Annotated in this window: 58 protein-coding genes (1 of these 58 only partly in view); 23 read left to right on the forward strand and 35 right to left on the reverse strand. The window is 33.8% G+C overall.

Going from position 1 to position 57,671, the window contains the following annotated elements:
- From C1X07_RS04950 to C1X07_RS04975, 6 genes are all read right to left on the reverse strand, one after another.
- Positions 1 to 756, reverse strand: partial view of an ABC transporter permease gene (locus tag C1X07_RS04950; RefSeq protein ID WP_103068884.1) — the start only. 1,653 nt of this gene lie to the left of the window's left edge; 756 of the gene's 2,409 nt are visible here — the first part of the coding sequence; it begins with the start codon at positions 754 to 756; its stop codon lies off the left edge, out of view.
- A gap of 27 nt (positions 757 to 783) precedes the next feature.
- Positions 784 to 3,207, reverse strand: a complete 2,424-nt coding sequence (locus tag C1X07_RS04955) for an ABC transporter permease (RefSeq protein WP_103068885.1) — start codon at positions 3,205 to 3,207, stop codon at positions 784 to 786.
- Positions 3,208 to 3,237: 30 nt separating this feature from the next.
- A complete protein-coding gene (locus C1X07_RS04960) occupies positions 3,238 to 5,691 on the reverse strand; it encodes an ABC transporter permease (protein ID WP_103068886.1) in 2,454 nt (817 codons plus the stop codon).
- A 75-nt stretch (positions 5,692 to 5,766) separates the two neighbouring features.
- Complete coding sequence (locus C1X07_RS04965; protein ID WP_103069592.1) at positions 5,767 to 6,462, reverse strand: ABC transporter ATP-binding protein; 696 nt, start codon at positions 6,460 to 6,462, stop codon at positions 5,767 to 5,769.
- 27 nt (positions 6,463 to 6,489) lie between these two features.
- Positions 6,490 to 7,740 (reverse strand): efflux RND transporter periplasmic adaptor subunit, encoded by a 1,251-nt coding sequence (locus tag C1X07_RS04970; protein WP_103068887.1) that lies wholly within the window; start codon positions 7,738 to 7,740, stop codon positions 6,490 to 6,492.
- A 2-nt stretch (positions 7,741 to 7,742) separates the two neighbouring features.
- On the reverse strand, positions 7,743 to 9,047 hold the full coding sequence (locus C1X07_RS04975; RefSeq protein WP_241507193.1) for a TolC family protein: 1,305 nt from the start codon (positions 9,045 to 9,047) through the stop codon (positions 7,743 to 7,745).
- A 361-nt stretch (positions 9,048 to 9,408) separates the two neighbouring features.
- Between C1X07_RS04975 and C1X07_RS04980 the strand changes: the two genes are divergently transcribed.
- Together C1X07_RS04980 and C1X07_RS04985 are read left to right on the forward strand one after the other, a co-directional pair.
- Positions 9,409 to 10,773, forward strand: coding sequence for a sigma-54-dependent transcriptional regulator (locus tag C1X07_RS04980; RefSeq protein WP_103068889.1), 1,365 nt, complete (start codon positions 9,409 to 9,411; stop codon positions 10,771 to 10,773).
- Positions 10,773 to 12,125, forward strand: a complete 1,353-nt coding sequence (locus C1X07_RS04985; protein ID WP_103068890.1) for a sensor histidine kinase — start codon at positions 10,773 to 10,775, stop codon at positions 12,123 to 12,125. The genes C1X07_RS04980 and C1X07_RS04985 overlap by 1 nt, the downstream gene beginning before the upstream one ends.
- A gap of 8 nt (positions 12,126 to 12,133) precedes the next feature.
- Here the strand turns inward: C1X07_RS04985 and C1X07_RS04990 are convergent, their stop codons facing one another.
- From C1X07_RS04990 to hemA, 10 genes are all read right to left on the reverse strand, one after another.
- Positions 12,134 to 12,541, reverse strand: coding sequence for a hypothetical protein (locus C1X07_RS04990; protein WP_103068891.1), 408 nt, complete (start codon positions 12,539 to 12,541; stop codon positions 12,134 to 12,136).
- 58 nt (positions 12,542 to 12,599) lie between these two features.
- Positions 12,600 to 13,202 (reverse strand): hypothetical protein, encoded by a 603-nt coding sequence (locus C1X07_RS04995; RefSeq protein WP_103068892.1) that lies wholly within the window; start codon positions 13,200 to 13,202, stop codon positions 12,600 to 12,602.
- A 188-nt stretch (positions 13,203 to 13,390) separates the two neighbouring features.
- The gene (locus C1X07_RS05000) at positions 13,391 to 14,164 is read right to left on the reverse strand and encodes a hypothetical protein (RefSeq protein ID WP_241507194.1); all 774 of its coding nucleotides are present in this window, start codon (positions 14,162 to 14,164) and stop codon (positions 13,391 to 13,393) included.
- A gap of 19 nt (positions 14,165 to 14,183) precedes the next feature.
- Positions 14,184 to 15,086, reverse strand: a complete 903-nt coding sequence (gene hemF / locus C1X07_RS05005; RefSeq protein WP_103068893.1) for an oxygen-dependent coproporphyrinogen oxidase — start codon at positions 15,084 to 15,086, stop codon at positions 14,184 to 14,186.
- Between the two features lie 58 nt (positions 15,087 to 15,144).
- Complete coding sequence (locus tag C1X07_RS05010; RefSeq protein ID WP_103068894.1) at positions 15,145 to 15,933, reverse strand: EI24 domain-containing protein; 789 nt, start codon at positions 15,931 to 15,933, stop codon at positions 15,145 to 15,147.
- Positions 15,934 to 16,055: 122 nt separating this feature from the next.
- Positions 16,056 to 16,547: a DUF6973 domain-containing protein gene (locus C1X07_RS05015; protein ID WP_103068895.1), complete on the reverse strand. Its 492-nt coding sequence runs from the start codon at positions 16,545 to 16,547 to the stop codon at positions 16,056 to 16,058.
- Position 16,548: 1 nt separating this feature from the next.
- Positions 16,549 to 17,580 (reverse strand): uroporphyrinogen decarboxylase, encoded by a 1,032-nt coding sequence (gene hemE, locus C1X07_RS05020; RefSeq protein ID WP_103068896.1) that lies wholly within the window; start codon positions 17,578 to 17,580, stop codon positions 16,549 to 16,551.
- A 104-nt stretch (positions 17,581 to 17,684) separates the two neighbouring features.
- The gene (locus C1X07_RS05025; RefSeq protein WP_103068897.1) at positions 17,685 to 18,344 is read right to left on the reverse strand and encodes a uroporphyrinogen-III synthase; all 660 of its coding nucleotides are present in this window, start codon (positions 18,342 to 18,344) and stop codon (positions 17,685 to 17,687) included.
- A gap of 1 nt (position 18,345) precedes the next feature.
- Positions 18,346 to 19,257: a hydroxymethylbilane synthase gene (gene hemC / locus C1X07_RS05030; RefSeq protein ID WP_103068898.1), complete on the reverse strand. Its 912-nt coding sequence runs from the start codon at positions 19,255 to 19,257 to the stop codon at positions 18,346 to 18,348.
- A 2-nt stretch (positions 19,258 to 19,259) separates the two neighbouring features.
- Positions 19,260 to 20,510 (reverse strand): glutamyl-tRNA reductase, encoded by a 1,251-nt coding sequence (hemA, locus tag C1X07_RS05035; RefSeq protein WP_103068899.1) that lies wholly within the window; start codon positions 20,508 to 20,510, stop codon positions 19,260 to 19,262.
- A gap of 202 nt (positions 20,511 to 20,712) precedes the next feature.
- On the opposite strand from hemA, the gene C1X07_RS05040 reads away from it, so the two are divergent.
- Entirely contained in the window at positions 20,713 to 21,603 is an 891-nt protein-coding gene (locus tag C1X07_RS05040; protein WP_103068900.1) for an AraC family transcriptional regulator, read from the forward strand.
- Between the two features lie 6 nt (positions 21,604 to 21,609).
- Here the strand turns inward: C1X07_RS05040 and C1X07_RS05045 are convergent, their stop codons facing one another.
- Complete coding sequence (locus tag C1X07_RS05045) at positions 21,610 to 21,789, reverse strand: hypothetical protein (protein ID WP_103068901.1); 180 nt, start codon at positions 21,787 to 21,789, stop codon at positions 21,610 to 21,612.
- Positions 21,790 to 22,003: 214 nt separating this feature from the next.
- Between C1X07_RS05045 and hemH the strand changes: the two genes are divergently transcribed.
- The 8 genes from hemH to nadD all read left to right on the forward strand — a co-directional run bounded on the left by hemH (position 22,004) and on the right by nadD (position 31,036).
- A complete protein-coding gene (gene hemH, locus C1X07_RS05050; protein WP_103068902.1) occupies positions 22,004 to 23,038 on the forward strand; it encodes a ferrochelatase in 1,035 nt (344 codons plus the stop codon).
- Positions 23,038 to 24,426 carry an MATE family efflux transporter gene (locus C1X07_RS05055; protein ID WP_103068903.1) on the forward strand — a complete coding sequence of 463 codons (1,389 nt, stop codon included), beginning with the start codon at positions 23,038 to 23,040 and terminating at the stop codon, positions 24,424 to 24,426. Before hemH ends, C1X07_RS05055 begins: the two co-directional genes overlap by 1 nt.
- A 230-nt stretch (positions 24,427 to 24,656) precedes the next feature.
- The gene (locus C1X07_RS05060) at positions 24,657 to 27,770 is read left to right on the forward strand and encodes a VPS10 domain-containing protein (protein ID WP_103068904.1); all 3,114 of its coding nucleotides are present in this window, start codon (positions 24,657 to 24,659) and stop codon (positions 27,768 to 27,770) included.
- Positions 27,771 to 28,322 (forward strand): CopD family protein, encoded by a 552-nt coding sequence (locus tag C1X07_RS05065; protein WP_103068905.1) that lies wholly within the window; start codon positions 27,771 to 27,773, stop codon positions 28,320 to 28,322.
- Positions 28,323 to 28,373: 51 nt separating this feature from the next.
- Positions 28,374 to 28,871, forward strand: a complete 498-nt coding sequence (locus tag C1X07_RS05070; protein ID WP_262494904.1) for a GNAT family N-acetyltransferase — start codon at positions 28,374 to 28,376, stop codon at positions 28,869 to 28,871.
- A gap of 94 nt (positions 28,872 to 28,965) precedes the next feature.
- Positions 28,966 to 29,823, forward strand: a complete 858-nt coding sequence (locus C1X07_RS05075) for a YicC/YloC family endoribonuclease (protein ID WP_103068907.1) — start codon at positions 28,966 to 28,968, stop codon at positions 29,821 to 29,823.
- Positions 29,824 to 30,396, forward strand: coding sequence for a guanylate kinase (gmk, locus tag C1X07_RS05080; protein ID WP_103068908.1), 573 nt, complete (start codon positions 29,824 to 29,826; stop codon positions 30,394 to 30,396).
- 58 nt (positions 30,397 to 30,454) lie between these two features.
- Entirely contained in the window at positions 30,455 to 31,036 is a 582-nt protein-coding gene (gene nadD, locus C1X07_RS05085; protein ID WP_103068909.1) for a nicotinate (nicotinamide) nucleotide adenylyltransferase, read from the forward strand.
- A gap of 4 nt (positions 31,037 to 31,040) precedes the next feature.
- On the opposite strand, the gene C1X07_RS05090 is transcribed toward nadD, so the two are convergent.
- From C1X07_RS05090 to C1X07_RS05115, 6 genes are all read right to left on the reverse strand, one after another.
- On the reverse strand, positions 31,041 to 31,652 hold the full coding sequence (locus C1X07_RS05090) for a hypothetical protein (protein WP_103068910.1): 612 nt from the start codon (positions 31,650 to 31,652) through the stop codon (positions 31,041 to 31,043).
- A gap of 126 nt (positions 31,653 to 31,778) precedes the next feature.
- Positions 31,779 to 32,351: a carboxymuconolactone decarboxylase family protein gene (locus tag C1X07_RS05095; RefSeq protein ID WP_241507195.1), complete on the reverse strand. Its 573-nt coding sequence runs from the start codon at positions 32,349 to 32,351 to the stop codon at positions 31,779 to 31,781.
- A gap of 63 nt (positions 32,352 to 32,414) precedes the next feature.
- Positions 32,415 to 32,978: a TetR/AcrR family transcriptional regulator gene (locus tag C1X07_RS05100; protein ID WP_103068911.1), complete on the reverse strand. Its 564-nt coding sequence runs from the start codon at positions 32,976 to 32,978 to the stop codon at positions 32,415 to 32,417.
- 157 nt (positions 32,979 to 33,135) lie between these two features.
- Complete coding sequence (locus C1X07_RS05105) at positions 33,136 to 33,918, reverse strand: enoyl-CoA hydratase/isomerase family protein (protein WP_103068912.1); 783 nt, start codon at positions 33,916 to 33,918, stop codon at positions 33,136 to 33,138.
- 28 nt (positions 33,919 to 33,946) lie between these two features.
- Entirely contained in the window at positions 33,947 to 34,153 is a 207-nt protein-coding gene (locus C1X07_RS05110; protein WP_103068913.1) for a DUF4177 domain-containing protein, read from the reverse strand.
- Positions 34,154 to 34,193: 40 nt separating this feature from the next.
- Positions 34,194 to 35,651 (reverse strand): sensor histidine kinase, encoded by a 1,458-nt coding sequence (locus C1X07_RS05115; protein ID WP_103068914.1) that lies wholly within the window; start codon positions 35,649 to 35,651, stop codon positions 34,194 to 34,196.
- A gap of 106 nt (positions 35,652 to 35,757) precedes the next feature.
- Between C1X07_RS05115 and C1X07_RS05120 the strand changes: the two genes are divergently transcribed.
- Positions 35,758 to 37,449 carry an ABC transporter ATP-binding protein gene (locus C1X07_RS05120; protein ID WP_103068915.1) on the forward strand — a complete coding sequence of 564 codons (1,692 nt, stop codon included), beginning with the start codon at positions 35,758 to 35,760 and terminating at the stop codon, positions 37,447 to 37,449.
- A gap of 570 nt (positions 37,450 to 38,019) precedes the next feature.
- Here C1X07_RS05120 and C1X07_RS05125 read toward each other — a convergent pair.
- The 8 genes from C1X07_RS05125 to trhO all read right to left on the reverse strand — a co-directional run bounded on the left by C1X07_RS05125 (position 38,020) and on the right by trhO (position 45,896).
- A complete protein-coding gene (locus C1X07_RS05125; RefSeq protein ID WP_103068916.1) occupies positions 38,020 to 38,676 on the reverse strand; it encodes a CoA transferase subunit B in 657 nt (218 codons plus the stop codon).
- 2 nt (positions 38,677 to 38,678) lie between these two features.
- Positions 38,679 to 39,017 carry a hypothetical protein gene (locus tag C1X07_RS05130; RefSeq protein ID WP_103068917.1) on the reverse strand — a complete coding sequence of 113 codons (339 nt, stop codon included), beginning with the start codon at positions 39,015 to 39,017 and terminating at the stop codon, positions 38,679 to 38,681.
- Positions 39,018 to 39,042: 25 nt separating this feature from the next.
- Positions 39,043 to 39,684 carry a peroxiredoxin gene (locus C1X07_RS05135; protein WP_103068918.1) on the reverse strand — a complete coding sequence of 214 codons (642 nt, stop codon included), beginning with the start codon at positions 39,682 to 39,684 and terminating at the stop codon, positions 39,043 to 39,045.
- Positions 39,685 to 39,709: 25 nt separating this feature from the next.
- Entirely contained in the window at positions 39,710 to 40,411 is a 702-nt protein-coding gene (locus tag C1X07_RS05140) for a CoA transferase subunit A (protein ID WP_103068919.1), read from the reverse strand.
- Positions 40,412 to 40,514: 103 nt separating this feature from the next.
- On the reverse strand, positions 40,515 to 42,845 hold the full coding sequence (locus C1X07_RS05145; RefSeq protein WP_103068920.1) for a penicillin-binding protein 1A: 2,331 nt from the start codon (positions 42,843 to 42,845) through the stop codon (positions 40,515 to 40,517).
- Positions 42,846 to 42,934: 89 nt separating this feature from the next.
- On the reverse strand, positions 42,935 to 43,426 hold the full coding sequence (locus tag C1X07_RS05150; protein WP_103068921.1) for a gliding motility lipoprotein GldH: 492 nt from the start codon (positions 43,424 to 43,426) through the stop codon (positions 42,935 to 42,937).
- Positions 43,413 to 44,699, reverse strand: a complete 1,287-nt coding sequence (locus C1X07_RS05155; protein ID WP_103068922.1) for a PSP1 domain-containing protein — start codon at positions 44,697 to 44,699, stop codon at positions 43,413 to 43,415. Before C1X07_RS05155 ends, C1X07_RS05150 begins: the two co-directional genes overlap by 14 nt.
- A 165-nt stretch (positions 44,700 to 44,864) precedes the next feature.
- Positions 44,865 to 45,896 (reverse strand): oxygen-dependent tRNA uridine(34) hydroxylase TrhO, encoded by a 1,032-nt coding sequence (gene trhO / locus C1X07_RS05160; protein WP_103068923.1) that lies wholly within the window; start codon positions 45,894 to 45,896, stop codon positions 44,865 to 44,867.
- 262 nt (positions 45,897 to 46,158) lie between these two features.
- On the opposite strand from trhO, the gene C1X07_RS24940 reads away from it, so the two are divergent.
- From C1X07_RS24940 to C1X07_RS05180, 5 genes are all read left to right on the forward strand, one after another.
- On the forward strand, positions 46,159 to 46,317 hold the full coding sequence (locus tag C1X07_RS24940) for a hypothetical protein (protein ID WP_164914095.1): 159 nt from the start codon (positions 46,159 to 46,161) through the stop codon (positions 46,315 to 46,317).
- Between the two features lie 431 nt (positions 46,318 to 46,748).
- Complete coding sequence (gene recA, locus C1X07_RS05165; protein ID WP_103069595.1) at positions 46,749 to 47,756, forward strand: recombinase RecA; 1,008 nt, start codon at positions 46,749 to 46,751, stop codon at positions 47,754 to 47,756.
- A 127-nt stretch (positions 47,757 to 47,883) separates the two neighbouring features.
- Complete coding sequence (locus C1X07_RS05170; RefSeq protein WP_128755199.1) at positions 47,884 to 48,297, forward strand: hypothetical protein; 414 nt, start codon at positions 47,884 to 47,886, stop codon at positions 48,295 to 48,297.
- Between the two features lie 19 nt (positions 48,298 to 48,316).
- The gene (locus C1X07_RS05175) at positions 48,317 to 48,868 is read left to right on the forward strand and encodes an RNA polymerase sigma factor (RefSeq protein ID WP_103068925.1); all 552 of its coding nucleotides are present in this window, start codon (positions 48,317 to 48,319) and stop codon (positions 48,866 to 48,868) included.
- Positions 48,865 to 50,457, forward strand: coding sequence for an outer membrane beta-barrel protein (locus C1X07_RS05180; protein ID WP_103068926.1), 1,593 nt, complete (start codon positions 48,865 to 48,867; stop codon positions 50,455 to 50,457). Before C1X07_RS05175 ends, C1X07_RS05180 begins: the two co-directional genes overlap by 4 nt.
- Before the next feature lie 310 nt (positions 50,458 to 50,767).
- On the opposite strand, the gene C1X07_RS05185 is transcribed toward C1X07_RS05180, so the two are convergent.
- Complete coding sequence (locus tag C1X07_RS05185) at positions 50,768 to 51,505, reverse strand: lysophospholipid acyltransferase family protein (protein WP_103068927.1); 738 nt, start codon at positions 51,503 to 51,505, stop codon at positions 50,768 to 50,770.
- 75 nt (positions 51,506 to 51,580) lie between these two features.
- Between C1X07_RS05185 and trpS the strand changes: the two genes are divergently transcribed.
- Positions 51,581 to 52,549 carry a tryptophan--tRNA ligase gene (trpS, locus tag C1X07_RS05190; protein ID WP_103068928.1) on the forward strand — a complete coding sequence of 323 codons (969 nt, stop codon included), beginning with the start codon at positions 51,581 to 51,583 and terminating at the stop codon, positions 52,547 to 52,549.
- A gap of 160 nt (positions 52,550 to 52,709) precedes the next feature.
- On the forward strand, positions 52,710 to 52,919 hold the full coding sequence (locus C1X07_RS05195; protein ID WP_103068929.1) for a hypothetical protein: 210 nt from the start codon (positions 52,710 to 52,712) through the stop codon (positions 52,917 to 52,919).
- Positions 52,920 to 53,136: 217 nt separating this feature from the next.
- On the opposite strand, the gene C1X07_RS05200 is transcribed toward C1X07_RS05195, so the two are convergent.
- Positions 53,137 to 53,799 carry a hypothetical protein gene (locus C1X07_RS05200; protein ID WP_103068930.1) on the reverse strand — a complete coding sequence of 221 codons (663 nt, stop codon included), beginning with the start codon at positions 53,797 to 53,799 and terminating at the stop codon, positions 53,137 to 53,139.
- A 992-nt stretch (positions 53,800 to 54,791) separates the two neighbouring features.
- Between C1X07_RS05200 and C1X07_RS24945 the strand changes: the two genes are divergently transcribed.
- Positions 54,792 to 54,935, forward strand: a complete 144-nt coding sequence (locus C1X07_RS24945; RefSeq protein ID WP_164914096.1) for a hypothetical protein — start codon at positions 54,792 to 54,794, stop codon at positions 54,933 to 54,935.
- 209 nt (positions 54,936 to 55,144) lie between these two features.
- Positions 55,145 to 56,251 (forward strand): DNA alkylation repair protein, encoded by a 1,107-nt coding sequence (locus tag C1X07_RS05205; protein ID WP_103068931.1) that lies wholly within the window; start codon positions 55,145 to 55,147, stop codon positions 56,249 to 56,251.
- Between the two features lie 156 nt (positions 56,252 to 56,407).
- Here C1X07_RS05205 and C1X07_RS05210 read toward each other — a convergent pair whose 3' ends face one another.
- Positions 56,408 to 56,632: a helix-turn-helix domain-containing protein gene (locus C1X07_RS05210; RefSeq protein ID WP_103068932.1), complete on the reverse strand. Its 225-nt coding sequence runs from the start codon at positions 56,630 to 56,632 to the stop codon at positions 56,408 to 56,410.
- A gap of 82 nt (positions 56,633 to 56,714) precedes the next feature.
- Here C1X07_RS05210 and C1X07_RS24950 point away from each other — a divergent pair, with 82 nt between their 5' ends.
- Together C1X07_RS24950 and C1X07_RS24955 are read left to right on the forward strand one after the other, a co-directional pair.
- Positions 56,715 to 56,873, forward strand: coding sequence for a hypothetical protein (locus C1X07_RS24950; RefSeq protein WP_164914097.1), 159 nt, complete (start codon positions 56,715 to 56,717; stop codon positions 56,871 to 56,873).
- 58 nt (positions 56,874 to 56,931) lie between these two features.
- Positions 56,932 to 57,081 (forward strand): hypothetical protein, encoded by a 150-nt coding sequence (locus tag C1X07_RS24955; protein WP_164914098.1) that lies wholly within the window; start codon positions 56,932 to 56,934, stop codon positions 57,079 to 57,081.
- Between the two features lie 17 nt (positions 57,082 to 57,098).
- Here C1X07_RS24955 and C1X07_RS05215 read toward each other — a convergent pair whose 3' ends face one another.
- On the reverse strand, positions 57,099 to 57,596 hold the full coding sequence (locus C1X07_RS05215; protein WP_103068933.1) for a hypothetical protein: 498 nt from the start codon (positions 57,594 to 57,596) through the stop codon (positions 57,099 to 57,101).
- Positions 57,597 to 57,671: the final 75 nt, after the last annotated feature.

Here is a 57,671-nt window from a genome sequence, read left to right on the forward strand (position 1 = left end):
ATCTACGTTCTTTTCTAGAAAATCTGGTATTTTAGATTGAAAATGCCCAACATCAAAATTCTCAGGTGTTAAAACATAGGTATAAAAATCTACATAACCCCAAGAATCAAAAATTTGTGGTCTTGTCTGACGAAAGGAGCTCATGGACATTAACACATCAAAAGTAAAATGAGAATTCATGGGTATATCTTTTACAACTCCTGTAACAGTATATACCCCTTCTGCTGCTCTTCCTCCTGTTCTTCCACCATCAATTGTTTGTCCCATCGGATCTTCATCTCCAAAATACTTTTTAGCAGTACTTTCTGTAAGCACAATAGAATAAGGTGCTTCTAAAGCTGTTTTTGGATTTCCTGAAATTAATGACCAACTAAATACTTCAAAAACATTCTTATCTACAAAAAAGCAATTGTCTTCCTGAAAAACTTTATCCTTGTATTTTAACAAGATATCAGATCTACCAGAAAACTGAACGGTTTCTAATATTTCAGAAAAATCAGATTGTAATGCTGTACCTACTGGAGCGTTTCCCCAAACTTGGTTAACACCAGAATTCTGTGAATCGTAATGATGTATCACCCGATAAATTCTATTTCCTTTTTCGTGATATCTATCATATGAAAGTTCATCTCTTATAAACATTACAATCATTAGAAAACAAGCCATACCTATGGCCAACCCTCCAATATTGATAGCAGAATATCCTTTATTTTTTAATAGATTTCGCCAGGCTATTTTTATATAATTTTTTAACATAATTGTTCATTTCTTGATTGATGATGATTATTCAGCTCTTAAGCTTTTTAAGGGATTAATAAACGCTGCCCCAATTGATTGATAGCTTATCGTTAGTATAGCAACTACTATTGCCAGTATTCCGGAGTATGCAAAAACTTCCCACCCAATGTCAATACTATATTCAAAATCTTCGAGCCACCTATTCATTACATACCACCCTATAGGCACAGCAATACTTATTGAAATGAGTATCAGTTTCAAAAAATCAAAACTTAATAGTTGATATATATTTTGAAAAGATGCTCCTAATACCATACGAATACTTATTTCCTTATTTCTTTGCTCAATCATAAAAGCTGATAAGGCAAAGAGCCCCAGACATGCTACAAGAATCGCAAAAAGGGAAAAGCTGTTAAAAATAGCTCCCATACGCTTTACATCTTCGTGCATTTTGGCAAATTTTTGATCCAAAAAACTATAGCGAATCGTTTGATTAGGAGAGAATTTATTCCAGATAGTAGTCACATCGTTTAATAGTGCATCCATATTTGCAGTATCTACTCTTAATGCGATCATTTTATTTTCTTGCCCTATAACAAGTGATAATGGTTCGATTTTATCTTTTAAGGTAGAAAAATGAAAATCCCCAACAACTCCAATAATTGTATATGAATGACCATTACTTATCTTTTTACCTATAGGATTTTTCAATCCCAATTGCTTAACCATGGCTTCATTAATTATGATCGCATCTGTACTATCTGAAGCCTTTCCTATAGCAAAATTTCTTCCCTCTTTTATAGTAATACCCAATGTTTTGATATATTCATGATCCACTCGCCAAATTTGTCCTCCTGCACCTTCATTCTTTGCATTTCCGTTTTCTATTCTAAAATAATTATTATTGCGTGTGGTTCCTGTAATTGGAAGGTAAGAACTTGCGGTAACAGCATTAACCTCTGTAAGCGCGTTGAGTTCTCTCTTAAAAGTTTCCAGTTTACTGTCTAGTGTATTTGTTCCTTCTATGGTAACTACTTGTTCTTTATCATAGCCTAGTTTTTTATTTTGAATGTAATCCATTTGTTCCCCGATAATAAGTGTTCCAATAATAAGAACAACCGAGGTAGTAAACTGAAATACGACTAAAGTACTACGTAATCTTCCACTTTTGCTACCAATACTTAGACTTCCTTTTAATACGTCAATTGGCTTAAAAGTTGAAAGGTAAAATGAAGGATAAAGACCGGCTATAACTCCTATTAACAATGAAGAAAATAGTAGTGTTGGTAAAAACCATGTTTTCCCCCAGGGTAGCAATAAATCTTTTGAAGCAATCTCGTTAAAATAAGGCAGTAGAACCCATGCTAATATAATCCCAACTACAAAAGAAATAATACTAAACAAAACAGATTCTATCAAAAACTGCATGATTAGATTTTTCCTAAATGCCCCCACTGTTTTTCTCAAGCCCACCTCTTTGGCTCGATTTGCAGATTTAGCAGTAGAAAGGTTAATAAAGTTTATACATGCCAATAGAAGAATAAACCCTGCAATAGCGCCAAAAAGCCAAATAAATCTAATATCCCCATGATTAAGACCGTCCTCAAATACTTCATTTCTTAAATGTATATCCTGAATGTTTTGCATTCCAAATTTGATGGTACTCATCACCTCCATATATTCTGCACTTCGATTTTTAAAAGCCGGGACATAGAATGTTTTTTTTATATCTAAAAGTTTTGCTTCAATCTCGTTCATATTCGTATTAGGACGAAATAGTACATAGGTATGATAATTATGGTTTGTCCATGAGGTTTGATCACCATAAAAGAATTCTTTATCCTTAAGGGTTATTAAAAACTCGAATTGAAAATGAGAATTTTTTGGTAAATCATCTATAACACCACCTATATAGTATGGTTTCTCGGTATTATCATCAAAGATTAATGTTTTTCCAACAGCTTCTTCATCAGGAAAGTACTTAGCTGCTTTTTTCTTTGTAATTACGATAGAATTTGGTGTAGAAAGTGCATTTTTAATATCGCCACTTAGCATAGTGAAATCAAGAATTTCTAGCATTTCGGGATCTATATATGCAAAACCTTGCTCGTAGTTATTTTGTATACTTCCAGAAGGTCTTATTTCCTTTCCTCCACTACCATGCAATTCACTAACCAATATTCTTCCTGATTTTTCTACCTCAGGTATTTGGGCTTTTAGCGTAGCTGCAAAAGGAGCAGGCATGTGTATTCCTCCAAAATCCTCTCCATTCAAAACACCTTGTCTACCAATCCGATATATGTTATCTGCATCCTTATAGTGTTTGTCATAACTTAATTCATCCAATATGAATAATGTTATTAGCAAACATGCCATAATACCAATTGCAAATCCACCGATTTTTATGCTTGTAAACATTTTATCTTTTAAAATGCTTCGCCAAGCTATTTTTAAATGATTTGTAAACATAATTCTTGTTTTTTGATGATGATTGATGATTTATTCCGTCCTTAAACTTTTGATTGGATTCACTACGGCCGCTTTAATACTTTGATAACTCACTGTTACAATTGAAATTATAATTGCTAAAAATGCTGCTAAAGCAAATACTTGCCATCCAATTTCTATTCGATACGAAAAATCTTCGAGCCACCTATTCATAGCATACCAACCTAAGGGCATCGAAATTAATATGGCGACCCCTACCAGCTTGAGAAAATCTATTGTAAGCTTATATGTGATTTGATTTATACTGGCTCCTAGTACTTTTCTAACACCTATTTCTTTGGTGCGTTTTTCTGCATTGAATGCTGCCAACCCAAATAATCCAAGACATGCAATTAAAATAGAAAGAATGGTAAACGTAATAAAAATACGTCCTAATCGCTGCTCAGCTTTATAGGTTTCATTAAAAGAGTCATCCATAAAGTAATAGTTAAAAGGCTGACCTGGTGCTATTGCATTCCATATATCTTCAATACTTGATATAGTTTTGGAAAAATCACCTGCATTAAGTTTTACTACCATTCTATTAGAATTACTTCCTAATGAAAGGCTCATAGCATTAATGTTATTTCTTAATGATTCAAAATGAAAATTCTTAATCACTCCTATGACTGTAAAAAATGTCATATTTCCTTTATCACGAGGGGCAAAATCATTGGTTATTCTCATGCCAATAGCTTGATTGGGTTCTATATCAAACATGGCAACTGCAGATTCATTTAAAATAATGGCTGTAGAATCTGTAGTAAACTGTCTATCAAAATCTCTCCCTGCAATAATTTCCATATCTAAAGTCGATACATAATCGTGATCAACCTTCCATTTGCCAAATATTTTTCCATTACTTAGTGAATCTCCTTCTGCAAAAAATGTAATTGTACTTCGGGCTGATGGTGTGGGCAAAAAGCTACTTAGCGATGCCTGCTTAACCTGCCCTAGTTGTTTTACCTCTTGCTTAAAGGCCATAAGTTGATTCCCCGCAGCATCGGTATCTTCTAATATCAATACTTGGTCCTTCTGAAAACCAAGATCTTTATTTTGAATAAACTCTAATTGTTGGAATACTACTAAAGTGCTTATGATTAAAAACACAGAGATAGCAAATTGAAATACAACAAGAGAATTTCTGATTTTACCACCTCCAACACTACTTTCTCCACCACCCTTAAGTACCTTAACAGGCATAAATCTAGATAAGAAAAAAGCTGGATATGACCCCGAAAACAATCCTAACAGTATTGTTGCAAAAATCAATACTAGCCAGAAAAATGGGCTACCAAATGGGATAGAGATTGCTTTTCCAGAAAGCTCATTAAAAAAAGGCAAAAAGACTACCCCTATGACTATTGCCAATAGCAAAGAAACAAAAGAGACTAAGCCAGCTTCGGTTAGGAATTGTCTAATCAGACCTAATCTATCCGAGCCAAGGGTTTTGCGAATACCTACTTCTTTTGCTCTTTTTAAGGAATGAGCCGTCGATAAATTCATAAAATTAACACAGGCCAACAGAATAAGAAAGATTCCTATAAAAGACAAAATATAAACATTTTGTATATCACTATTTGGGCTTAACTCATCTTCTATATCATTAGAATACAAATGGATATCAGGCAATGCTATAGTACTCCATTTCATATAATTACCTGTGGTTTTACGCCTTTCTCTAAAGTCTTCAATAGTATACCCCGGATTAAAAGTCTGAATCCAAGGAATCATATAGGTTTCATAAATCGTACTCAAAGGAGTCTGTAGTGATTCTATATTGGCATTTGGGATTAACTTAATAAACGTTGGGAAATTCCAATTACTCCACCTAATACTTTCTGCATCATCAAAACTAGCCATGGATATAAAAACGGTGTGATTTCTTAAAAAAGAATTCTTTGGCATATCCTCTATAACTCCTGTTACCGTATAAACCTCTTCATTATCTACCAAAAGGTGTTGTCCTAAAGCATCATTTAATCCAAAATGTTTTTCTGCCGCAGTTTTGGTCAAAATCAAAGTATTGGCATCTTTTAAGGCTGTTTGTGTATCTCCTACCAATAACTCTAGCCCAAACATGTCAAAAAATGTAGTGTCAACACCTATTACGTGATCTTCTTTTACATTTTGTTGTACATCATTTCTACGAATCAGTTTACTATTTGAATTCCTAAATCTTGTAACCATTTCAATCTGAGAATAATCTCGATGTAAAGTTGGTCCTAACAAGGGCGCCACGGAGGCATACCTATTGATTTCTCCTCCATTTTTATTTTCTACATCTATACGATAAATACGATCTGCATCTGTAAACATATTATCAAAACTCAATTCATCATAAATGAATAAAGAAATAAGTAGTCCTCCAGCCATACCTACGGCAAGTCCAAAGGTGTTCAAAAAAGTAAAGAAAGGTTGTTTTTTAAGACTCCTCCAAGCTATTTTTAAGTGATTTTTAAACATAATTGTTTGTTTTTAAGTGTAAAAATTTTGCTGGAATTCTAGGTTTTAAGTCTTTGGTTATGTGCAGCAAAAGGTTTACACCCCTATTTCAAAAGGTTTATTTTGGCTTTCGGTTACAATCTGACCATCAAACAGATTAATGACTCTATGCGCATAGTGAGAGTCTCTATCTGAGTGTGTTACCATTACAATGGTAGTTCCTTCTTGATTCAGTTCTGTAAGTAGATTCATTACTTCTATTCCATTTTTAGAATCTAGATTTCCAGTTGGCTCATCGGCAAGAATTAGCTTGGCATTTGTTACTACTGCTCTTGCTATAGCCACACGCTGTTGCTGTCCTCCTGACAATTGCTGCGGAAAATGTTTTTCGCGATGTGCAATTTTCATTCGTTCTAGTACAGCTCGTACTTTTTGTTCACGTTCGCTTTTTTTCATGTTTAGATAAATCAATGGTAGCTCTACATTTTCAAACACAGTAAGCTCATCGATAAGATTGAAACTCTGAAATACAAATCCAAGGTTACCTTTTCTAATTTTGGTACGTTGATTTTCTTTCAAACCACCTACTTCTTGTCCATCAAAATGATAGTAACCTTCATTGGGATTATCTAGCATTCCAATAATGTTAAGTAATGTTGATTTCCCACAACCAGATGGTCCCATAATGGCTACAAATTCTCCTTCTTCTACTTTTAAATTCACATTATTTAACGCCAGAGTTTCTACTTCTTCAGTTTTAAAGCTCTTTTTTAGATTTTCTATCTGTATCATTTTTTGATTGTTTATTTTAAACACTTTTTATTTTAATATTATTTTTTCGGCATCTCCAAAACTATCATAGTTCGAAGTAATTACTTTTTCTCCTACTTCTAATCCTTCTAATAATTCATAATATCTTGAATTCTGTTTTCCTATTCGTATAGGTCTTTTCCATGCTACTTCTCCAGAGGCATCAACTACAAAAATCCACTGCCCTCCTGTACTTTGAAAAAAGCTTCCCCTAGGTAGTAATAGTGCATCATTCGAGGCTCCGAGCTGTAGTTTTATATTATAACTTTGCCCTGTTCGTATCGTTTCTGGTTTTTGATCTTCAAAGACAAGGTCTACTTTAAACTTTCCATTTCTTACCTCGGGATAAACCTTACGAAGTCTAAGTTGGTATTCTTTTCCGTTACGCTCTAAAATTGCAGTCAGGTCTCTTTTTACTCTATCTACATAATGTTCATCTATAGTCGCTTCAATCTTATAATCTGTTAGTACATTTATCTGTCCAATACGCTCTCCTTGTTTGATATTTTGACCAATTTCTGCATCAAGAAATCCTAATTGCCCATCGGCCGGTGCACGCACATTTAAGTGATCAATCCGTTCATATACCATGGACAATGTTTTTTTCATTCTAGCTAAATCACCATCTAATTCACTTAATGACGTATTACGCATCACATTATCTTGTTCTGTCTGCAGTTTAATGATATCGTATTGTTTTTGTGAAAGCTCGTAACTTTCTTTTGATGTTAAATACTCTTCTTTGGATATCAATTCATCTTCGTACAATGCTTTATTCTGCTCATAATTTCTCTTAAACTTTTGTAAGTCATAATATGCATTTACAAGATCTTTTTTGCCATTAACCTGCCTAGAGTCAAATGTTAGTTTGGTAGATCGTAAATCATTTTGTTTCAAAGCTAGATTATTCTCACTGGCAAGTATCTGCTCATAAAGCCCTCTATTTTCTAAAGTTAATATAATATCTCCTTTTTTTACTGTTGCTCCCTCTTCAATCAGTTTTTCTGTTACTCTTCCTCCTTCATAAGCATCCATATAAATAGTACTTATTGGAGCTACGGCACCATTAATGGTAATATAATCATCAAATTTTCCAAAGGAAATTTCTGTAATTGATAATTTTTCTTTTTCGGTTCTAAAAGTAGAGCCTGAATTCCCAAATACCATTTTCCAACTCACAAAAAGGAGCGCTATACCTATCGCTATATATCCGTAGTGTTTAGCTTTTAATCCTTTTTTCTTTTCAATTTTTATATCCATTTTTATTGTGTTCTATTAATGTTAAAAACTGGTAATCCGTTATAGAAATCTAATGTACTTTCATTTACTTTTAATCGCAATTCTACTTGCAAATTTTCATTTTGTGAATTTGCCAAAAGGTTTTTAGCTTGGTTAAGTTCTATAGCGCTTATTAATCCTTTCTGATATCTTTTTTGCGCTATTTCAAAACTTAATTGCTGGGCTTTTCTTTTTTGCGAGCTTTGTTGATATTCTGTTCTTAACGCATCTCCTTCCTGCACAAGTTGCTGTATGAGTTGATACATTTCTTGTTTTTGAATATCAAAATTATTCTCTGCCCTCATCACTACAACTTTTTGTTGCTTCACTCTTGAACGATTTGACCATCCATTACTGATAGGTATTCTAAGGGATAGACCTACAAAATGTGATGCATTATCTTTTATTTGGGTATTAAAAGGGATAACCTCTCCTGTTGTCTGATCCATATTGGTTTCATAATACCCTGTTCTATATCCAGCAAAGAAGGATAAAGAGGGGTACAAGCCCCCTCTTGTTGCGGCTAATTCTTTTTTGGCAGCCCATGCTCTAAGCTCTTGAGCTTTGATTATCGGCACAAAAGCTTTGGCATTATTAAAAATAGAATCTTTATTTTTTCTAGAAGCTTCTTGGTTTTCATCAGTTTCTATAGAAGTAGATATGATAGAAATTGTAGTCGCATCTACTAAATTCATCTCTTGTATAAGTTTTAGTTTTGCTGCAGCTACGTTATTTTTGTTTTGGGTTACCAATAAGTTATCTGCTAGTAAAGCAGATTCTGCTTCATATAAATCTGCCTTAGCTTTTTGACCAAGCTCTACTTGTCTTTTTACCAAATTGTAATTATTATCTGACACTTCTTCTTGTTCTTTAGAAATAACTAGAAGCCCTTCCATAAACTGGATGTCATAAAAAGCAGATAATACCCTAAATGCCAACATATACTTTTGATGAAGAACTTCCTCAGTGGTAGCCTTATGCAAAAACTTTGAAGCTTTTATGGTATTTACTTTTTGAAAACCTCTGAACAAATCTATTGTTGCATCTACACCGTAGTTATTTGAGAAAAAATCGGTATTAACAATATTATTGTTATTAGGATCTACTGATCGACCATATCGAATACTATAGTCCGAAAAAGCACTAATGTTTGGTAACAAACTTCTGACTGATTGTTGATGTGTCTCTTTATCTGCTTCTTGATTATATTTAAAATCTTTGAGTTGTAAATTATGCTCTACTGCGTAGGCAATACAATCATCTAGTGACCATGATTTTTGACAATACATGATATTTGATATTAAAATCAAGAGAAAAAATATGATTTTGTTTTTATAACTCATCCGTTTATAATTATTGTTTTAATGGTCAGATGTAATTTTTCAATATTCATTTTTATTACTTTATGAAGTTTTACTACAACTATTTTATCGTTTTATTAGCACTCTGATGTTTTATTGACACCATACCTTAACCTAATGTCATGCCAAAATCACAAACACCTGATAAACAGGTAATTATGACTAATTAATCTTTAATAGCTTCTATAATTGTAAAATTATTATACAAATAGTGTCAAATATTTTTACACTTCCCCAAATGTGCTGTTTCAAATTTGTAGCTTTACTATGTTAATCTAAAAGTAATACCATGCAGAATGGAAAAGTCTTAGTTGTTGACGATAACAAAAGCCTATTAAGTGCTCTTGAAATTTTATTACAATTTGAATTCAAAGAGGTAAAAACAATTTCTAATCCCAACCAAATTTCTTCTCTTCAGGATTTAGATAGTTTTGATATTGTATTATTAGATATGAATTTTTCGGCTGGTGTAAATACCGGAAATGAAGGATTATTTTGGCTAAGAGAAATAAAGAAAAAGGCTCCTCACACGTCTGTGATTATGATGACAGCCTATGGTGCTGTTGATCTCGCGGTAAAGGCTTTGAAAGAAGGTGCTACAGATTTTATATTAAAACCATGGAATAATGAGAAACTATTAGCTACAATAAAGTCAGCATATTTGTTACGTAAATCCCTCAAAGAGGTACAAGAATTAAAACAAAAAGAAAGTCACCTAAAACAGGTCATCAATCAAGATAGTAATTATATTATCGGAAACTCTAAAGCACTGACTGCTGTGTTAAACCTTGTTCGTAAAGTAGCCAAAACAGACGTAAATGTTTTAATCACTGGTGAAAACGGAACGGGAAAAGAATTAATTGCCCGCGAATTGCATAGAATGTCGCCACGTAAAAACGAAGTCTTTATTGGTGTAGATATGGGATCAATATCAGAAACTCTATTTGAAAGTGAGCTTTTTGGTCATACCAAAGGAGCTTTTACTGATGCCAAAGAAGATCGCGCCGGAAAATTTGAAGCAGCTAATAGCGGTTCTTTATTTCTTGATGAAATAGGAAATCTATCTCTACAAACACAAGCCAAACTATTATCTGCAATACAAAACAGAACAGTCGTAAGAGTAGGGTCCAATAAACCGATCCCTGTAAATATACGTTTAATCTGTGCTACAAACTGTAATCTCAATCAAATGGTAGAAGAGGGTATTTTTAGAGAAGATTTATTATATCGAATTAATACAATTCATATAGAAGTTCCTCCTTTAAGGGAAAGAGGTAACGATATCCTAATATTAGCGGATTTTTATTTAAAGAAATTCTGCCAAAAATATGGAAAACCTTCTCTTAGAATAAACAATACTGGTGAAGAAAAATTAATGGGATATCACTGGCCTGGTAACGTAAGAGAACTACAACACACTATTGAAAGGGCTGTGATTTTATGCGAAGGAACTGTTTTAAAACCATCAGATTTTTTACTCAATTCAGGTTCTGGAATCTCTTTGGACAAAGGTCCCGAAACCCTTAATGAGATGGAAAAACTTATGATTGCAAAAGCGCTAGACAAACATGAAGGAAACTACAGTGCAGCTGCCAATCAACTGGGAATTTCGAGGCAAACACTTTATAACAAAATCAAAAAACTAGAGAACTAATGCTAAGTAGAAATTTCTATATCCATTTAATTTTTAGAGTAATTATTCTCTCTGTAACAGCTCTGGTTTTATCATTTGTTTTTTATAAAGACCAATATTTTTTATCCTCCCTTATCTTATTCTTTTTTTTACTACAAGTCTTGTTTTTAATCAAATATCTAAATCATAATAATAGAAAGGTTTCTTATTTTTTTAATTCAATCAAAAATGAAGATTTTACACTTAGATTTCCAGAAAAGGGAGAATCTAAGTCATTTAATGAGCTAAATCAAAGCCTAAATACTCTTAATGATATAATTCAAAAAATACATCTAAAAAACCAAACCCAAGAGCAATATTACCAAGAAATACTGAAACGGGCAGAAATTGGAATTTTAACCTATAACGAAAAAGGGCATATTCTTTTTGCCAACCCAAAAGTCGAAAAACTACTCAACCATTCTCCCTTAAATCATATAAAACAACTGGCTCAGGTAGATAAAAAGCTTTATGAATTGTTCAATACTATTAATCCTTTTGAGCGAAAACTTTTTCAGATTACCAATGAGAGAGAAACCATTCAACTTACAATAAAATCAACAGAAATACTATTAAATGATGAAGTCCTAAGATTAATAACCATTCAGGATATTCATAATGAGTTAGACAAAAAAGAAACTGACTCGTGGATAAAGCTTATTCGGGTTTTAACACATGAAATTATGAACTCTGTTACTCCTATTACTTCAATTTCAGAGTCTATTCTAAGGTATTACAAAGATGATAACGGTATTATATCTACAGAACAAGTCGATGAAAGTAAGATCCGAAATACAGCAAAAGGATTAGAGGTTATTAAAAATCAAGGGAATGACTTAATGAGTTTTGTGCAATCCTACCGAAGTTTTCTAAGTGTACCTTCTCCTGATAAAAAAATTATTAATGTAGATCAATTACTCGAAAAAGTAAGAGTACTAATGAGTCAGGAGATTGATTTTAACACTATTGCTCTAGACACTTATAAAAACTATGAGGATCTAGAAATCTATGCAGATGAGAAACAAATTACCCAAATACTGGTAAATCTATGTAAAAATGCAATTCAGGCAGTAAAAGAAACCAAAAATGCTACCTTAATGTTTATTACCGGGATCACCCCAGAAGGAGAAAAGTACATTAGTGTCAAAGACAATGGCCCTGGAATCCAACCAGAAGTTATGAGCCATATATTTGTTCCTTTTTACACAACAAAAAAAGATGGTACGGGGATTGGTTTAAGTCTTTCTAAACAGATTATGCACTTGCATGGAGGACGACTAACCGTTCATTCTGTTCCTAACCAAGAGACTTCGTTTTCTTTGTTTTTTAAGTAATATTCCTATTACTTTAAGTCATACAGCTTTAATGTTTTAAGTAGTGCATCAAAATAAAAATCTTCAAGGTCAGGTACTATTATAAGTTTATAGGCTGTGTTTTTTAAAACGTAGAATGAAGTTTTTTCTGGATCTAATGTTGTAGAATGTGCGTTAAAAATCTTTTGAATATAAGCATTAATCAAAAGCACCTCATCATAACTTATTTCTCTTCGATATGTTGGTTTATCACTTTTATATACGAGATAATCGTTTCTAAAACTAAGAGACTGATTACCTCCATTAAAACGATAAAACTCAAAAGTAAAATCTTTAGAATCGAATATTTTGTTAATATTATTTGTTGTAGTCTCTACATTACGAGTACAACTTGCAAGAAAAACTACAAACAAAAAAATCTTAGTTCTCTGTATCATATCTGTAAAAATGATATCTAAAGAACTAAGATAAGAAGTATATTGGTACTTTTAATTGTTATTTTACGGCTAAACGTTTAATAGAGCTTTCGAAATCAACATCTTCAAGGTTGCTAATCAACAATCCAATACCTCCAGATTTTGAAGCAACGATGTATTCTGTTTGAAATTTCTTCTGCTTTTTATACGCTTTCAAATATTTTAGTTTCACCACTTTTGAAGTTGGTGTAAAGAAAAATCGACCATGAATTCTTTTATACTTCACATCTTGGGTGTTAGACTCATCCTGTAATTGATTATTTAACGCAGCTACAACTCTCGCTGCTCTATGCTCATCAAATTGGTAAAAATCACAAGTGTAGATAAATACATAATTTTCAACATTATTTTCATCTACAAATAATTCGAAATCAACTTTTTTATCTTCTATTTTTTTTAATTCCTGTAAAGCAACCGTTTTAAATTTTGGTTTGCCTTCTAACGAATCCAATCTACTCTTAAATTCTTCTGGAGCTATTTTAGCATAACCCGTTGTAAGAACGATAGTATTATTCCTAAATTCGATTGTGTTTTTAGAATACTTAGAAAATCTAGATTCTTTAGGTAAAAAATCGCATCCAATAATAAGAATTGCGACAGACAATAGTAGAATTTTTTTCATAGGACATTTGTGTTAAATTATATAACATTAAATAGATTAAGCCCTAAATGATTGTCTTGCAAGTTAATAAAAAAAAATGAAACATCACCACTTTATCCGATTTTTGTGTATTTCAACTGGACGAACTATTGTTTTTAGTAGGAATCATACCACTATTTTTTTATAGAGATCGTCGTTTTAAGATGCTTTTATTCTAAATTAGATATAAATTTCTCTACGTTAAAATTAACATCATCTTCTCCCTGCTGATCAAATGGATTCTCTAAATGAGATTGAATATTATCCAAAGCAACTAAAATTACACTATACAAAATAGGCATAGCAAACTCTAGTCCCACGGCATACTCATTTGCCTTATATGCAAAGTAAGGACCATATAATATTGGAAGAAGAATGATAAAGATATCACTGTATGTTCTTAATGTTCTGGGAGTACGGTATTGATAGATGTGTTTAATTTTTTCAAAAGAAATCATCATTTTACTTAAAAACTGATTGGAACGAGAGGCTTCACCCGACGGCAATCCATGACTTCTCATTTTTTTTATAAACGAAGACAACTCTGAAAAGCTTTGATACACCTCTTTTTCATATTTCTCAAGTTCACCTACAGGCTTGGTAAACATATGCTTACAAGCATTCATTAAGCTTTCCAGATGGGTTTTTAGCTCTTCTTTGAGTATCAAAGGTGGGTTTTCTAACCAATGGGTTGTAGCATAAAACAACGCCCTTCCATGCGCTTTTATACTTCCGTATTCATCTAATGCAACCTCTCTACGTTTGTATGCACCACCTATAGAAAAAACAATAGGAAAAATAATCGCAGTAGCAATTAGTGTTAAAGGAAAGTTAGCCGTAAAATCGAAATACCTGCATGCATAACTAGATACTAAAGACAAAAAGGTAATAACAAAAGTCTTATAATTTATTATAAGACTTATTCTTTTAATTCTTCTCAACATAATTTTGATTCAATTTTGATTATACCCAGGCTATAGGATTTTTTAGGACTTCTATCAATCGTGACTCCTCACTATTTTCTTCTGGATGATAATCATATTGCCATTGCACATGTGGAGGCAAACTCATTAAGATACTCTCTATTCTTCCGTTAGTTTTTAACCCGAACAGCGTTCCTTTATCATGTACCAGATTAAACTCTACGTAGCGCCCTCGCCTGATCTCTTGCCAGTTTCTTTGTTCTTGTGAATAACTCAAGTTTTTTCTTTTTTCAACAATTGGCACATATGCTTCCAAAAAACTGTCTCCTACCTCTGTTACAAAGTCATACCAGTTTTGCATAGACATACTTTCAGTTGCTTTGCAATAATCAAAAAACAAGCCTCCTACTCCACGACCTTCTTCCCGGTGGGTATTGTAGAAATACTCATCACATTTCTTTTTATAAACACTATAAAACTCTGAATTATGTTTATCGCAAGAGTTTTTACATATCTGGTGAAAATGTTTTGCATCCTCATCAAACAAATAATATGGGGTTAAATCCTGACCTCCACCAAACCAACTATCTACGACAGTTCCTTTCTTATCGTACATTTCAAAATATCGCCAGTTGGCATGTACCGTTGGTACCATTGGGTTTTTAGGATGTAATACCAAGGATAAACCACATGCAAAAAAATCGACCTCACCTACGTTAAAATAACTTTGCATGGCTTTGGGCAATGCCCCATGAACTCCAGAAATATTTACTCCCCCTTTTTCAAACACTTCTCCATTTTCAATCACTCGTGTTCTTCCTCCTCCACCTTCTCGTCGTTTCCAGAGATCTTGCTTGAATTTTGCTTTGCCATCAATCTTCTCTAATCCCGAAGTTATGGTATCTTGAAGTTCTTGTATGTATTTATAAAACTTATCTTTCATTTTTTATATATCGATCATTTAGGTCCTACTAAATCCTTTGTCAAATTAAGCATCTGATTTATGCGTCAATTTTTGAAACTTCTTTAGAAGGCTTTTTTAATTCTATTAGCCCTTTCTCTTTTAGTATTTTTACAGTTTCGGTAGAAGCAGCAACCACTGATATGGGTAGTGTGATAATAAAACCAAGGATAGGTATAAATAACATCAATACAAACACAATCCCATTACCTATTGCAGTCCCTCTGTTTTTTCTTACAAATTGAATACTTTCTTTATAACTAAAGTGCCTTTCCATGGTATAATCCATATTACCAAAACCTATATAGTATGCCTGAATCAAAAAGATCAATATTGTAAACAAAATACCAATAACAGGAATAAAGCTTAAGATAATTAGTGGAATCATAAAGAGCAATTCCCTAAACAAATTTCTTACATTGATACGAATACCTCTTGATAATTGCTGACTAAACGATGTATTGCGATGTGCATGGTTGGTTTCTCCTAGAAGGTGCGCTTCTACTTTTTCAGAAACCGGACTCATAAATGGTGCCGATAATGCCATAACAATATGCTTATACAAGATTAACCCAATGACCAGAATCAATAAACCTCCAATATATGTGCTTATAGTAGCAAAAGTTTCTGATCCCCACTCCCATGGCCAAATTTTTGCAATAACTGCCCCTAGATTATCAGAAAAGAAATAGGCTAGTGCTACAAAAGATAATCCTGTAACAATACTTATAAGAATAGGAATCGTAAAATACTTCCACAAGCCTAGTTTTGAAATAAGTTTAAATGTTCCAAAATAAGCTTTAACTCCGTTAATTATATTTTTAAACATAGGTCATCCTCTTTTTGATTTACTTCTTTATAAGTAGCTTTTTAAAGAATTTTGTTTCAATTTATGTTATCTTTTAAGTCCATCGTATTTTTATAGATATGTATGGCTATGATTTCAAGCTATTATTCCTCCAAAAGATATACCAAATCATTTTTATGATTTAGTATTGTTTTGACATCCGATATCTTTTTGGCTTTTCGGGTCTCCTCTTTCAGAAAAGAGATTACTTCGTTCTCAGAAATAATATTTGTTGTTAAAAAATATTTTCTTCCAATCTCATTATTATGTAAATCCATTGCTGTTGCAACTGGTTTATTTGGAGCAAGTTTTTCATGCAAGTCGGTTATTCTTTTAGCCCAATCTATAGATTTTTTTTTGCTTTTTGTTACTCTAAAAGTAGTATCACAAATCAATATATTCCATAGTGCATGTCTAAATGCATTTGCCTTTCCATTTTTATGATGTGCATCTCCATAATGCAAATCACAAATAGCCATACTCCGTCTTGTTGCTTTTAATGTTGGATAAAGTAGCAAAGGGTTCATAAGCATTATTCCAGACAATCTAAGGATTTGCTTAAAACTGAAACGCCTTACCAAACTCCATACATTCATCTTATCCTTTATATTCTTTTACAGCATCTACAAACGCCATAGCGTTTTCTACCGGTATATTTGGCAAAATACCATGCCCCAGATTAGCTATATATCGATCTTTACCAAATTCATCGATCATTTGCTTAACCATTTTTTTAATCTCTGATGGTGGCGATAATAATCTAGAGGGATCAAAATTTCCTTGCAGCGTTATATTGCCTCCTGTAAGGTAACGAGCATTACGTGCAGAACAGGTCCAGTCTACTCCAAGTGCTGCTGCTCCTGATTGTGCCATTTCATGCAATGCAAACCAACATCCTTTTCCAAAAACAATGACTTCAGTTTCTTCTTTTAAAGCATCTACAATCTGTTGGATATATTTCCATGAGAACTCTTGGTAGTCTACTGGAGACAACATTCCTCCCCAACTATCGAATACCTGAACGGCATTTACTCCTGTAGCAACTTTGGCTTTAAGGTAGGCAATTGTTGTATCGGTAATTTTTTGTAGCAGCTGATGCGCTGCTTCGGGTTGTGTAAAACACAATTCTTTAGCTTTATCAAAATTCTTAGATCCTTGTCCTTGTACAGCATAACATAAGATAGTCCATGGTGAGCCTGCAAAACCAATTAAAGGAACGCGATTATCCAAACGCTCTTTGGTTAATTTAATGGCATCCATAACATATCCTAATTCTTCATATACATTAGGGACAACTACTTGTTCTACATCCTTCAAAGAACGAATTGGGTTGGGTAGCCAAGGACCTATTCCGTCCTTCATCTCTACTTCTATATTCATTGCCTGAGGAATTACCAAAATATCACTAAACAAGATTGCTGCATCGGGTCCAATGATATCAATAGGTTGTACTGTGATCTCTGCTGCCAACTCAGGAGTTCTACAACGAGTAAAGAAATCATACTTTGCTTTCAAAGCACGAAATTCTGGCAAATATCTCCCTGCCTGACGCATCATCCAAACTGGTGGACGTTCTACTGATTCTCCTTTTAGTGCCTTAAGAAATAAGTCATTTTTTAGTTGTGCCATAATGTTTCTTTATTTTCTCAAAAATATATGTTGTCTCCAAATAGCCTTCTCTATAGACTAGACTGACAGTCCGTTACAAACTATACTTTGAGCCATATTTTTTTTTATTTATTCCTAAAATATTCTATCGCCTGAACTATTACGTCCTCTACCGAGGGTTTGCTTGCAACAACAGTTGTAGCAGCATATTTTCTTGCCTCAGCAGCAGTTGTATTTCCAATGCAAAATGCAATACTCGGCTCGATTGTGTTTTCTGAAACATAACTTTGAATCCCTGACGGGCTAAAAAACAATATTCCATCAAACGAACGATCAAATTTATCTAATTTTAAATGTGTTTTATATACTACTTGCTCTTTTAGATCAATTTTATTTTGGTTCAAAAGATCTGGTAGTTCATTTCTTCTCAAATTCCCACAAAAAAACAAAAACGATTCATTTTTATATTTTTTAATAATGATTTGAGCCAAATCGAAAGCATTTTGGGCAGTTTCAACAATATTTAAACCATTTTCTTCTAATAGCTTTTTAGTGTTTTCACCTACACAAAAACATTTTGAAATGTTTGTTCTAATGTTTTTTATGGCTTTGAAAGCGTTTTTGCTTGTAAAGATGGCATTTTGGATATCCTTCTCTATTTGAGTTTCTAATAATTCAATCTCGATTGCTTCATACTCTACATACTTAATGTCGGCATTTGATAATAGCTCTTTTTGAGCTACAGAAAGTTTTTTGGTTGAGAGTATTGTAGGTGAAGTATTCAATCTATCCGATTTCTGTTTTTATTTCTTTCATCAATTCGCGCCCTCCATTATCCAGTACTTCGTTTGCACATGTTTTTCCGAAATCTTTTACATTTTCAATTTTTACAACTCTATTCACCTCAATTTTAATTTTTCCATTAAGGCTGAACAAAGCACCGGTAAAGTAAATTGCATCTTCTTTGATCTTCGCCAATGCTCCAATAGGTGCTGTACAACCTCCTTCTAATTCTCGTAGAAACTCTCGCTCTATATGCACACAAATTTCTGACTCTTTATCATTAAGATCTGAAAGCGCTTCTAGACAATAATTGTCTTTTTCTTTTGCTACGACGAGCATTGCTCCTTGCGCTGGCGCAGGTATCATCCAATCTAAATCAATACATTGGTCGGGTTTTATATTAATACGTTCTAATCCTGCAGCGGCAAAAACAGCACCATTCCAGTTACTATCATTTAATTTTTGCATCCGTGTATTAACATTTCCACGCAAATCAACAACTGTATGTGTTGGATATTTGCATAACCATTGTGCTTTTCGTCTTAGACTTCCTGTCGCAACAACCCCTTTTTTATCAAGAAAATCCAACCCCTTATGTACCAAGATATCTTTTACATTTGCGCGCTTTAAAATAGCAGCTTCTACAATTCCTTTTGGTAAGGCAGTAGGTACATCTTTCATCGAGTGTACAGCAATATCAATATCTCCATTTAACATGGCTATATCCAATGTCTTGGTAAAAATACCTGTAATACCTAATTCGTATAATGGTTTATCCAAGACGATATCTCCTGTCGATTTAACAGGTACCAATTGGGTTTTATATCCCAAATCCTCTAAATGTTTTTGTACGGTGTTAGCTTGCCAAAGCGCTAGTTCACTATCTCTGGTGCCAATACGAATCGTTTTTGTCAAGACTATTTATTTTGTAATTGAAAAACTTTTTGAATCAACTCTATGCTTTCATCTGCCGAAGTATTATCATCTTTAAGGTGACTAGCAAAGTGGTTAGTAATCTTCTGAATAATCCGGCTACTTATAATATCTGCTTGTTCTTCATCAAAATCTGCATATTTTTTTCGTTGCAAATTGATTTCGGCATCTTTTAAAGTGGTAAGCTTATTTTTTAGCGCTTTAATTGTTGGAGCAAATTTTCTAGTCTCAAGCCAATCACCAAATTCAGCCCTTATTTCTTCTATAATTACTTCTGCCTGTGGTATATGTTCTTTTCTACGTTGTAGTGTCCTATCCGTCATTTTAGATAAATCATCTAAGTGCACCAATGTTACATTCGGTAATTCTGTTACATCCAACGAAACATTACGAGGTATTGATAAGTCAAGGATTAATAGCGGTTTATCAGAATGGATCAACTGTTTGGAAATAGTTGGTTTTTGAGCTCCTGTCGCCACAATTAAGACGTCAGAATTTTTTATCTCAGTTTGGATATTAGCATAATCTTTAACGACAAGATTAAATTTACCTGCTATTCTTTCGGCCTTAACCTTGGTTCTATTGATCAGTACAATATGCTCATTCTTGGTATGCTTAATTAGGTTTTCACAAGTATTTCTTCCGATTTTTCCTGTACCAAATAGTAAAAGATTCTTGTCAGAAACATAAGGCACTCTTGCTAAAATATATTGTACCGCTGCAAAACTAACTGAGGTTGCTCCAGAGGATATTTCGGTTTCGTTTTTAATTCGTTTACTAGCCTGGATTACAGCATTAATCAATCGCTCAAGAAAAGGGTTTGTAACTTCTGCTTTTTTTGAAGCTTTAAAGCTTTGCTTCAACTGACTTATAATTTCAAAATCTCCTAGTATCTGGCTATCTAAACCTGTTCCAACTCTAAACAAATGAGATACTGCTTTATTATTTTTATGCACATAGGCTACTTTTTCAAATTCATCAATTGTTCCTTGTGTATGTTCACAAAGTAATTTGATTAATTGAAAAGGGTGTTGTGCAAAACCATGCAATTCGGTTCTATTACATGTAGATGTTACCAATAAAGCTTCAATTCCTTCTTTTTTAGCTTGCCGTAATATCCCTTCCTTAGCTTCATCATTTACACTAAAGTGACCTCTGACTTCAGCATCAGCCTTCTTATAACTAAGTCCAATAGTGTAAAAATTCGTTCCTTTCGCTCTTAAATGGGGCTCCATGCAGTATCTTCTATATATTCCATCACAAAAATATTTTAGATAGTTCAGAAAAAATAACGCTAGAAGAGTTTTTAGTATCGAAAAACGTTATTTTGAATATTATTAACACAAAAAACCGTTGTAAACCCTTATTTTTGTAGGAGTTTAAGAGATTCCTCTGTCGACAGTTTAGATTAATTCTAAATAATAAAATTTTGTAATTATGGAAATCGAATTAAAAAATAACGCTCCAGGTATTTTAGAAGAAACCAATATCGAAGACGGCTTTTGCATTTTAAAATTCCAGAATGAAACAGGTGATAACCAGAAGGTTATAAGACAAATCAACAGTAGCTACATACAGTTTCATTTCTGTATTAAAGGAGCAATCAAATTTAATTTTAACAACGGAAGTTATTCAATAAATCTATCTGAAGAAAACTCACTTCTACTTTACAACCCACAACGTGATCTACCTCTTAATCTCGAAATGGAAAAAGATTCATGGTTAATTACTATACTTATTTCTATAAAGAAATTTCATTCATTATTTTCAAAAGAAGCGGATCATATTCCTTTTCTAGGAGAAGGAAACCGGGATAAAAAATATTATACCGATGCTGTTATTTCTCCTTCAATGGCAGTAGTATTAAACCAAATAATGAACTATAGCCTGCATAAATCTATAAAACTATTATATTTTAAAGGAAAGTCTTATGAACTATTAAGCCTCTATTTTAATAGACCTGAAAATGCCGATGTAGAGCAATGCCCATTTCTGGTGGATGAAGAAAATGTATTGAAAATCAGAAAGGCTAAAGAGATTATAATCTCTCGTATGTCAGAACCTCCAACGCTGCAAGAACTATCAAAAGAAATAGGGTTATCCCTTAAAAAACTTAAAGATGGTTTTAAACAAATTTATGGTGAACCAGTATATACATTCTTGTTTGATTACAAAATGGAAGTTGCACGACAACTACTCGCCACAGGCAGTCACAATGTAAACGAAGTAGGATTAAAAGTCGGCTATAGTACAGCAAGCCACTTTATTGCCGCATTTAAAAAGAAGTTTGGCACCACTCCAAAAAAGTATGTAATGAGTTTAAGCTAACATTATTTACTCTGACGACTCCCCTTTGGGAATTCCTATCCCTTTTTGTAAGGATACAATTGAGTCATACATTCCTTGATTATCATCTGAGGTATCTGCTATAACTGATACAAAATCAAACTGCTCCAGCAATTCTAAAACAAAAGGCAGTTTATCTTTTTTAACATCTATAATTACACGTTTCATCTTTGCTTTTTTTAATCATCTAAAAATAATAAAATAAAATTACCCCACTTATTGCTTTATTAGAATTTAACTATTTTAATTTATCTTTAATTTCGACCTGCGATTTACAACTAGCCCTCAATTGATTCAATAATACCACTATCAAAAAGTCTTATTGTTTTTACTACCATTCCTCGGTATTGTTTGTATTTTTGTACCTGCAAAAAGAAAAAATATGAATAAAGGAGTTCTTCTTGTCAATCTTGGGTCACCAGACAGTACAAGCCCAAAAGATGTAAAAAAATATCTTGGCGAATTTTTAATGGATCCCAGAGTAATTGATGTTCCTCTTTGGGCTAGAATACTACTTGTAAAAGGAATCATATTAAACACTCGACCAAAAAAATCAGCTGAAGCCTATAAAAAAATATGGTGGGATGAAGGTTCTCCACTGATTGTTTTATCTGAAAGGCTCCAAAAAAAGATTTCGGATCGCACTTCGATTCCTATTGGTTTAGCCATGCGTTATGGATCTATGAATATCAAAAAAGGACTACAAGAGTTACATGACAAAGGAGTTACCGAAGTTATGATTGTTCCTCTTTATCCTCAATTCGCAATGGCGACTACAGAAACTATTTTGGTTCTTGCTAAAGAGTTACGCGATGGGCATTTTCCAGATATGACATTTACCGATATTCCGGCATTTTATAACAAACCTGAATATATAGAGGTCTTATCCAAAAGTATAGCAGAGAAAATCGAAAAACTAGATTATGAACATCTTTTGTTTTCTTACCACGGTGTACCTGAAAGACATATCCGAAAAAGCGACATTACCAAATCACATTGCAAAATTGACGGATCATGTTGTAACACAAACTCTCCTGCTCATGAGTTTTGTTACCGTCATCAATGTTATAACACTACGCAACAGGTAGCAAACAAATTAAACCTTAAAGAAGGAACTTATTCTACCTCTTTTCAATCCCGTTTAGGGTTTGACCCTTGGTTACAGCCATACACCGATCGTACTATAGAACGAATGGGGAAAAACAATATCAAAAAGATGGCTATTGTCACTCCTGCTTTTGTATCTGATTGCCTAGAAACCCTGGAGGAAATTGCAATGGAAGGTGAAGAAATCTTTCATGAAGTAGGTGGACAGGAATTCACAACCATCCCATGCCTTAACGACCGTGATGATTGGGCAGATGTATTAGCTAATTGGGTCAATGAATGGGTCTCTGTCAAAACCCAAACAGTATAATGGCAAAAACGTCCTCTGAAGCACTAGGAACCGAATCGGTTGGCAAACTACTCATAAAACAAGCCGTCCCAGCTTCTATAGGAATCTTAGTAATGTCACTTAATATTCTGATCGACTCTATTTTTGTTGGAAATTGGATTGGGTCAATTGCCATAGCAGCTATTAATGTAGTACTACCAGTATCTTTTTTTATAGCTGCACTAGGCATGTCTATCGGTGTTGGAGGGTCTAGTATCATCTCAAGAGCATTAGGAGCCGAAAACAAGGAAAAAGCACTCAATACCTTCGGTAACCAAATCACTCTCTCACTAATTTTCATGGTATCATTAGTGGTCTTAGGCTTAGTATTTGTAGATGACATTATTCCAAAATTTGGTGGAAAAGGAGACATCTTTGAGCCCGCCAAAATTTACTACACAATTATACTGTATGGTGTCCCTATTCTTGGTTTTGCAATGATGGGAAATACAGTAATACGAGCTGAAGGAAAGCCAAAATTTGCTATGACAGCAATGATTATTCCTACAGTTGGTAACCTACTGATGGATTATATTTTTATAAATCTAATGGATATGGGAATGCATGGAGCTGCATGGGCAACTACCGGGTCTTACCTTGCGTGTTTTCTATATATTTTTTGGTTCTTTACTTCTAAAAACTCTGAACTAAAAATTAGCTTTCGCCATTTTGGATTACAAAAAGAGATTGTTTCAGAAATTGCCTCTCTTGGTGGGGTAACACTAGCAAGACAAGCCGTCGTAAGTATTACTTATCTATTGATGAATAATATTTTATTTAGCCTTGGGCAAGAAGGTTTGGTTGCGGTATATGCAATTATCGGGCGAATGTTAATGTTTGCCTTATTTCCAGTATTTGGTGTTACCCAAGGATTTGTTCCTATTGCAGGATACAATTATGGCGCCCAACAATACCCCCGTGTTCGTGAATCTATTAACACTGCGATAAAATATGCAGCTATTCTCGCAACATTGGTATTTATAGGTCTAATGATTTTTCCTTCAGAAATAACAACATTGTTTTTAAGTGATAACCCAAATCTTACAGCCAAAGAACTTGCGCTAAACCAATATGTACTATCACATACAGCCGAACCTATGCGATGGGTATTTGCTGCCACTCCCATTATCGCTCTTCAACTTATTGGCGCAGCTTATTTTCAAGCTGTCGGAAAAGCAACCCCAGCATTATTACTCACATTATCAAGACAGGGCTTCTTTTTTATCCCCTTGATTTTAATACTTCCAAATTTTTATGGAGAAATAGGAGTTTGGATCTCTTTCCCGATTGCAGACGTATTGGCAACAATTGTTACTGGGTATTTTTTAAATAAAGAAGTAAGAACAAAGCTTATCCCCAAAAACACCTAAGCTAGTTTTAACTAAGCCACCACTATACATTAGTTTTTTAAAGACAGACGACAATCTTTACTTCAAAATCAAAATAGCACTTCTTAAAGCATGTTTAAAATAAGCTAAGGTTAAAATTACGTGAAAATCTTTTGGAATAATTTTTAATTCCTGATTTTAGTATCCCGTCAAATCTATTTTTTCATAATCTTTCTAAAAACACTAGGCTTTTAAACTAAATCTCAACTAACATGCGCTTACTATCCAATAGAGTTTCTTTTTTTCTCTTTTTTGCTTTTGCAAGTATATTCACTATTCATTCTCAAACTTATAATCAAGGGCTTTATGATGCCTTAGAGTACAGACTTATTGGACCTTTTCGAGGTGGTCGAAGTGCTGCTGTAACTGGAGTTTCTGGAAAACCAAACTTATTTTATGCAGGTACTACTGGGGGAGGAATATGGAAAACTACAGATGGAGGTCGTACCTGGAAAAATATTTCTGATGGCTTTTTTGGAGGATCTATAGGTGCTATTGCAATTTCCAAAAGTGACCCTAATGTCATTTATGTTGGCGGTGGAGAAAAAACCCTACGAGGTAACGTATCCTCTGGTTATGGAATCTGGAAAAGTGTTGATGCCGGCAAAACATGGATTCAATCAGGTCTTTCCAAAAGTAGACATATCCCAAGAATTACTATACACCCAACAAACCCTGATATTGTATATACTGCGGTATTAGGAAACATATACAAACCTACTAATGACAGAGGAGTATATAAAAGTACAGATGGAGGGAAGACATGGAAGAAGGTGTTATTTGCAAATCAAGATGCGGGAGCCGTAGATTTAATTCTGGATCCCAACAACCCAAGGATTCTATACGCTTCAACTTGGAATGCCAGAAGAACTCCTTATAGTTTAAGCTCTGGTGGAGAAGGCTCTGCTCTATGGAAAAGCACTGATAGCGGAAACACCTGGAATGAAATTTCAAAAAATAAGGGATTCGCAAAAGACACCTTAGGAATTATTGGGGTAACCGTTTCTCCTGTAAATAGTGAGCGAATTTGGGCTATTGTAGAAAACAAAGAAAAAGGAGGAGTATACCGTAGCGATGATGGTGGTCAAACATGGAATCAGTTAAATAGCAGTAGAAGTTTGCGGCAACGAGCATGGTATTATAGCAGAATCTACGCAGACCCCAAAGATATAGATGTTGTATATGTAGTGAATGTATCTTATCATAAGAGTAAGGATGGTGGCAAAAACTTTAGTAGTTACCATGCTCCACATGGAGACCATCATGACCTATGGATTGCCCCTGAGAATCCAAAACGTATGGTGATTGGTGATGATGGAGGAGCGCAAATAACATATGATGGAGGCGAAACCTGGAGCACATATCACAATCAGCCTACATCACAATTTTATAGAGTTACAACTGACAATAGTTTTCCTTATCGTATCTACGCAGCACAACAAGATAATTCAACAATAAGAATCAACCACAGAAGCACCGGTTGGTCTATATCAGAAAACGACTGGGAACGTACTGCGGGAGGAGAGTCGGCACATATTGCAGTAGACCCCAAGGATAATGATATTGTATATGGTGGAAGTTATGATGGTTTTCTAACCAGAGTAAATCATAAAAAGGAAACTGTACGCTCCATTAGTGTATGGCCTGATAATCCTATGGGGCATGGTGCCGAGGATATGAAATATCGCTTTCAATGGAATTTTCCTATACTATTCTCCAAACACAATCCCAATAGACTATACACCTTCTCCAATCATGTCCACGTAAGCGAAAATGAAGGGCAAAGCTGGGATGTTATTAGCCCGGATCTAACCAGAAATGATCCAGACAAACAGAAATCATCAGGGGGTCCCATTACACAAGATAATACCTCTGTAGAATATTATTGCACCATTTTTGCCGCTGCAGAAAGCCCCATAAAAGAAGGCTTGCTTTGGGTTGGTAGTGATGATGGATTAGTACATTTAAGTCAGGACGGAGGCAAATCATGGGATGATGTGACCCCAAAAGGCATGCCCGAATGGATGATGATCAATAGCATAGAGCCTAGTACTTTTAACGAAGGAACGTGTTATATCGCTGGAACCAAATACAAATCCGGAGATTTTGCGCCATATCTGTATAAAACTACGGATTATGGAAAGTCTTGGGTCAAAATCACGAATGGAATAAAAAGTGAGCATTTTACTCGTGTGCTTCGTGAAGACCCTAAGCAAAAGGGACTTCTTTATGCTGGTACAGAAACAGGAATGTACATCTCTTTTAATGATGGTACAAATTGGCAACCGTTTCAATTAAATCTACCTATAGTTCCTATAACCGATTTAATTATTAAAAACAATAATCTGATTGTAGCTACCCAAGGAAGAAGTCTCTGGATCATAGATGATCTAACTGTATTACATCAATTAAATAATAATTTAAAAAATCAAGACCACATCCTATACAAACCCAAAGATTCGTATCGAATGAGTGGAGGAAGTATAAAAGATTCTAAAACAGAAGGAACAAATCACCCTGCAGGTGTTATAACCTATTTCTACTTAAAAAACTACGACACCGTAAAAGACACTGTTTCGTTAACCTATTTTAATGCTAAAAATGATACTCTCAAATCTTATAGCACAAAAGCCAAAGAGAAAAAAGAGCAGCTAAATATAGAAGAGAAGGGAGCAAACATGTTCGTGTGGGACATGAGAGGAGAAGGAGCAGAAAAACTAAAAGGCATGATTCTTTGGTGGGCAAATCTTAATGGTCCAAAAGCTGTTCCTGGTAATTATAAAGTAAGCCTTTCTGTAAATGGCAAGGAAGTATACAGACAACCTTTTACTATTGTAAGTGATCCAAGATCAGAAGCCACTCCTGCGCAAATGCAATCTCAATTTGATTTTATTACCAGCATTAACAAAACAGTAGACAAAGCTCATAAATCTATAAAGAAAATCAGAAAAATTAATGCTCAGTTAAAAGCATTTTCAAAACAATATAAGGACAATGACATCACCAAAGATTTAGTAAAAAAAGCCACTGATTTACAAACACAATTTGGTGAAATTGAAAAAGCTTTATATCAAACTAAAAATAAAAGTAATCAGGATCCGTTAAATTTCCCGATTAAACTTACCAACAAATTAGGGCATTTGAATTCTTTAGTTGGGATGGGAGATTTTGGTCCGACCAGCCAGGATATTGCGGTAAAAAATGAACTTACAGAGAAAATCGACAAGCAATTAGCTACTTTTGATAAATTAATTTCAGAAGAAATTAAAAATTTTAATTCAGAGTTCAATACCTTGCAACTTAAATATCTTTTTGTAGAAAATTAAATGCTCGAATATTACAACTACATAAAATCCCTGCACCTTATCTTTGTTATTACATGGTTTGCAGGGCTATTTTATATTCCCAGATTATTTATTTATCATATTGAAGCATCGCAAAAGCCTTCTCCTGATAAAGAAATACTATGCAAACAATTTAAATTGATGACCAAGCGCCTATGGTATATAATCACCTGGCCTTCTGCAATATTAACGACTCTATTTGCAATTTGGTTACTAATTTTAATGCCTGGCTGGCTAGAACAGCCTTGGATGCATGTCAAACTGGGGTTTGTAATTTTACTTATTGCCTATCATCTAAAATGCCACCACATCTATAAACAGCTTCAAAATGATATCATAAAATGGTCTTCTGGTCAAATGAGAATGTGGAACGAAGGCTCTACCATTATTTTGTTTTCAGTTATCTTTCTAGTAATTGTTCGTGATGCTGTAAACTGGATTTATGGAGTTATTGGTATAATTTTGCTTGCAATCATTCTTATGATGGCAATAAAACTTTATAAAAGAATTCGTGATAAAAACCCTGAGGTATAATCCCGTTGAGTTTTCTTCCAAAAACATATCAGACCAAGTACGCAAATTTTAATTAGAGAAGCAAACATCGAAGATGCGGGGCAATTATTAGCGCTAAAACTTCAATATCTTAAAAACACAACTACTATACCACTCTTTGATTATGAATACACGAATACCATAAAGGAAGAAGAGGAGCTCATTAAAAACCTAAAAGAACAATCTAATAGTTTATTACTGGTTGCAGAAAATAAAGGAAAGATTATCGGAAATATTGATCTTACGGGTAGCTGGCGTAAAAAAATGCAGCATACAGCCATGATCGGCATGGGTATTCATACCAAATGGCAAAACCAAGGTATTGGAACCCTTTTGATTCAAGATGTATTGGATTGGTCAAGAGAAAACATAGTGCTACATCTAGTATGGCTAGAAGTGTACGCAACCAATGTAGCAGGTATTACTTTATATAAAAAAACGGGGTTTACAACATCAGGATGCACTCCTGATTTCTTTATTGAAAATGGAAAGTATATCGATAAACTGACCATGACAATTATGGTTGACTAATTTTTTGACAAGATCAATCTTGGGTTGTATCTTATAGTTCGCACCGCTACCTCGGCAGTTTTCCTTATCTTCGTGCAACTTTTAGCGCAATCTTATGATCAAATCTATGACAGGCTTTGGGAAGTCTATCCTTCAGCTACCTACAAAAAAAATAACTATTGAGGTTAAATCACTTAATAGCAAAAACTTAGACCTCAATGCAAGAATTCCGTCTCAATATCGTGAGAAAGAACTTCAAATGCGAAATACTATTGCTAAAAAACTAGTAAGAGGTAAAGTAGATTTTGGATTGTATGTTGAAGCAACCGGTGAAGAAACATCAAACAAAATAAACGAGGGTATTGTAAAGGAATATATTAGACAGTTATCTAATGTTCACAAAGGAGATACTATAGAACTACTAAAAATGGCAGTTCGCATGCCTGATTCCTTAAAAACTGAACGAGAAGAGATCAATGAAGAAGAATTTAACGCAATAAAAGAGGCTCTAAATAAAGCCTTAATAGCAATTGAAGGATATAGAAGTGATGAAGGGAAGGCTTTAGAAAAAGACTTTAATATTAGAGTTAAAAACATAAGTGAGTTACTAGATAAAGTAATACTAATCGATCCAGAACGGATGGAATCCGTAAGAGAACGGCTACATAAAGCTGTCTCGGATTTAAAAGAAGAAGTAGACCAGAACCGTTTTGAACAGGAGCTAATCTATTATTTGGAGAAATTTGATATTACTGAGGAAAAAGTTCGACTGGCGAATCATTTAGAGTATTTTACCACCACACTAAACACTCAGGATTCTAATGGAAAAAAACTAGGTTTCATCACTCAAGAAATAGGTAGAGAAATTAATACTATTGGTAGTAAATCTAATTACGCACCTATGCAGCAACTGGTTGTTCAGATGAAAGATGAACTCGAAAAAATTAAAGAACAATTGCTAAACGTATTGTAAATGAACCAAGGTAAACTTATTGTACTTTCTGCTCCTTCGGGCAGTGGAAAAACTACTTTAGTTAAATATTTGCTTAACCAAGAAGAGTTAAATCTAGGTTTTTCTATATCTGCTGCCTCCAGAGAGCCTCGTGGAGCAGAAATCCACGGGAAAGAATATTATTTTTTATCGCTAAGAGAATTTAAAGATAAAATTAAAGCCGATGAATTCCTTGAATGGGAAGAAGTATATCGTGATAATTTTTATGGAACCTTAAAAACTGAAGTACAACGCCTTTGGGACAATGGAAAGCATGTTATTTTTGATATTGATGTTGTAGGAGGCTTAGACATTAAAAAAATATATCCTGATCGTACATTGGCTATTTTTATTAAACCACCAAGTATTGAGGAACTAAAAATTCGCTTAAAAAAACGAAAAACTGAATCTGAAGATAAAATTAACATGAGAGTATCCAAAGCTTCTACCGAGATGGCTACTGCTCCTCAATTTGATGCCGTAGTAACCAATGATGATCTGGAAAAAGCTAAAAATGAAATCTACCAATTGGTTAAAAAATTTCTTTTAAAATAGTAGAGCATATAAAGTTTAAAAGTTTCTTCTTCTAAAGAATAAAAACAACTGTTTTTCGATGAAAAAAATAGGATTGTATTTTGGGACATTTAACCCTATTCATATTGGTCACTTGGCAATAGCTAATCATATGGCTGAGTATTCTGACCTCGATGAATTATGGATGGTTGTAACCCCGCATAATCCACATAAAAAGAAAAGCTCTCTATTAGACAACCACCATCGCTATGAGATGGTATATCGAGCAACACAATCATACCCCAAATTAAAGCCCAGCGACATAGAATTTAAACTACCTCAACCCAATTATACAGTATATACTCTGGCATATCTTCAGGAAAAATATCCAGAAGATGAATTTCACCTAATCATGGGAGAGGATAATTTAAAGAGTTTTCATAAGTGGAAAAACTATGAAGTCATCTTGGAAAACCACAACATCTACGTCTACCCTCGTATAGCAGAAGGAGCTATAGAAACACAGTTTAATGATCATCCAAAAATACATCGTATTCAAGCTCCTATTATGGAGATCTCTTCTACATTTATAAGAAAAAGCATTACTGATAGTAAGAATGTAAGACCACTACTTCCTGTATCGGTTTGGGAATACATAGACGAGATGAATTTTTATAAGTAGTTTATTAGACTGAAAGAAAGTTGCTTTTTATTCTTTTAATCAATCCATGAACACGATCACTCCCTCCTGCAATAATACCTGCGGTAAGTATAATATCTATTGACTGAATAATTGTAGCCTGAATTGCTGACATTTTTTCTACCGATCCATTGAATATAATGCCAGACATAAGGCGCAGCCCTGAGAACGAAAGCATCAATCCCAAAACAAAACCAATTAACATAGTTCTTCGCTGTCTTTTTAACTCATAACCTATCAACAGTTGCTCTAACTCTTTTTTTTCTTTAATCATAGCTATTACATCATCATTTTCTTCTTTTTCATTTCTCAAAACAGAGTTCACTGAGTTATTCACATCATATAATTGCTTATCAATTAATTCGATACGCGCCCTACATTGTTTCTTCTTTGTCTGATCCGGATCATCAACAAAGATTTCTATAAACTGCTCTACGACCAGCATAATAACTGATAAATAACCTAACACAGCAACAACATTTCCCGGAGTTAAGTGAGAAAGGTCAATAGATGGTAACTGTTCTTCAAAATAAACAAAAGCGGCAATACAAAGCACAACAAGAATAAGTGCAATTGGATTTTTATAAAGAGTCTGCATCGTTTTAGAGGTTTCTATAAAAATACAAAATCTATAGATCACTACATATGGTACAAATAAGAAATCACAACTCTTTATGGGTTGTGATTTCTTATATAAGGTCTTTTACAAATACACTATTATCTTTTACCTCTTTTCCCAAATTCTAGCACTAAAAGCATCGTCAACAGGGGTTTTAAATATATGATTAAAATAGTTACTCATTGTTTTGACCCCCACACCTGCAATCACTCCCAAAATATGCTTTTTGGTATAACCTTCATTTAAGAAATTGTTTATTTCTATTTGTGAAGGCATTCCTCTTTTTGAAGTCACTATTTTTGAAAACACGCTTAGTGCCTTCAGTTTTTGATCCGGTATTTCTGTATTATTTCGTATCGCATCAGTTACTTCGGTTGGCACATTGGTCATTTTATCACCAACAAAACTATGAGCTGCCATACAATATTCGCATTGATTTTCGAATGCTATGGATAGAAAAACTACCTCTTGCTCCTGAGGAGTAAACCCTGAATTCTCTCTAAAAGAGTTATAGGCAGCTACATATCCGTCTAACAGCGCAGTATTATTTGCCATACCTGCATACATGTTAGGAATCATCCCCATTTTTTTTTGCGCATTCTCTAAGATTTTACCCGAGACGGTGTCGGCATTTTCTATTGTTTTAAACTCCAACCGTAGTGTTTCCATTGTTTTCATAATAAATATTTTAATAAAAATTAGTATTTCTAAGCATTTGCTTAGTTTTAAGATAAAAAAAAGCTAAAGTCTTTCAAAAGTCTCTTCAATAAAATCATCCAATTGCCTTTTTTCAAACATTTTTGAAGCAACCGATAATCCTTGTAGCGCAACCATTAGATAATTTGCCTGTTTAACTATAGTCTTTTCATCTTTGGAGTAATCACATTTTAGTTTACTAATGAATAACCCTCGTACATTTGTTGCAAATTTTAATATTTCTGACCAAATCAACTTATCCGCTTGTTCACCCAATTCATTTACAGTATTCGTTAACAAACATCCTTTGTTAAGCGTGTTATCTTTTGAAAAATCAATAAAATCATAAAAATATTGCTTGATACCATCCACTCCTTCTGCGTTATTTAATTTATCAAGAAGTTCAGTTTTGACTTTTCCTTTATAGCATTTTATACTTTCTAAAAAGACACCATGTTTATTTCCAAAACTAGCATACATAGAAAACTGATTGATCCCCATTTCATCTTCTAACATACGAACTGAAGTTGTCTCATAACCATTTCTCCAAAAAAGTTGCATCGCCTTTTCTATAACTTCTTCTTCTTTGTATTTTTTCTTTCTGGCCACAAGTATGTTTTATTTTTCAAAACTAATCAAATGCTTAGAAATAAAAAAATATTTCGGACTCCAATATGTTTAACCAACATTATTTTCCATTAAAAAAAAGAAAAACCTCACAAGTTAAGGCAACTTGTAAGGTTTGTATTGATATGATATCAAAAGATTATTTACCCGGAAAACTAGGCTTGCGTTTTTCTAAAAACGCTGTTGTTCCTTCTTTAAAATCCTCGGTCCCAAAGCAGTTGCCAAATTGTTCTATTTCTACCTGATACCCATTCACTCCATCCGTATACGCTGCATTTACCGACTTAATGGCTGCACCAATCGCCACAGAAGAGTTTCTTATAATTTTTCCTGCCAGTTTTTCTGCCAGTGGTATTAATTCTTCTTGTGTTGTAACATGATTTACCAAACCATATTGTAATGCCTGATTTGCATCAATCATTCCTGCGGTCATTATCATTTCCATAGCTCTACCTTTACCTACCAACTCAGATAGTCTTTGCGTACCTCCATATCCTGGAATTAGCCCCAAAGAAACTTCTGGTAATCCCATTTTGGCATTATCACTTGCAATTCTAAAATGGGCTGCCATAGCCAATTCTAATCCTCCACCAAGAGCAAAACCATTTACAGCGGCAATAACTGGTGTAGAAAGGTTCGCTACAAAATCAAAAAGTAATTCTTGCCCTTTTGCAGCCAAGTTTCCTCCTTCTGATACAGAAAAATCAGCAAATTCACTGATATCTGCTCCAGCGACAAAAGCTTTTTCTCCGCTTCCTGTAATGATAATAACTTTAGTCTCTGCATCAAGATCAGCTACCCTAATAGCTGCATGCAATTCCTGAATAGTTTCTTTATTAAGAGCATTCAATTTTAATGGACGATTAATCGTTATTTGGGTTATCCCGTCGTTTTGAGATGTTAAAATATTGGTATACATTATGATTTATTATTGTGTTTGTTTATGTTTTTTATTGCTTCAAATCTCTCTCAAAATATAAGTAAAAATACATTCCAGCTCCAAAATCTTCTACGTCGGTAGACACCAACTTCCAACCTTCTTTTGCATATTCATCTAGTTTATCCTGAATGTCTTTGGAAGAAGATTTTAAAATATGCTCTTTGTCTAATGTTAATTTTGAATAATAGATCAAAGACTCTAATTTATATTCTTTCATTACATATGTTTTTTTAGGTAATAGTAAGAATTAAGAACATCTACTCTTTTGGAAATCTAACTTTAAAAACGGTTCCTTTTTCCTCAATAGAGGTAAAGGTAATACTTCCTTTATAGGTTTCCACAATATTTTTCACCATTCCTAGTCCAAGCCCCATTCCACTGGTTTTTGTTGTGAATTTAGGCTCAAAAACCTTCTTCATATTCTCTTCTGATATCCCCACTCCATTATCAGCAACGGTAATAAGAACTTCGCCATTTTCTGAGAATACTTCGACAATAATTTTTGGGATACGATCTTCGGGTATAGCCTGAATCCCATTTTTCACCAAATTAGTAACTACTCGTATCAGCTGTGTTCTATCAAATTTGGCGATAATTTTTTCTTTTTCTGACGGAAAAATTATATAGTCTTCATTAAATATATCCAATGCCAAACCTACAATCTTTACAACATCTAGTGTTTCACTTTTTTGTGCAGGCATTTGCGCAAAATTCGAAAATGCAGATGCGATAGAACTCATTGTATCGATCTGCTGTATTAAAGTATCACTATATTCTTCAATCTTTTGATGAATCCCTGGATCACTAGGATCAAACTTACGCTGAAAACTCTGTACGGTTAATCGCATAGGAGTAAGCGGATTTTTAATTTCATGGGCTACTTGCTTTGCCATTTCTCTCCAGGCTGCCTCTCGCTCGCTTTTTGCCAACATTGCAGCACTTTGCTCTAATTCATCGATCATACTGTTATAAGCATTTACCAATGAGTAAATTTCTTCACTAGCATCGCCAATATCAATTCTCTTATTACGTTTGTCTAATCTTGTCTGATCTATCGTTTCGGAAATCGTCTTTAATGATCTGGTAATATATTTTGACAAAAAATAAGCCAATATAACTGCTACAAGAAGCATCAATAGATATACTTGCCCTAAACGCTTTAAAAATTCTATCAACTCTCTAGTGATCAAATCATCATCCTCGAGATATGGTAGATTAAGAATTGCTAATGGCTTCGCTTTGTTATCAGAGACAAAAGTGTATGAGGACAAGAATTTTTCTCCATTTTTTTCAGATTTGACCAGATATCGCTTGTTATACAAAGAAGACAAGGTATCGATAACAATAGGGCTCAATTTATTATCTATAGTATCCTCTATAAAACCACCTTCTGACTTAATCAATAATTCTCCTGATAAACTATAGATTTTGACCGGCAATGAATGTTCTTCAGAGATTTGATATATTCTATCTTTTTCTTTCAAAATCAGCTTTACATTTTCTTCATTAACAGGATATGTTGTTCTTTTTAAAACGTTATTAATTGTAATTTGAATTCGCTCCTCTTTTCTCTCTAATCGTTCCTGATGGTATTCTTCTGCCTCCTCCTTGTACTGATATATCGTAACCGCTGCAATAAGTATTGATGCTATCAATACCAATACAGTCATAGAAATAAAAATTCGAGTACGAAGAGAGAGTTTTGTTAGCTTCATAGTATACTTTGACAGGTAAAGATAACAAATATCACACCAAAAAATAGATGTAAAAATAAATAGGGAAAAGCATTGAATTTCCTAAATTTACCAAGCTTTTTAGGTTATGAACAACTCTACTCTACTTTCTGTACAAAATCTTAGTGTCTCTTTTTTATCTGGAAAGAAAGAGAACCAAGTACTTCATGACATTTCTTTTGATATACTTGAAAACGAAATATTAGGTGTTGTAGGAGAATCTGGAAGTGGAAAATCAGTAGCATCATTGGCGATTCTTGGATTATTACCTAATAGAATTTCTAAAATTACTAATGGGGATATTGTATACAACAACACTTCATTACTGAGTTTTAATGAGAAAAAGTATAGATCAGTACGAGGTAATGAGATTGCAATGATTTTTCAAGAACCTATGAGTTCTTTAAACCCATCTATGAAATGTGGTTCGCAGGTTTCAGAAATTTTGCTACAGCATGGAGCAATGTCCAAAAAAGCTATTAAGACAGAGGTTATTTCATTATTCGAAAAAGTAAAGCTTCCTGATCCTGATCGGATATATAAATCATATCCGCATCAATTAAGCGGCGGTCAAAAACAGCGTGTCATGATCGCTATGGCTATTGCCTGTAAACCAAAGCTTCTTATTGCGGATGAACCAACAACAGCATTGGATGTAACGGTGCAAAAAGAAATTATCATCCTACTCAAAAGTCTGCAAAAAGAGTATCGAATGAGCGTTTTATTTATTTCGCATGATCTCTCTTTAGTTTCAGAAATTGCGGATCATGTTCTGGTAATGTACCAAGGCAAACTTGTAGAATATGGAACATCAGATAAAATATTTCATAACCCAGAAAAAGAGTATACCAAAGCATTAGTTAATGCCAGACCTCCTATGGATATTCGGTTTAAAAAACTTCCTACCATAGCTGATTTTCTTAACGGAACTGATCAAAACAGAGAGGTCGTCACTAGAGAAAATCGAGAAGAACATCATAAAAATTTATACAACGCCCCTCCTTTGCTAGAGGTCATTAATGTTAAAAAGAGTTATTTTACAAAAGTGGGTCTTTTTAAAAAAAATGAATTCAAAGCTATAGATGACGTTAGTTTCAAACTCTATGAAGGAGAAACTTTGGGGCTGGTAGGAGAATCTGGTTGCGGAAAATCTACCTTAGGAAATACTATTTTGCAACTCGACAAAGCTGATCATGGGCAAATCATATACAAGGGTAGAGATATTACAAGATTACCTTCTTCTTCAATACGAAGTCTTCGTAAAGAAATTCAATTAATCTTTCAAGATCCATTTGCATCTTTAAACCCTCGATTGACAGTAGGAAAAGTAATCATGGAGCCCATGCAAGCTCATAAATTACACAACAATGACAGGATAAGAAAACAAAGTGCTATTGAGCTATTAAAACGTGTAGGTCTTGCCGAAGAGCATTTTTATCGCTACCCACATGAATTTAGCGGAGGACAACGACAGCGAATTGGTATTGCCAGAACCATAGCTATACAACCAAAACTTATTATCTGTGATGAATCTGTTAGTGCTTTGGATATATCTGTACAAGCACAAGTCTTAAATCTTTTAAATGAGTTAAAAGATAATTTTGGGTTCACCTATATATTTATATCTCATGACTTAGCTGTGGTTAAATACATGTCTGATCAATTATTAGTAATGAATAAAGGCAAAATAGAAGAACGGGGAGATGCCGATCTGATTTATAAAAATCCAGAAAAAGAATATACTCAAAAACTCATAAAAGCTATTCCGAAAGGTAAATAGTACTGCGCATCATTTTTAAAAAGAAAAAAACCTGTTAAGCTATAGCAGTCTAACAGGTTTAGCTCATCGCGACTTGGGGACGTTGCGATTAATTAACAACAAAAAATCACATCAACAAAAATACTTTTTTCGCTACATAAACACAGTTTGAAATCAATTCTATTGTAGGCTTGATTGAATTCTGTAGACGATTTATACGCTTTTTCATAATAGGGGAAACTTGTGTGGGTTAATAATTCTTTTTAATAATTGTAAAAAATAATGTTTATAGGGGCATCATTTTTTAACGGGATACTAATATGCAAAAAATTTCAAGAAAAACGTTCAAATACACAAAAAAATCGACAAAATACTCAAAATTTTAACATTTCAATCCAACAATCTTCTTTTTAAGCCTTAAAGCAAAGGTTTAAGTTAACAGAAAAGTGAATGAAAGTGTAGTACTTTTCTCTCAAAACAATATAACTAGATATCGCTTCATACTAAACGTCCCTTTTATTAATTTATTATTCGTAGCGTATAATTTATTATTCGTAGGTAAATTCTAAGAATTAGACAAACAAGTAGATATTAACTCAAGACCATTTCAGGAATATCTCCTTCGATAATAAGAGTACCTTCAGTAGCATTTTTAATATCTTCAACACTTACTCCAGGAGCTCTTTCTAAAAGTTTAAACCCTTCACCTGTTACCTCCAGTAGAGCCAAGTTGGTTACGATTTTTTTTACACATCCAACACCAGTAAGTGGAAGAGAGCATTTTTTAAGTAATTTGGAAGCCCCCGCTTTATTAGTATGCATCATAGCAACAATAATATTTTCTGCACTTGCAACAAGATCCATTGCCCCACCCATGCCTTTTACCATTTTGCCAGGGATTTTCCAATTTGCGATATCTCCTTCTTCCGACACCTCCATCGCCCCTAATACAGTTAAATCTACATGTTGACCTCGTATCATACCAAAACTCATTGCAGAATCAAAAAAAGATGCTCCTGGCATTGTTGTGATAGTTTGTTTTCCCGCATTAATGATATCTGCATCTTCTTCTCCTTCAAAAGGAAAAGGACCCATTCCCAGGACTCCATTTTCACTTTGAAATTCAACCTCTATTCCTTCAGGTATATAATTTGCTACTAGAGTTGGTATTCCTATCCCTAGATTAACAAAGTATCCATCCTGTAGCTCTTTAGCTATACGTTTTGCAATTCCGTTTTTATCTAACATAATTATCTCCTTCTAATCTTATATGAATTAAAATGATTGATTGATTTACTTTCCTGACCCCATATCAATACTGGAATCAATATCGTAAAAGTTCCTATGAGTCCCATTACGGTATACAATACAACTGTAACAACTGCACTAATAACTAATGCTATCAATATTATTTTGTTATCTACAACGGCATCAATTCTATTAATATGCTTGTTCTCCATTTTATCACAATGTGTACAGTTTACGTGCACCTCATCCCCCACTTTCATCTGCAAATCACCCCGAGTAGGTGCCACGGGGGTATAGTTATTTTGTTTTTTACACCCAGAACAGGTATACTCCAATCTCATTAAATCACCTTATTGTTAACTTATACTAATTTAAATTTGGTTGTGGTGTCATTCTTAAATAAGGTTTTATCTCCTTATACCCCTTAGGAAACAGCTCAGCAATTTCTTCATTAGTAACCGAAGGAACAACAACACAATCATCACCATCTTTCCAGTTTGCCGGTGTTGCAACTTTATGATAAGCTGTCAGTTGAAGAGAATCAATAACTCGAATTAATTCATCAAAATTTCTACCTGTAGATGCGGGATAAGTGATTGTAAGTTTAATCTTTTTATCTGGTCCAATTACAAAAACAGAACGTACTGTTAATTGACTATCTGCATTAGGATGAATCATATCATACAACTCTGATACTTTTCTATCTTCGTCTGCAATTATTGGAAAATTAACTGTTGTGCTTTGTGTTTCATTAATATCTTTAATCCATCCATGATGAGATTCTAAGCCATCAACACTTAATGCTGCTACTTTCACACTACGTTTATTAAACTCATCTGTATATTTGGCCACCGTTCCTAGCTCTGTTGTACAAACCGGTGTATAATCGGCAGGGTGCGAAAACAATATTCCCCAATCGTCTCCTAACCAGCTATGAAAATCTATTTCTCCTTCTGTAGTTTGTGCGATGAAGTTTGGTGCTTCATCTCCTAATCGTAATACCGCCATGATTTGTGTGTTTTTAGGTTTATAGTTATTCTCTTTTTCGCACTGTACGCTGTTCTATTCTCTTTTCGAAACGCTCTCCTTGAAAGATTCGCTGAACAAATATCCCAGGGATATGTATATGATCTGGATCTAGCGTTCCTGCAGGAACCAATTCTTCAACCTCAACAACCGTAATTTTTGCAGCGCCGCACATACAAGGATTGAAATTTCTTGAAGTTCCTTTAAAAATCAGATTACCTGCTTCATCTCCTTTCCAAGCTTTAATAAATGCAAAATCTGCCTTGAACGCATGTTCTAACACATACATTTTTCCATTAAACTCTCTAGTTTCTTTTCCTTCAGCCACTTCAGTCCCGTAACCTGCCGGGGTATAAATCGCAGGGAAGCCCCCTTGAGCAGCACGACATCTTTCTGCCAGAGTACCCTGTGGGATAAGCTCTACATCCAACTCTCCACTTAACATCTGTCTTTCGAATTCATCATTTTCTCCTACGTAGGAGGAAATCATTTTATTGATTTGTTTTTTTTGAAGCAAAAGCCCTAATCCAAAATCATCGACACCTGCATTATTGGATATACATGTAAGTCCTGATATATTTAATTTTACAAGCTCTGCAATGCTGTTTTCTGGAATGCCACATAGGCCAAATCCACCAAGCATGAAGGTCATATCATTTTTGACACCAACCAGAGCTTCGGTAACATTGGGTACCGTTTTACGAATCATAGTGTTCTAATTTTAGCAAGCTAAAAATACTAAAAAAATAATACTATAACGTTTGAAATCTGATAGTTTTAAAAGAATAACTTAAATTAACAAAGAAGCTTTACTACAGACTAAATTCGTCTACATTTTCCTCCTGAGTATTATTTCTCTTAAAAGCACCACAATCAACTTCAATAGTTAAATTTTCTGGCTTAGGGAATGCTCCTGTAGAGACATCTAATGTTTTGTCTGCATAGCATTTTTTCATGTATAGACCCCATACTGGTAATGCCATTGTTGCTCCTTGTCCAAATGTAGTAGTTCTAAAGTGTGTAGCTCTATCATCACCACCAACCCATACTCCTGTACACAGGTTAGGAACGATCCCCATAAACCAACCATCACTTTGGTTTTGTGTGGTTCCTGTTTTACCAGCAATAGGATTTTTAAACAGATAAGGGTGACCTGTAACCACGTTCTTAAGATCATATCTCGATGAAGGTCCCGTTCGTAGCCGCACACCTGAACCAGAATGAGTAACTCCTTCCATTAAGTTTATTGTTACGTATGCTGCTTCTTTACTTATCACGTCTCTTGTCTCGGGAACAAATTGATATAAAACTGTTCCGTTTTTATCCTCGATACTTGTAATTGTTACTGGCTTAGTGTAAATTCCTTGATTTGCAAAGGTACTATAAGCACCTACCATCTCGGATAATTTCAAATCCACAGACCCTAATGCAATAGAAGCTACCTCTATAATCTCAGATTCTATCCCCATTTTTTTTGCTAAGCGTACGATTGGCTCGGGTCCTATTTTATCCATCAAACGAGCCGAGATAGTATTGACTGATTTTGCCAATGCTCCTTTAAGACTCATATAACCTGTATAATCTCCATCACTGTTTTTTGGTGTCCATCCCTTATCAATTACTCCATGAGAACTGGGAGGAATTGTTATTTGAGATTTTGGCAAGGTATCACAAGGGGATAATTTGAGCTGATCAATAGCTGTAGCATACACAAAAGGTTTAAAAGTAGACCCTACCTGTCGTGCTCCTTGATATACATGATCATACTGAAAGTGCTTATAATTAACTCCTCCTACCCAAGCTTTCACATGCCCCGTTTGAGGCTCCATAGACATTAACCCTGAACGTAAAAACTTTTTATAATACAGAATAGAATCTTTGGGAGTCATAATAGTATCTATCTCCCCTTTCCAGCTAAATATGCTCATCTTCACCTTTTCATCAAAAGATGCTCTTATCTCTTTCTCACTTTTACCCTGACTGAGCATTTTTTTCCTTCTGGCAGAAGATTGAATACTACGATTAATTATCCTCTCTACTTCAGACTGTTTTAGATCCCTAAAGGGGCTAGTTTTATTATTTTTTTCTTGTTTGTCAAATTCCTTTTGAAGATTGGTCATATGTTCTTGCACCGCTTCTTCTGCATATCTTTGCATTCGAGAATCTATAGTCACATTAATCTTTAACCCATCTCTATAAATATCAAAATATTCGGGCTCTCCTTCTTCATCTTTCCCTATAGGGTTTTCTTTTACCCATTTTGACATCCAGCTTCTCACATACTCTCTAAAATAGGTTGCCGTACCATCGTTATGTCCTTCTGGAGAATAATCTAATGTGAGCGGTAACTGTTTTAGGTTATCTCTTTCTTGTTCTGTTATGTACCCATATTTTCCCATCTGGTTAAGAACAACATCTCTTCTGTTTTTAACCATTTCTGGTCTACGTAGAGGGTTGAATAATGATGAGTTTTTTAACATCCCCACTAGTACTGCGGCTTCTTCTATATTAAGTTCTTTTGGACTTTTTCCAAAATAAATTCGGGATGCAGAGCTTATACCAATAGCTTGATTTAAAAAATCATACTTATTAAGATACATCGTTATGATTTCTTTCTTTGTGTATTGTCTTTCTAAACGTGTAGCTATTACCCATTCTTGGATTTTTTGCAAATACCGCTCTAGTTTATTCTTTGATCCTCCTGTAAACAATTGTTTTGCCAACTGCTGGGATATTGTACTCGCTCCTCCTTTACTACCTAGAAAAACAAATGCTCGTAATGTTCCTCTGGCATCTATACCAGAGTGCTCATAGTACCTTGCATCTTCTGTAGCGATTAATGCATTTACCAAATGCTCGGGGAGATCATCGTAACTAACGGGTGTACGGTTTTCTTTAAAAAAAGTTCCTATTTGTACTCCATCTGAGGAAATAATCTGAGTAGCCAGATCATTTTGTGGATTTTCCAATTCTTCGAATTTAGGCATTTCTCCATATACTCCCCAACTAGCCAAAAGAAACAACATAACAATTAAAAAAATTCCAGATCCAAATAATATCCAAAATGTTTTTATAAATTTAAATGTATTATTTACTGGAGTTTTTTGTTTTTTTCTTGTTGATTTGGGCTTTGCCTTTGCCATAATTCAGCTATTTAATCTATTATTTTTTGTAGGTAAGAGAAATTTACAACCAATCTTTTGATCACTTGCTTGCTAATTTTCGGTTCTTATTAAGGATTCTGTGTATTTTCTATTCTAAATCCTACATCTGTAATTCCCTCTAACGATGACACACCATTAACTTCGCCATTCTTTCGCATCGCGTGTTGCAGTGTTATTATATAGTTTCCTTTTTCTTTAAAACTTACTTTTTCTTTATACCACAATTTATTTTCTTTAAGCTCAGAAAAACCTTCTCCCAACCATTCTCCATCAGGAGCTGCCATATCGTACTCAAGGGTATCTGTAACAACTTTTCCGTTGGGAAATTTCATTTCGCTAATTAAAAATAAATTACTGAATTTATACTCATTATTGTTACGAATATTAATGAACAAATTATAGGTCTGAGCATCATCAAGTTCTGGGAGTGCAAAACTAATTTTTTCATCCATTTCCCATGTGTTTGATACGGTTTGATATTCATCGAAAACTTGTTTATCATCACAAGAGATAATTCCCAGCGCAATAAAAGTTATTAAAAAAAGCCTAAGTTTTATCATTATTCCTATTACGAGACTTACGTTTTTTGTTACGTTGATTACTTGATTTATTCGGTTTATTTGAGTTTTTATTTTCAGAATTCCCTCTTTTTGGTCTGTTTGAGCTCACTGCTTGTTTTTCTGAAGCACCTCTATTTCCTGCTTTTTTCTTATTTCGATTCCTTCTTCTTTTAGGTCGTTTAGGCTGATCAAATCTAGTCAAACTATCTTGCCCTACAACGTTTTCAAAATCAGTTTTAGTATCTTCAATAAGTTCTGATGCATATTCTTCTAAACTCGCGACTTTTTCATTACTTGTATTTGAGGCTATTATCTCATTAACATCTTCGGCGGCTATTTTGTGCCAATTCATCCATTCTCCCTCATATGCATACCACAAAACCCCTTTAAAAATGTCAATTTTTTGACATACTGCTGTTCCTTTTTCTGTTCTAAGCTTCACATCTGTCTTAGGAAAACTATTGAGCGCATCAATATATGCATCTAACTCATAATTGAGGCAACATTTTAACTTTCCGCATTGACCTGCTAATTTTTGTGGGTTCAAAGACAGTTGTTGGTATCGTGCTGCACTGGTATTTACAGATCTAAAATCTGTAAGCCATGTAGAACAACATAGCTCTCTACCACAAGATCCTACACCGCCCAATCTTGCGGCCTCTTGTCTGAATCCTACTTGTCGCATTTCTATCCGTGTAGTAAACTCGTGAGCGAACTCTTTTATTAGCTGTCTAAAATCAACTCGTTCTTCTGCAGTATAATAAAACGTGGCTTTTGATCCATCACCTTGAAATTCGATATCCGAAATTTTCATTTGCAGCTCTAGTCGAATTGCAATTTCACGTGCTCGAACCTTCATACTTTCTTCTCGATTACGAGCTTTTTGCCATATATCGATATCTTTTTGAGAAGCTTTTCTATATATTTTTTTTACTTCTTCACTATTGGGTTCTACTTTCTTCTTTTTCATTTGAATACGAACCAGCTCTCCTGTAAGGGTAACTATCCCAACATCATGACCTGGAGAAGACTCTGTCGCTACTATATCGCCAATATTTAAAGAAAGGTTTTCTGTATTTTTAAAGAAGTTTTTTCTACCGTTTTTAAATCGTATTTCGACACAAGAAAAAGGCACTGACCCGCTAGGAAGTGACATATTTGATAACCAATCAAAAACTGTTAATTTATTGCAACCATCTGTGCCACAGGTACCATTATTCTTACAGCCCTTCGGTTGTCCGTCTTTTGCGGAGGAACAACTGTTACACCCCATATGTTCTATCTATATTGAAATTTGTCTGTAACTTTTACAGTCACGACAAATATGGTTCTTACTAAAATTAGAGAAAAAATATATCTCTAAATATCTTAATCGTTAAAGATACTATGAAAAGAGGATAAAAAAAATTATCTGTACAGTATCTTTACCTTTTAAGCACTACTTCTTAAATTTCAATGCTTCTGAGCGTCCTTTTTTAAATATTTTATTACTATTCCCTTTACCTTTGCGCAATGCTTTTTGCTCTTCAAACGATAATCTATTAACCTCTCTACATTCTGTTGAGCAACAATTCTCTAATGTTGCAGCACACTCTTCACATTGAATAAACAGCAGGTGGCATGCTTCATTTTCGCAATTCACATGTGTATCACAAGGTTTTCCGCATTGGTGGCAATTAGAAATTACATCATCAGAAATACGTTCTGATCTTCTGTGATCAAAAACAAAGTTTTTACCAAGAAATTTATTTTCTAATCCTTGAGCATCTACTTGTCTGGCATATTCAATGATTCCTCCCTCTAACTGAAACACATTTTTAAAGCCTTTATGTTTGTAATAGGCACTTGCTTTCTCACATCGTATACCTCCTGTACAATACATTACCAGCTTTTTATCCTCCTTGTGATCTTTGAGATCCTCTTCTATAATATCCAAAGAATCCCTAAAAGTATCAACATCTGGTGTAACTGCTCCTCTAAAATGTCCAATTTCACTTTCATAGTGATTTCTCATATCCACCAAAACGGTATCTGAATCTTCTATGAGTTCATTAAATCTTTTGGCATCAACGTGTACTCCTTTGTTTGTTACATCAAATGTATCGTCATCTAATCCATCTGCAACTATCTTTTTTCGGATTTTCACCTTTAGCTTTAAAAAAGATTTTGTGTCTTGCTCTCTAGCAATATTAAGTCGTATGTTTTCTAGAAAAGAAATACTATCCAGATGTTCTTTAAAGGCATTAAAATTTGGAGCTGGAACAGACAATTGTCCATTAATACCCTCTTTGGCCACATAAATACGCCCCAAAACATCTAGTTCATTCCAACGAATAAACAGGTGGTTCCTAAAAATCTCAGTATTACCAATATGTGCATATGTATAGAAAGATAGCGTAAGCCGATCTGTACCGGCTTCATCAATAAGAGCTGCTCTTTCTTTTGCACTTAATTTGTTATACAGTTGCATGCTATATCTACGTTTTAAGTTTAAAGAATTTATCTATTTCCGGCAAAATTACAAATAATTTTGATTTTACGATTTTATTCTCTTTTTCAAAATATTATTTATACAAATCTGTTAAAAATTGTTAAAAAAATTAGAGTGTCGGAAAATGAAACTCGTTACTAGTATTTTTATTCAAAGTAATTAATCTTTTCGCGAAAGATTGACATAAACCTTGAGTGTCGTTAAATGTTCAAGGAACATAAATCATTTAAAAGAAATTATAATGAAAAATTTAAAAAGTCTAATAGAAGCAAAAACACTTAATAAAGAACAACAAAGAAATGTTAATGGTGGTGCAATGTTTTACTATTGTGAAGGTCGTTTACAACCAGTTCCCTGTAAAGCCGATGATTCTGACAATGGTGACAATGGAAATCAATAAATGATAAAAAAAAGCCTTGAAAATTATTTCAAGGCTTTTTTTGGGCTAATTCGTTATTATTTTAATTTAACGATTAAAAAAAATATAATAACGAAGCTAGCCTCCTTCAACCATACAGCTACTTATTTTGGTAACCGTACAGCCATCAAGATTATGTCTAATAACTCTTTTAAGAAATTTCATCTTTCGCCTTCCTCCTACTTTAGTTCATGTTTGCTTTTGATATATAGATGACAGAAGAGCAAAAGGGTTGCGCGTCGGATGTCAAAAACTACAATATAAATACCGGTTATACTTTAAAACTACACCAATAAACAGCTAGAATTTGTTGTTAATAATGATTTTAGAATCCATATCACAACTACAAAAAGAAATAGTACTTTAGCAAAAAGTTAATATCAATGTCAAATCCCGATATATTTGAGCAACAAATGAGTACAGAGAAAGACGCAAAATTAAAGGCATTAAAACTAACCTTAGATAAATTAGACAAAGCATACGGAAAAGGAACTGTAATGAAGATGAGTGACAGTTCTGTTCAGGAAGTAGATGTAATTTCTACCGGATCACTTGGTTTAGATCTCGCATTAGGTGTTGGAGGATACCCCAGAGGAAGAGTTATAGAGATTTATGGTCCAGAATCTTCTGGAAAAACAACACTTACACTACATGCTATTGCCCAAGCTCAAAAAGCAGGTGGCATCGCTGCTTTTATTGATGCAGAACACGCTTTTGATCGTTTTTATGCAGAAAAACTGGGAGTAGAAATTGATAATCTAATCATTTCGCAGCCTGATCATGGAGAGCAAGCTTTAGAAATAGCAGATAACTTAATCAGATCTGGAGCAATCGACATTATTGTAATTGATTCTGTAGCGGCGTTGACACCTAAAAGTGAAATTGAAGGTGAAATGGGAGATTCAAAAATGGGGCTTCATGCTCGATTAATGTCTCAAGCTCTCCGAAAATTAACTAGTTCTATCAGTAAAACTAATTGTACCGTAATTTTCATTAACCAGCTTCGTGAAAAGATTGGAGTAATGTTTGGTAACCCAGAAACCACCACAGGAGGTAATGCTTTAAAGTTTTATGCCTCTGTTCGTTTAGATATTCGTCGATCTACACAGATTAAAGACAGTAATAGCGAAGTAAAAGGAAATAAAACACGAGTTAAAGTAGTAAAAAACAAAGTAGCTCCTCCTTTTAGAACAGCAGAATTTGATATTATGTATGGCGAAGGTATTTCTAAAAACGGTGAGATTATAGATATCGGCGTAGATTATGAGATTATAAAGAAAAGTGGTTCATGGTTTAGTTATCAAGACACTAAACTGGGGCAAGGTAGGGATGCTGTAAAATCTTTACTTGGAGATAATCCAGAGCTTATGGAGGAGCTTGAAGAAAAAATCAAAGAAGCAATAAAGATTGTAAAAGAATAAAAAAATCTTAATAAAAACACTAAAATCCCGAAGCTTCGGGATTTTTTTATACCTTAAAAGCAACCATATCCAAATTAAAACATCTATTTATTAGGTGAGATGTTAATAATTCTCAAAACCCCAAAGTATGAGGAGGATAAAAATAATTTTAGTGTTTTTTTTGGTAGCCATCTTTACGGGATGTATGGATGATGATGAAACAAATTTCTTTTATGAATTAGTGAAAGTAGAAGAAGCTACACTTCCTGATCAATTTAATCGAGGAGAAACACACACGATTACCGTATCTTACTTTAGACCCACAAATTGCCATTCCTTTTCGGGATTTGACTATAATAGGCTAGGCAATGAAAGAACAGTGTCTGTTGTAAATTTGGTAGTAGAACAAGGTAATTGTACAGATTTAGAAACGACAGATCTAGTTGAGGTATCTTTTGATTTTTTTGTTGGTCAAGAAGATTCATATGTATTTAGATTCTGGCAGGGGAAAAATGAAAATGGAGACAATCAATTTTTAATTGTAGAAGTCCCAGTAATATAATCATACAAAAAAGTCATTAGTGGGTTTAGATCATCTCATAAAAAGATGTAAGAAAAAAAATGCTCAGGCACAAGAACAACTATATAGATTATATAGTAGCAAATTGTTTTCAATTTGCTTAAAATATTCTAACGACTATTCTAGTGCTGAGGATACTTTGCAGGATGCTTTTATAACCATTTTTGATAAAATAAATCAATATAAAAATCAAGGCTCTTTTGAAGGATGGATAAAAAGAATAACAATAAACACTGCATTGCAGAAATATCGAAAACAAAAGGTTTTTGATATTATCAATGAAGAACAAATTGAAGAAATAGATGTACACATTGATGAAGAAGAAATCTCATTAGATTATCTTCTGAAAATTATTCAACAGCTACCTGATCGATATAGATTAGTATTTAATCTCTATGTATTAGATGGTTATTCTCATAAAGAAGTTTCTGAGATGTTAGAAATATCTGTTGGTACTTCTAAATCAAATCTGGCACGTGCCAGGAAAATTTTAAAAGAAAAATTAGAAAACACCCAAGAACTGTATGTTCGATCAATTGAAGAACGAGGATGAGTGATAAAAAAAATATAGACCGTTTATTTCAGGAAAAATTCAAGGATTTTGATGTTACTCCTGATGAAATAGTGTGGGAAAAAATAAAAGCACATCAAAGCAAGGACAAGAAAAGAGGACTACTACTCCCTTTTTGGTACAAAGTTGCTGGTGTCGCTGCCTTAATTACCGTTTTATTCGGAATAGGTTATCTATCTTTTTACAACAACTCCCTTCTACAGCAAAACAACACACTAACCAACTCTGATAGTGAAAATACAACCCAAAAAGCTTCTGACAAATATTTGGAACCTTCTACTCCTTCTCAAGAAGTTTTAACAACTTCTGAAAAAGATTTTAAAGAGTCTGAAAACCCAAGCACAGACTCAAAAAAAGAATCAGATCAACACACTTTTATAAAACCCGCTATAACGAAAGAAAGTATTATTACTAAAACCGCGGAAATTCCGGAAAAAAATATATCCGCAAAAGAAAAAAGTTCTCCTTTTGTTACTTCTGATCCAACAAATAAGAAAGGACAATTAATTAGTCACAAAAAACAAAACACCAATGATGACATAACAGAGCCCAGCACTTTATCACCAAAAGAAAATAATGTTGTTCATACTAACGGTAAAAAGGCTGAAAACACAATTACCAATGACCCTGACCAGAATCCTAAATCCGGAAAAGAGCATTCCTTTTTTACCACGCCTAATAAAAAAGATATCATAAGTCCACAAGGGTTAGCAGAAAACCACCTTGATCAAACAGATAAAGAAACAACTTCTAAGGAGCCTTTGGAAGATCTAAATAATAACGGCAAAAAATCCATTTTTGATGCCATAAACAAAGACAAAGAAACTGTTGTCGAAGAATCAAAAACAGCAAAAAAATGGAATATCTCACCAAACATAGCTCCGGTATATTACAACACTATCGGAAATGGGTCGTCGATTGACAAACAATTTGCTGATAACAGTAAAGACGGGCAAGTAAATATAAGTTATGGTGTGCAAGTATCCTATGCCCTAAATGATAAATTTAGTGTGCGTTCTGGAGTGCATAAGGTAGATTTAAGTTACAACACAGAGGGTGTCGGTTTTTCGCCTTCTGCTATTGGTCAAAACCTAGAAAATGTAGATTATAACACTACTGCTGGAGCAATATTGATCTCTGATATTGGAAGAAGACCTTCAAGCTCTGAATTTTCAGAAATTAGTCGAAATGCCGTTGATCGAACACAAAACCCTGGATTACTCAATCAAAGTATTGGCTATATTGAAGTTCCTTTAGAGATGGAATACGCAATAATTGACAAAAAAATTGGTGTAAACATGATTGGTGGGGTTAGCACACTATTTTTGCAAAATAATGAGGTTTCTATCGAAGCAGGAGACTTTGAAACCCCTATCGGTTCTGCTAACAACCTTAATGATGTTAGTTTTAGTGGTAATATTGGTCTGGGTGTAGATTATCAATTATCAGATCATTTAGAGGTTAATCTCGAGCCAATCTTTAAATATCAATTTAACGCAGTTAATAATAGTGCGGATACCTTTAGACCTTATTATTTTGGAGTTTACACAGGAGTCAGCATCAAATTTTAAAAATATCTACCTTTTTTAGTTGGTTCGGTAGTTATTGCTTCATTAAGCAATGATGAACAAAGCCGTTTCTGGGGAGAAACGGCTTTTTTATATTGTTTAATCTTTAACGAATCACCTTCAAATAATATTGATCATCAAATTCACAAACAAGGATATACCTCAAATTATATTCTTTTTTCTTGGAGAAATTTCATTAAGATTATAGGTTATACAAAATAGCTATAGCAATACATCTAGGATTGATGTTTCTCATGATTCTCATAAACAAAACTTGCAGATACAATCTGGTTATTTACCTTATTTTTAAATATTAAGCTTCGGATTCTAATACTGACAAAATAGTTTGCCTTGTTTTTTCATTTAAGCTTTTCTTATTCTCCTGTGCTAATCCATCGGTAGGAATCTCTTTAAGAACACGTGCTCTCATAACTCCAGGACCACCGCTAAAGAAGGTATAAGAAAATCGTTTTTTGTTATCCAAGAACACCAAAGGAAGAATCGGTATCTGATGGTCAATAGCCAATCGAAAAGCTCCATCCTTAAACAAATCTAAAACAATAGATTCATCATCCGGAACGCCTCCTTCAGGAAAAATACAGATACTAGTCCCCCCCTGAAGTCTTGCTTGTGCACGATCAAAAACCTCTTTTCTACTTCGCTGACTATTTCGATCTACCAATATACAGGTACGTTTATAAAAAAACCCAAAAACAGGAATTTTTGCCAGTTCTTTTTTCCCAACAAAGACAAAAGGATTTTTCACACAGTATAACATTAGCATAATATCTGTCATAGAAGTATGATTCGCTACAAACATGTAGCTTTTAGATCGATCAATCTCAGCTTCTTTTACAACCTTTGGTAAAAAACCAGATCCATACAATACTATTTTTGCCCAAAATCTTGCCACTACAAAAAATTGAGGATACCACTCTTCTCTAGAACTAAAGATCAATAACAAAGGGAACATAATGATTATGGGAACACCCATAACCACATAAAACCAGATACGCCACAATAAGATAAGTATATTTCTTAATACATGCATTTCCCAAAAATACACAATTGGTTTGAGCTATGTGAACAAAAAATTTACCTTTGCCAACAAATTATAAAAATTACTATGTCCAGAATTCTAACAGGAATACAAAGTACAGGCACTCCACACTTAGGAAATCTACTAGGTGCAATTATCCCGGCAATCCAAATGGCTAATGAACCCGAAAACGAATCATTTTTGTTTATTGCCAACATGCATTCATTAACACAGATTAAAGATGCCAAAACATTGAGAGAGAACACCTACTCTACTGCCGCTGCCTGGTTAGCATTTGGACTGGATATAGAAAAAACTGTTTTTTATCGGCAAAGTGATATCCCACAAGTGACTGAGTTATCATGGTATCTGAGTTGTTTTTTTCCGTACCAACGATTAACACTCGCACATTCTTTTAAAGATAAAGCCGATCGTTTGGAGGATGTAAATGCTGGATTATTCACTTATCCTATGCTTATGGCTGCCGATATCTTGCTATATGATGCAGAAATTATTCCTGTAGGAAAAGACCAGTTACAACATCTAGAAATGACAAGAGATGTAGCCTCCCGTATGCATAATCAAGTAGGAGAAATATTTGTAATGCCTGAAGCGCAAGTACGAGAGGAAACCATGTATGTGCCAGGTACTGATGGTGGCAAAATGAGTAAATCTAAAGGTAATATTATCAACTTGTTTTTACCAGACAAAAAGCTACGCAAACAGATCATGTCTATTGCAACGGATAGTACACCTCTGGAAGAACCTAAAAACCCAGATACTTGTAATTTATTTGCTATATATAAATTGATTGCTTCTCCCGAACAACAAGAAGAAATGCGCAAAAATTATCTGGGAGGCAATTATGGTTATGGTCATGCCAAACAAGCGCTCTATGAATTGCTAATTGATAAATTCTCTGCCGAACGTGAGCGCTATAATTATTATATGGAAAATCTTAATGAGATAGACGAAGCATTAGCCATCGGAGCCAAAAAAGCAACCGAGGTTGCAGATACGGTATTGACTCGAGTAAGAGAAAAAGTTGGGTACTAGTTCTCTAGCACATACAAATTAGTTTTAAAAAAGCAGATTCCCTTTTTTACCACCCCCCTGTTTATCACCATATACAGCTATAGCAATTTTCACTGAAAACTGGTATCTGTATAGAGCGAACATATTGGATATTTGTTACTCATCAAAATAACAAATCAAAATGAAAAAAATAGGTTCTTATCTAGCAATTGCAGGTGTTATCTCGATCGTTTTAAATCTTTTTAATTATAACTTAAGGATTCTTCTATGGATCGACGCCTGGGGAGTGACTCCTGGTTGGATTATAAGAGGAGGAATAATCCTTTTGGGGTTAGTATTATTCTTTTTGGGATCAAAAAATGTTACTGAAGAAGAAAACGTACAACCTTAAGTTCGAATTTCTATTGAAGTTCTTTTAAAGCATTTTACTAATAAACCTACTTCATATCTTATTTAAAAAATAGTGTAAAAGTAGCCTCTACACAAACAGCATTTAAAAGATCAATCATGCCGTGCCTGTCAAAGAAGGTTGGGAATACCAATTTCGACAAGCCCAGCTTGACATAATTGAGGTGGTTTTAGGGCTAAAACAAAATGGCTTAGTTGGTCTATTGCACCTTTAAGATCACATTATATGTTTTGTTCTTCTTGTTAAAGACTATAGGGTATTTTCCTGCCTCAACAACATTACCTTTAAGTCCCAGTTCTTTTAAATACGATTCATCCAAAGTCAACCTATTTTTAAGATGAAAAATACTAGACTGTGGCATTGAATCACCATAATTCATGGTCATTAAATAATTTTCATTATAGAATTGAATACCCAAAACATTAGAGTTCATAGCAAAGGGCATTCCTTCTAAATCTGATTTTATGGTTAACTTAAACTTATCTTTTATAGAACCAAACTCATTCGGATCTGCCTTATAATAGATACTCCATGGGTCGTTGTATACCCAATCACATCGTATTACTTTACAAAGATTCAAATAAATGGGCTCCGGAGAAATTGGGTTGAAAATATCAGGAAAACAATTTATCTGCGCGCATATGCCATCAAGTGTTCCTCTTGGGTCACATTTACAAAGCCCTCTATCGCAAATCTGTTTGGCGGTAATAAACTGATAACTACAAAGCCCCCTAGTCGAACCTTTTGCCTCTATTTTATCTGTATTTTCTACCACAGTTCGTTCTTCCAGGTTGTTTTCTTGTTCACATGCCAACACACCAATGAGCAGTATTAACATCGTACTTACTATTACTTGTTTCATAATTAAGATGGTTTTGATAAGAATTAAAATTTAGTTTTGATCCAAAACATTTTACAATCAATTGATTCTATGGTATAAAATTAGAAAGGACACTATTGGAATATTGCCAGAGATGTAACAAACCCTGAAAGATATGTAACATAGTTATTTACCCCCTAACAAATAGGGTATTTTCTGGATACCATAAATTTTGTTAGCAACGTATTGGAAAGAATGCCTTGATACATAATACTATTTAGAACTACTCAAATTTGCTCATACAAAGCATCCAAAAAATTACCAAAAAACAACACTACGCAACTCATTATCTGCATATTACACAATAAAAATTCATTAAAAAAATGTGATAAAATACGCTAAAAGCCTTTTTTTTAGGTGTTAAACCCATATTTTTTATTTTTCTATTTAATGCTGTTAGATACGGCCGTCCCTAGGATTACTGTGTTTATTTACAAAAAGCAAAAAAAATAAAATGAAGCGCTCTTTTTTAGCCTTAAACGTAGTATTTATAATGCTTTGAAGTAATTTTGGTGGTAAAACCACATATTTACTATGTGGTTTCCCGTAAAAAAAATTCAAATTTTATACTTAATTTAATATCAAGGAAATTTTATGTGTAGAGAATTACTTTAAATCCTCTATCACATTGTTAAGCAACGTTAAGAACAACATCGTCTGCTTTTCAACATGATTAATGACACGCAAATCACTTCAGCTTTTTTGAAGTCATATTATTACCTGTACGAGGTCTTATTTTGAACTTAATTTTTGATTCGCCAAGTTTTCTAGGGTTTATCATTATTAACAAGCATCACTTTGTAACCAGGTATACACACAAACTCTCACTCTATTAACTCACTAAGTATTCATACTCTTGTAGTATGGAGTATTTAACCTAGACTCAACAAACTCATTGTCATATTAAGTTAAATCCTTACGTCAATACCCAGTAAGGAAAATAAAGTGAAATATTAACTAATAAACCTTAAGTCATGACAGAGAAAAAATTGTATGAACGACTATTGCATTACAAAAGTAAGTATGGATTAACCAAAGAAACATTTCAACATTATCAATGGGCCTTGGAGTTACTAAAACAACAGTCCCAGAAGAGAAATCTGGAAGAAGGAATCTAAAGGAAAATCCAAATAAATTACTCACTCTCATCCAAGTAGATGCTATGGATGAGAGTGAGTAATTTGTTTTTGATACTACAAAATGTTAGTCAGACAGAATCGAAAAGCTAAATCTGACAATTTCTTCTATCCAATTTAGTTTTTTATAGTTGACATACGGTTGTCACTACTCCATTTTACTTTTACATCATATCAAATCTAAACTTATAATGGCAGAATTATTTAAGCATATTTACTCACAGAAGTTTTTTGAAAGTTTTACTACTGTTCTTCAAAAAATAGTCCCTGATTTTAATACTTCATCTTTCTTAGAAAGCATTTTTAATCACGAATGGGAGGAGAAAGAGTTAAAAGGGCGTATGAGGCATACCTCTATTATCTTACATAGTCATTTATCTTCAAATTACACAACAGATATAGGAATCATATTAAAAGTAATTGAGCAACTTCAAAAAGAAGGATTCAAAGAAAGTAGTATAGAATATATGTTTTTCCCAGATTTTGTAGAAATGTATGGAATGAATGATAGCGCTTCCTCTTTTGCGGCAATAGAAAAAATAACACAGTTTACCAGTTGCGAATTTGCTATTCGTCCTTTTATCATAAAATTTCCTAAAAAAGGAATTAAACAGATGATTGAATGGTCAAAACACCGACACCCAGCGGTAAGAAGGTTATCTTCTGAAGGTTGCAGACCTCGTTTGCCATGGGCAATGGCTATTCCATTTTTAAAAAAAGATCCTACTCCAATTCTACCAATTCTCAGACATTTAAAAAATGATGGCTCCGAATCTGTTAGAAGAAGTGTTGCTAATAATCTAAATGATATTGCAAAGGATAATCCACAGGTTGTCATTAATCTTGCAAAAAAGTGGTATGGGCAATCAAAAGAAATTGACTGGTTAGTGAAGCATGCTTGCCGAACACTTCTAAAACAAGGAAATATTGAAGTAATGAAACTATTTGGTTTTGGTTCTGTTCAAAAAATTAGAGTCGAAAAATTTCATATTACTACTCCAAAGGTTCAAATTGGAAACGTACTAGAATTTACGTTCCAAATAACTAATACTGATAACTCACCTTCTAAGTTAAGATTAGAATATGGACTTTATTATCAAAAAGCTAATGGAAGTCTGTCTAAAAAAGTTTTTAAAATAAGTGAAAAAGAGTATTCAGCAAAATCAACGACAGTGATCAAGAGAAAACAGTCTTTTAAAATAATCACTACCAGAAAATTTCATACGGGGCTGCACCAGTTATCAATTATCATTAATGGGAATGAGTATGAAAAAAACGATTTTCAATTGATTGTATAAAGTAAAGATTTCGCATTATCTATAGTTTGATCGTTAGCCAATTCATTCGTCTTTAATTTACCTATAAATAGATGCAAGTTATTATACAAACACCTCTAAGGCAGTGCAACCACTTTCAAACTAGCAAAAAAACAAGTTTACAAAGTCACAAATAGGCTATTTAAAGTCTCTATCAAAAAAATCTTTAGGAGATATTTCAAAATATTGGCAAATTTTAAACAATGTTGTAAAAGAAATATCTCTTTTGCCCTGCTCTATCCTTCCGAAATGAATTCCCGTATCATTAAGCGCATCCTCTTGGGTCACGCCTTTTTGTGATCGTAGATCTTTTACTCGCTTAGCTAATATGTTAAGTAGCTCTTTTTTATCATATTCTTCCACAATGGAAAATTCAGCTTAATAAAACACAAACTCAATTACCGATCGGTAATTTTTATTATATTTGTTATATAGATAAATACCTATGACACAGGAAGAGTTATACCAATACATGTTGGCATATCAACAGGAACATGACTTTAGTATTGAGAACCAAAGTAATTTCATTTCTGCAATGGAGACATTAAAACAATGCAGTCATCTGGAGAATGCTTCAGAACTTTCTCGGTCACAAGAACATTAAAATTTTATTAACTCATCCGGTATAGTATTCAAATACAGTCGTAATAAAAACACACATCATGACGGAGAAAAAACTATATGATCAACTTATGAAACACAAAAGTAAGCATGGTATCACTAGAGAAACTCAACAATACTATTTATGGGCTCTACAAACAATATCAGAAAACAACACTAATAAAGAATCTCAACCCGTTTCTCAGGTATAACGCTTAGAAATTAGCTTCTATTTCATAAGGGTAACTTCAGAGAGTGTTTTGCTGTAAACAAATTTTAGCATGATTTCATACCCTAAATCTGGATCATCATACTCAATAAGAACCACCAAGTTTTCATTTTCTAGCTTCACATCTGATTTATTAAACAATAAAATATTACTTTGATCATAGGTAAAATAAAAATCTCCATTGGATTCTTTTTCCCAGTTTCCGTGGGTATCTTCAGTATCTTTTATACATTCTCCTCCAGTACCAAAATCAGTATAATAACTCTTCTCTACGAATCTTCCATTTTTCAAGATAGCTAGAGTTGTTAATTTTTCACAAGCGGAAAGGGGAAATTCTTCGAGAGGAGTATCTTCTCCTTCGTTACTAAATTCTTGCTTTAATTGCCATATACCCACTATAGAAGCGGCAGAAGTATTCGGTTTATCTTTCCCACAAGAATACACGCCAAACAGTGCCACAGCAAAAAGCGTAACATAAACAGGTAAATGTTTATTCATATGTTGTATTTCCAATTACACCTGCAAAAATCAGAAAAATACTTCAGATTAACAAATATTTAACATAATAATGTG

This window comes from Aquimarina sediminis, assembly GCF_002895435.1.
Taxonomy (GTDB): Bacteria; Bacteroidota; Bacteroidia; order Flavobacteriales; family Flavobacteriaceae; genus Aquimarina; species Aquimarina sediminis.

Coding starts and splice junctions, on each gene's coding strand:
- trhO (WP_103068923.1), bottom strand. CDS start 45,896: ATGCAACTGTATAACAAATTAAGTGCAAAAGAAAGAGCAGCTCTTATT.
- C1X07_RS04990 (WP_103068891.1), bottom strand. CDS start 12,541: ATGATACAGAGAACTAAGATTTTTTTGTTTGTAGTTTTTCTTGCAAGT.
- hemH (WP_103068902.1), top strand. CDS start 22,004: ATGAATAAAGGAGTTCTTCTTGTCAATCTTGGGTCACCAGACAGTACA.
- C1X07_RS05000 (WP_241507194.1), bottom strand. CDS start 14,164: ATGTTGAGAAGAATTAAAAGAATAAGTCTTATAATAAATTATAAGACT.
- hemE (WP_103068896.1), bottom strand. CDS start 17,580: ATGGCACAACTAAAAAATGACTTATTTCTTAAGGCACTAAAAGGAGAA.
- hemF (WP_103068893.1), bottom strand. CDS start 15,086: ATGAAAGATAAGTTTTATAAATACATACAAGAACTTCAAGATACCATA.
- gmk (WP_103068908.1), top strand. CDS start 29,824: ATGAACCAAGGTAAACTTATTGTACTTTCTGCTCCTTCGGGCAGTGGA.
- C1X07_RS05010 (WP_103068894.1), bottom strand. CDS start 15,933: ATGTTTAAAAATATAATTAACGGAGTTAAAGCTTATTTTGGAACATTT.
- C1X07_RS05045 (WP_103068901.1), bottom strand. CDS start 21,789: ATGAAACGTGTAATTATAGATGTTAAAAAAGATAAACTGCCTTTTGTT.
- C1X07_RS05155 (WP_103068922.1), bottom strand. CDS start 44,699: ATGGGGTGTAACAGTTGTTCCTCCGCAAAAGACGGACAACCGAAGGGC.
- C1X07_RS04975 (WP_241507193.1), bottom strand. CDS start 9,047: ATGTATTGTCAAAAATCATGGTCACTAGATGATTGTATTGCCTACGCA.
- C1X07_RS05130 (WP_103068917.1), bottom strand. CDS start 39,017: ATGAGATTGGAGTATACCTGTTCTGGGTGTAAAAAACAAAATAACTAT.
- C1X07_RS24950 (WP_164914097.1), top strand. CDS start 56,715: ATGACACAGGAAGAGTTATACCAATACATGTTGGCATATCAACAGGAA.
- C1X07_RS05215 (WP_103068933.1), bottom strand. CDS start 57,596: ATGAATAAACATTTACCTGTTTATGTTACGCTTTTTGCTGTGGCACTG.
- trpS (WP_103068928.1), top strand. CDS start 51,581: ATGTCCAGAATTCTAACAGGAATACAAAGTACAGGCACTCCACACTTA.
- C1X07_RS05135 (WP_103068918.1), bottom strand. CDS start 39,684: ATGGCGGTATTACGATTAGGAGATGAAGCACCAAACTTCATCGCACAA.
- C1X07_RS04970 (WP_103068887.1), bottom strand. CDS start 7,740: ATGGATATAAAAATTGAAAAGAAAAAAGGATTAAAAGCTAAACACTAC.
- C1X07_RS05200 (WP_103068930.1), bottom strand. CDS start 53,799: ATGAAACAAGTAATAGTAAGTACGATGTTAATACTGCTCATTGGTGTG.
- C1X07_RS05015 (WP_103068895.1), bottom strand. CDS start 16,547: ATGAATGTATGGAGTTTGGTAAGGCGTTTCAGTTTTAAGCAAATCCTT.
- C1X07_RS05145 (WP_103068920.1), bottom strand. CDS start 42,845: ATGGCAAAGGCAAAGCCCAAATCAACAAGAAAAAAACAAAAAACTCCA.
- C1X07_RS05055 (WP_103068903.1), top strand. CDS start 23,038: ATGGCAAAAACGTCCTCTGAAGCACTAGGAACCGAATCGGTTGGCAAA.
- C1X07_RS24955 (WP_164914098.1), top strand. CDS start 56,932: ATGACGGAGAAAAAACTATATGATCAACTTATGAAACACAAAAGTAAG.
- C1X07_RS05205 (WP_103068931.1), top strand. CDS start 55,145: ATGGCAGAATTATTTAAGCATATTTACTCACAGAAGTTTTTTGAAAGT.
- C1X07_RS05125 (WP_103068916.1), bottom strand. CDS start 38,676: ATGTTAGATAAAAACGGAATTGCAAAACGTATAGCTAAAGAGCTACAG.
- C1X07_RS05150 (WP_103068921.1), bottom strand. CDS start 43,426: ATGATAAAACTTAGGCTTTTTTTAATAACTTTTATTGCGCTGGGAATT.
- recA (WP_103069595.1), top strand. CDS start 46,749: ATGAGTACAGAGAAAGACGCAAAATTAAAGGCATTAAAACTAACCTTA.
- C1X07_RS05040 (WP_103068900.1), top strand. CDS start 20,713: ATGGAAATCGAATTAAAAAATAACGCTCCAGGTATTTTAGAAGAAACC.
- C1X07_RS05075 (WP_103068907.1), top strand. CDS start 28,966: ATGATCAAATCTATGACAGGCTTTGGGAAGTCTATCCTTCAGCTACCT.
- C1X07_RS04995 (WP_103068892.1), bottom strand. CDS start 13,202: ATGAAAAAAATTCTACTATTGTCTGTCGCAATTCTTATTATTGGATGC.
- C1X07_RS05180 (WP_103068926.1), top strand. CDS start 48,865: ATGAGTGATAAAAAAAATATAGACCGTTTATTTCAGGAAAAATTCAAG.
- C1X07_RS04965 (WP_103069592.1), bottom strand. CDS start 6,462: ATGATACAGATAGAAAATCTAAAAAAGAGCTTTAAAACTGAAGAAGTA.
- C1X07_RS05120 (WP_103068915.1), top strand. CDS start 35,758: ATGAACAACTCTACTCTACTTTCTGTACAAAATCTTAGTGTCTCTTTT.
- nadD (WP_103068909.1), top strand. CDS start 30,455: ATGAAAAAAATAGGATTGTATTTTGGGACATTTAACCCTATTCATATT.
- C1X07_RS05095 (WP_241507195.1), bottom strand. CDS start 32,351: ATGAAAACAATGGAAACACTACGGTTGGAGTTTAAAACAATAGAAAAT.
- C1X07_RS05115 (WP_103068914.1), bottom strand. CDS start 35,651: ATGAAGCTAACAAAACTCTCTCTTCGTACTCGAATTTTTATTTCTATG.
- C1X07_RS05090 (WP_103068910.1), bottom strand. CDS start 31,652: ATGCAGACTCTTTATAAAAATCCAATTGCACTTATTCTTGTTGTGCTT.
- C1X07_RS05110 (WP_103068913.1), bottom strand. CDS start 34,153: ATGAAAGAATATAAATTAGAGTCTTTGATCTATTATTCAAAATTAACA.
- C1X07_RS24945 (WP_164914096.1), top strand. CDS start 54,792: ATGACAGAGAAAAAATTGTATGAACGACTATTGCATTACAAAAGTAAG.
- C1X07_RS05185 (WP_103068927.1), bottom strand. CDS start 51,505: ATGCATGTATTAAGAAATATACTTATCTTATTGTGGCGTATCTGGTTT.
- C1X07_RS05060 (WP_103068904.1), top strand. CDS start 24,657: ATGCGCTTACTATCCAATAGAGTTTCTTTTTTTCTCTTTTTTGCTTTT.
- C1X07_RS05140 (WP_103068919.1), bottom strand. CDS start 40,411: ATGATTCGTAAAACGGTACCCAATGTTACCGAAGCTCTGGTTGGTGTC.
- C1X07_RS05195 (WP_103068929.1), top strand. CDS start 52,710: ATGAAAAAAATAGGTTCTTATCTAGCAATTGCAGGTGTTATCTCGATC.
- C1X07_RS24940 (WP_164914095.1), top strand. CDS start 46,159: ATGAAAAATTTAAAAAGTCTAATAGAAGCAAAAACACTTAATAAAGAA.
- C1X07_RS04960 (WP_103068886.1), bottom strand. CDS start 5,691: ATGTTTAAAAATCACTTAAAAATAGCTTGGAGGAGTCTTAAAAAACAA.
- hemA (WP_103068899.1), bottom strand. CDS start 20,510: ATGGAGCCCCATTTAAGAGCGAAAGGAACGAATTTTTACACTATTGGA.
- C1X07_RS05170 (WP_128755199.1), top strand. CDS start 47,884: ATGAGGAGGATAAAAATAATTTTAGTGTTTTTTTTGGTAGCCATCTTT.
- C1X07_RS04985 (WP_103068890.1), top strand. CDS start 10,773: ATGCTAAGTAGAAATTTCTATATCCATTTAATTTTTAGAGTAATTATT.
- C1X07_RS04955 (WP_103068885.1), bottom strand. CDS start 3,207: ATGTTTACAAATCATTTAAAAATAGCTTGGCGAAGCATTTTAAAAGAT.
- C1X07_RS04980 (WP_103068889.1), top strand. CDS start 9,409: ATGCAGAATGGAAAAGTCTTAGTTGTTGACGATAACAAAAGCCTATTA.
- C1X07_RS05065 (WP_103068905.1), top strand. CDS start 27,771: ATGCTCGAATATTACAACTACATAAAATCCCTGCACCTTATCTTTGTT.